The sequence below is a fragment of the Pseudoalteromonas sp. TAB23 genome, assembly GCF_000498075.1.
Taxonomy (GTDB): Bacteria; Pseudomonadota; Gammaproteobacteria; order Enterobacterales; family Alteromonadaceae; genus Pseudoalteromonas; species Pseudoalteromonas arctica.
In genome coordinates this window covers 1-54,616 of sequence record NZ_AUTP01000357.1, presented here as the reverse complement: position 1 = coordinate 54,616, position 54,616 = coordinate 1, and the positions used below count along the sequence as shown (strand labels likewise).

The 54,616-nt window shown below is 38.5% G+C and carries 36 protein-coding genes and 2 pseudogenes; 14 read left to right on the top strand and 24 right to left on the bottom strand.

Annotation, left to right across the window (positions count from 1 at the left end; translation table 11 throughout):
• From L654_RS0124195 to L654_RS0124180, 4 genes and pseudogenes are all read right to left on the bottom strand, one after another.
• Nucleotides 1–188: pseudogene (locus L654_RS0124195) on the bottom strand (class I SAM-dependent methyltransferase); the annotation flags it as partial.
• A 28-nt stretch (nucleotides 189–216) separates the two neighbouring features.
• Nucleotides 217–3,867 (bottom strand): AAA family ATPase, encoded by a 3,651-nt coding sequence (locus L654_RS0124190; RefSeq protein WP_024609290.1) that lies wholly within the window; start codon nucleotides 3,865–3,867, stop codon nucleotides 217–219.
• Entirely contained in the window at nucleotides 3,864–5,111 is a 1,248-nt protein-coding gene (locus L654_RS0124185; RefSeq protein WP_024609289.1) for an exonuclease SbcCD subunit D C-terminal domain-containing protein, read from the bottom strand. Before L654_RS0124185 ends, L654_RS0124190 begins: the two co-directional genes overlap by 4 nt.
• A gap of 78 nt (nucleotides 5,112–5,189) precedes the next feature.
• A complete protein-coding gene (locus L654_RS0124180; RefSeq protein WP_002959190.1) occupies nucleotides 5,190–5,426 on the bottom strand; it encodes a hypothetical protein in 237 nt (78 codons plus the stop codon).
• 579 nt (nucleotides 5,427–6,005) lie between these two features.
• Between L654_RS0124180 and L654_RS0124175 the strand changes: the two genes are divergently transcribed.
• From L654_RS0124175 to L654_RS0124160, 4 genes are all read left to right on the top strand, one after another.
• Nucleotides 6,006–8,453 (top strand): M1 family metallopeptidase, encoded by a 2,448-nt coding sequence (locus L654_RS0124175; protein ID WP_024592705.1) that lies wholly within the window; start codon nucleotides 6,006–6,008, stop codon nucleotides 8,451–8,453.
• Nucleotides 8,453–8,947, top strand: coding sequence for a DUF6702 family protein (locus L654_RS0124170; protein ID WP_024609288.1), 495 nt, complete (start codon nucleotides 8,453–8,455; stop codon nucleotides 8,945–8,947). The genes L654_RS0124175 and L654_RS0124170 overlap by 1 nt, the downstream gene beginning before the upstream one ends.
• Nucleotides 8,948–9,269: 322 nt before the next feature.
• Nucleotides 9,270–9,887, top strand: a complete 618-nt coding sequence (locus tag L654_RS0124165) for an HAD family hydrolase (RefSeq protein WP_007583617.1) — start codon at nucleotides 9,270–9,272, stop codon at nucleotides 9,885–9,887.
• Between the two features lie 133 nt (nucleotides 9,888–10,020).
• The gene (locus L654_RS0124160) at nucleotides 10,021–10,746 is read left to right on the top strand and encodes a YebC/PmpR family DNA-binding transcriptional regulator (RefSeq protein ID WP_024591562.1); all 726 of its coding nucleotides are present in this window, start codon (nucleotides 10,021–10,023) and stop codon (nucleotides 10,744–10,746) included.
• A 199-nt stretch (nucleotides 10,747–10,945) separates the two neighbouring features.
• Here the strand turns inward: L654_RS0124160 and L654_RS0124155 are convergent, their stop codons facing one another.
• Nucleotides 10,946–13,135 carry a malate synthase G gene (locus L654_RS0124155; RefSeq protein ID WP_024609287.1) on the bottom strand — a complete coding sequence of 730 codons (2,190 nt, stop codon included), beginning with the start codon at nucleotides 13,133–13,135 and terminating at the stop codon, nucleotides 10,946–10,948.
• A gap of 241 nt (nucleotides 13,136–13,376) precedes the next feature.
• On the opposite strand from L654_RS0124155, the gene L654_RS0124150 reads away from it, so the two are divergent.
• Nucleotides 13,377–14,966, top strand: a complete 1,590-nt coding sequence (locus L654_RS0124150; RefSeq protein WP_024609286.1) for an isocitrate lyase — start codon at nucleotides 13,377–13,379, stop codon at nucleotides 14,964–14,966.
• 816 nt (nucleotides 14,967–15,782) lie between these two features.
• Here the strand turns inward: L654_RS0124150 and L654_RS0124140 are convergent.
• The 4 genes from L654_RS0124140 to L654_RS0124120 all read right to left on the bottom strand — a co-directional run bounded on the left by L654_RS0124140 (nucleotide 15,783) and on the right by L654_RS0124120 (nucleotide 21,842).
• Entirely contained in the window at nucleotides 15,783–17,801 is a 2,019-nt protein-coding gene (locus L654_RS0124140) for a S9 family peptidase (protein ID WP_024609285.1), read from the bottom strand.
• Between the two features lie 152 nt (nucleotides 17,802–17,953).
• Nucleotides 17,954–18,688, bottom strand: a complete 735-nt coding sequence (locus tag L654_RS0124135; protein ID WP_024591566.1) for a 5-oxoprolinase subunit PxpA — start codon at nucleotides 18,686–18,688, stop codon at nucleotides 17,954–17,956.
• 1 nt (nucleotide 18,689) lies between these two features.
• Complete coding sequence (locus tag L654_RS0124130; RefSeq protein WP_024609284.1) at nucleotides 18,690–20,501, bottom strand: glycoside hydrolase family 3 protein; 1,812 nt, start codon at nucleotides 20,499–20,501, stop codon at nucleotides 18,690–18,692.
• An 816-nt stretch (nucleotides 20,502–21,317) separates the two neighbouring features.
• Entirely contained in the window at nucleotides 21,318–21,842 is a 525-nt protein-coding gene (locus tag L654_RS0124120) for a hypothetical protein (RefSeq protein ID WP_024609283.1), read from the bottom strand.
• Between the two features lie 149 nt (nucleotides 21,843–21,991).
• Between L654_RS0124120 and L654_RS0124115 the strand changes: the two genes are divergently transcribed.
• Nucleotides 21,992–26,014: a rhombosortase-dependent M36 family metallopeptidase gene (locus L654_RS0124115; RefSeq protein WP_024609282.1), complete on the top strand. Its 4,023-nt coding sequence runs from the start codon at nucleotides 21,992–21,994 to the stop codon at nucleotides 26,012–26,014.
• Between the two features lie 457 nt (nucleotides 26,015–26,471).
• The gene (locus tag L654_RS0124110) at nucleotides 26,472–27,995 is read left to right on the top strand and encodes a sensor domain-containing diguanylate cyclase (protein ID WP_024609281.1); all 1,524 of its coding nucleotides are present in this window, start codon (nucleotides 26,472–26,474) and stop codon (nucleotides 27,993–27,995) included.
• A 679-nt stretch (nucleotides 27,996–28,674) separates the two neighbouring features.
• Here the strand turns inward: L654_RS0124110 and L654_RS0124100 are convergent.
• The 3 genes and pseudogenes from L654_RS0124100 to L654_RS0124095 all read right to left on the bottom strand — a co-directional run bounded on the left by L654_RS0124100 (nucleotide 28,675) and on the right by L654_RS0124095 (nucleotide 30,364).
• Nucleotides 28,675–29,472: a TonB-dependent receptor gene (locus L654_RS0124100; RefSeq protein WP_225305809.1), complete on the bottom strand. Its 798-nt coding sequence runs from the start codon at nucleotides 29,470–29,472 to the stop codon at nucleotides 28,675–28,677.
• Nucleotides 29,473–29,751, bottom strand: a pseudogene (locus tag L654_RS1000000128490) (IS3 family transposase); the annotation flags it as partial.
• A 112-nt stretch (nucleotides 29,752–29,863) separates the two neighbouring features.
• Nucleotides 29,864–30,364 (bottom strand): lactoylglutathione lyase family protein, encoded by a 501-nt coding sequence (locus L654_RS0124095; RefSeq protein ID WP_007583656.1) that lies wholly within the window; start codon nucleotides 30,362–30,364, stop codon nucleotides 29,864–29,866.
• 102 nt (nucleotides 30,365–30,466) lie between these two features.
• On the opposite strand from L654_RS0124095, the gene L654_RS0124090 reads away from it, so the two are divergent.
• Entirely contained in the window at nucleotides 30,467–31,342 is an 876-nt protein-coding gene (locus tag L654_RS0124090; RefSeq protein WP_010552899.1) for a LysR family transcriptional regulator, read from the top strand.
• 61 nt (nucleotides 31,343–31,403) lie between these two features.
• On the opposite strand, the gene L654_RS0124085 is transcribed toward L654_RS0124090, so the two are convergent.
• Together L654_RS0124085 and L654_RS0124080 are read right to left on the bottom strand one after the other, a co-directional pair.
• Nucleotides 31,404–32,081: a haloacid dehalogenase type II gene (locus tag L654_RS0124085; protein ID WP_002959247.1), complete on the bottom strand. Its 678-nt coding sequence runs from the start codon at nucleotides 32,079–32,081 to the stop codon at nucleotides 31,404–31,406.
• An 80-nt stretch (nucleotides 32,082–32,161) separates the two neighbouring features.
• Nucleotides 32,162–32,938, bottom strand: coding sequence for a class III extradiol ring-cleavage dioxygenase (locus L654_RS0124080; RefSeq protein WP_024609280.1), 777 nt, complete (start codon nucleotides 32,936–32,938; stop codon nucleotides 32,162–32,164).
• A gap of 106 nt (nucleotides 32,939–33,044) precedes the next feature.
• On the opposite strand from L654_RS0124080, the gene L654_RS0124075 reads away from it, so the two are divergent.
• Nucleotides 33,045–33,947: a LysR family transcriptional regulator gene (locus L654_RS0124075; RefSeq protein ID WP_024609279.1), complete on the top strand. Its 903-nt coding sequence runs from the start codon at nucleotides 33,045–33,047 to the stop codon at nucleotides 33,945–33,947.
• A gap of 36 nt (nucleotides 33,948–33,983) precedes the next feature.
• Here L654_RS0124075 and L654_RS0124070 read toward each other — a convergent pair whose 3' ends face one another.
• On the bottom strand, nucleotides 33,984–34,865 hold the full coding sequence (locus tag L654_RS0124070; protein ID WP_024609278.1) for a LysR family transcriptional regulator: 882 nt from the start codon (nucleotides 34,863–34,865) through the stop codon (nucleotides 33,984–33,986).
• A gap of 90 nt (nucleotides 34,866–34,955) precedes the next feature.
• Here L654_RS0124070 and L654_RS01000000126790 point away from each other — a divergent pair, with 90 nt between their 5' ends.
• A complete protein-coding gene (locus L654_RS01000000126790; RefSeq protein WP_263640645.1) occupies nucleotides 34,956–35,261 on the top strand; it encodes a PACE efflux transporter in 306 nt (101 codons plus the stop codon).
• Nucleotides 35,262–35,843: 582 nt separating this feature from the next.
• On the opposite strand, the gene L654_RS0124055 is transcribed toward L654_RS01000000126790, so the two are convergent.
• Both L654_RS0124055 and L654_RS0124050 read right to left on the bottom strand, forming a co-directional pair.
• Nucleotides 35,844–37,010, bottom strand: a complete 1,167-nt coding sequence (locus tag L654_RS0124055) for an aldo/keto reductase (RefSeq protein WP_024591585.1) — start codon at nucleotides 37,008–37,010, stop codon at nucleotides 35,844–35,846.
• Between the two features lie 351 nt (nucleotides 37,011–37,361).
• Complete coding sequence (locus L654_RS0124050; protein WP_024609277.1) at nucleotides 37,362–38,600, bottom strand: NADH:flavin oxidoreductase/NADH oxidase family protein; 1,239 nt, start codon at nucleotides 38,598–38,600, stop codon at nucleotides 37,362–37,364.
• A 100-nt stretch (nucleotides 38,601–38,700) separates the two neighbouring features.
• Here L654_RS0124050 and L654_RS0124045 point away from each other — a divergent pair, with 100 nt between their 5' ends.
• Nucleotides 38,701–39,108, top strand: a complete 408-nt coding sequence (locus L654_RS0124045) for a MerR family transcriptional regulator (RefSeq protein ID WP_024609276.1) — start codon at nucleotides 38,701–38,703, stop codon at nucleotides 39,106–39,108.
• A gap of 352 nt (nucleotides 39,109–39,460) precedes the next feature.
• On the opposite strand, the gene L654_RS0124040 is transcribed toward L654_RS0124045, so the two are convergent.
• The 5 genes from L654_RS0124040 to L654_RS0124020 form a co-directional block, all read right to left on the bottom strand.
• On the bottom strand, nucleotides 39,461–39,652 hold the full coding sequence (locus tag L654_RS0124040) for a DUF3185 family protein (protein ID WP_007583678.1): 192 nt from the start codon (nucleotides 39,650–39,652) through the stop codon (nucleotides 39,461–39,463).
• Nucleotides 39,653–39,713: 61 nt separating this feature from the next.
• Nucleotides 39,714–41,180, bottom strand: a complete 1,467-nt coding sequence (gene rmuC, locus L654_RS0124035; protein ID WP_024609275.1) for a DNA recombination protein RmuC — start codon at nucleotides 41,178–41,180, stop codon at nucleotides 39,714–39,716.
• A gap of 1,067 nt (nucleotides 41,181–42,247) precedes the next feature.
• On the bottom strand, nucleotides 42,248–45,394 hold the full coding sequence (locus tag L654_RS0124030) for a DEAD/DEAH box helicase (RefSeq protein ID WP_024609274.1): 3,147 nt from the start codon (nucleotides 45,392–45,394) through the stop codon (nucleotides 42,248–42,250).
• A gap of 426 nt (nucleotides 45,395–45,820) precedes the next feature.
• The gene (locus L654_RS0124025) at nucleotides 45,821–46,783 is read right to left on the bottom strand and encodes a transcriptional regulator (RefSeq protein WP_024609273.1); all 963 of its coding nucleotides are present in this window, start codon (nucleotides 46,781–46,783) and stop codon (nucleotides 45,821–45,823) included.
• Between the two features lie 15 nt (nucleotides 46,784–46,798).
• The gene (locus L654_RS0124020) at nucleotides 46,799–48,037 is read right to left on the bottom strand and encodes an AAA family ATPase (protein ID WP_007583176.1); all 1,239 of its coding nucleotides are present in this window, start codon (nucleotides 48,035–48,037) and stop codon (nucleotides 46,799–46,801) included.
• Between the two features lie 773 nt (nucleotides 48,038–48,810).
• Here L654_RS0124020 and L654_RS0124015 point away from each other — a divergent pair.
• Entirely contained in the window at nucleotides 48,811–50,025 is a 1,215-nt protein-coding gene (locus tag L654_RS0124015; RefSeq protein WP_024591590.1) for a hypothetical protein, read from the top strand.
• A gap of 69 nt (nucleotides 50,026–50,094) precedes the next feature.
• Here the strand turns inward: L654_RS0124015 and L654_RS0124010 are convergent, their stop codons facing one another.
• The gene (locus tag L654_RS0124010) at nucleotides 50,095–50,970 is read right to left on the bottom strand and encodes a DNA replication terminus site-binding protein (protein ID WP_024609272.1); all 876 of its coding nucleotides are present in this window, start codon (nucleotides 50,968–50,970) and stop codon (nucleotides 50,095–50,097) included.
• A 994-nt stretch (nucleotides 50,971–51,964) separates the two neighbouring features.
• Here L654_RS0124010 and L654_RS0124005 point away from each other — a divergent pair.
• Nucleotides 51,965–53,314, top strand: coding sequence for a 3-deoxy-7-phosphoheptulonate synthase class II (locus L654_RS0124005; RefSeq protein ID WP_008167282.1), 1,350 nt, complete (start codon nucleotides 51,965–51,967; stop codon nucleotides 53,312–53,314).
• 63 nt (nucleotides 53,315–53,377) lie between these two features.
• On the opposite strand, the gene L654_RS0124000 is transcribed toward L654_RS0124005, so the two are convergent.
• Entirely contained in the window at nucleotides 53,378–54,187 is an 810-nt protein-coding gene (locus L654_RS0124000; protein ID WP_024609271.1) for a pyruvate, water dikinase regulatory protein, read from the bottom strand.
• Between the two features lie 157 nt (nucleotides 54,188–54,344).
• Here L654_RS0124000 and L654_RS01000000126785 point away from each other — a divergent pair.
• Nucleotides 54,345–54,616: PEP/pyruvate-binding domain-containing protein (locus L654_RS01000000126785; RefSeq protein WP_033028007.1), on the top strand; the 272-nt coding region annotated here is incomplete at its 3' end.

Sequence of the window (54,616 nt, the reverse complement as noted above, 5' to 3'; positions counted from 1 at the left end):
GGGTTTAATGCAGCCAGTGCAAGTACTTCTTTGCCTGTGCCTGCCCCTACTACTAAAATATGCGCATTATCGCTTAGCGTTGCTTTTAGCTGTGCGTTAGTGAGCTGATGTAATAATTCATAACCAGGAACTAAACGGGTTATACGGCTATCGTATTGTGTTGCTTGCTCGCCTGTAAACGTTGGCATTGTATCTCCTTGTTTTCAGTAATGTTGCTTATAAAACTTCAACTGTGGAATATCCACCTGGCTTTTTGGCTACATGCACTTGAGTGGCTACACGCTCGCTCATTTGTGTTACGTGCGATATAACGCCTACTTTTCTGCCTTGTGCTTGCAAAGAATCCAAAGCGTCCATTGCAATGCTTAGGGTTTCGCTGTCTAACGTACCAAACCCTTCGTCAATAAACAAAGAATTGATTTGTACTTTGTTTGACGAAAGCGATGCTAAACCAAGTGCAAGTGCGAGCGATACTAAAAATGACTCCCCGCCTGAGAGTGTATTAACAGAGCGTTGCTCGTCGGCCATGTCGCGGTCAATAATTGCAATGTCGAGTGTTTGCGCTATGGCGGTTAATTCGTAGCGTTTGTTGAGTGTTTTTAAATGGCTGTTTGCATAGTGCAGTAATATTTTTAACGTTTGTGTTTGCGCTAAGTTACGCATGGTTTTACCCGTTGCATCACCCAATACTTTATTAAGCAAGTGCCATTGTTCAACCTGGGTTTTAAGCGTAGTTAACTCAGCTTGTTTGCCTTCAAGCGCTTTCGCATTTTGGTTATGTTGCTCAATAGCGGTATTAGTTGCTAGTAATGAATTTTGCAGCTGCGTTTGTTGCTCGTTTAAGCTGCTTAGTTGAGTATTTGAAGCCTCTGCACTTTGCGTAGGTTTATCGCTACTGTTGTGTTTTTCAAGCGTAAGTTGCTGCTGTTTTAATGCGGCGTTTGCATCTGTTAGCGCTTGAGTTAACTGCTCGTGCTGAGTTAAATGCGCTTTAATAGTCTCGCTACTAAGCGTTAGTAAAATTTTGACCTGTTCGTGCGTTGCATTGCTATATTGCACTTTAAAGTCAGTAAACCACTGGTTATAACGTGCCTCAAGCGTTGCTAGCTCTTGGCTGTTTTCAAGTAAGCGTTGCTCTACATTTTTAAGCGTTATGGCGTGCTCATCTCGTTGTTTTATCGCGTCGTCATAGGCTTTTTGACTCGCTTGAACCTGCGATTGCAGTTGCTCTTGCGCACTTGTGAGTTTTGCTTGGTAGTCGTCTGCGCTTATTTGCTCGTTATTAAATAAAGCTAAGCGCTCACTTTGTACAGTGCTTAGTAAATTTTTAGCTTTTACAAGCTCTTCATTAAGTGCTTTTAACGACTGCTCGTTGTTACTTATGAGCGGTGTGAGCTGCTTTATTTGTTCATTAGCTTTGTCTTGGCGCTTTTGGCTTTGCTCAAGTTGCGTTTGAGTTTGCTGATACTGCGTAACCTGCTCGTGCAGCTCGCTAAGTTCAAGCGTATTGGCTTGTAGTTGCTGCCAAAAATCACTGTTTTCAAATTGATTATTGAGCGTTGTACCAAGCTCGTTAATTTGCACACTAAGTTCGCTATGCTTACTCGTTAACTGGTTTTGCTGATGTGTAAACTCAAGGTGTTTATTACTAAGTTGCTGCTGTACTTGCTGCTCTGCTTTAAGTGCTGCTAGTAGCTCATTTACTTTAGTTTGCAGTGTACGCTGGCGTTTTTGCTGCTCAAAGTATTGCGCTTTTTGCTCCGTTAACTGCTTATAAGTTACTTCAAGCTGATCAGGCGTTAAGTCGTTAAGCTCTGTGCGTGCGCCTTGCATGGTATTTTTAATGTCGAGCTGTTTAGCTTTTGCCGTTTGTATTACTTGCTCAAGTTGCCCGTGTTCAGCAGTTAATACGGCATGTTGAGTTTGGTGCTTATGCAGCTCGCTTTGTGCATGGTCAAATTGCTTTTTAGCTATATTAAAATCATTTTCAAAATCAGTAATTAAGTTATTTAATTGCTGATTTTGATTTACCGCATACGGGTGCTCAGTTGCACCGCACACTAAACAAGGTTCATTAGGGCGAAGCTCAGTGCGTAAATGCTCTACGTTCTCGCTGGCTCTTAAGCGCGCTTGGTTAAGTGCGTACTCGTTGCCTTTAAGCGCTTGCTCGCTGGTTATTAAATGCTGATTAAGTAAAGCATGGGCTTGCTGGCTTTCATTTAACTGCTGATTAAGCACTTGTTGGCGTTGAGTACTTTGTTTTAGTTCTGCGTTAAATTGCCCGTAGCGCTCTCGCTGCTCTTTTAAGTAATCAATACTTTTTAACTGCGCGTCGCAGTGCTCTGCATTAAACTCATTAAGCTGAGTATTTAATGCCTGTAAAGTTGATTGCTCACCACTAAGTGCCACCTCGCACTGCTGCACTTTATTATTTTGTGTATTTAAACGCTCAGTCTGACTTGCAAGCTCCCTATTAAGAGTTTGGCTTTGTGCAAGGTTTGCGGTTAATTGCTGCTGTGCATTTAAGTAAGTATTAAAGCTTTGCTGATAGTAGCTCCAGTCTTTTGCTAAAACATGCAGCTGTGCATGTTCATTAAGCCATTGCTGGCTTTTAGTTGATTCGGTATTAGCGAGTTCAAGCTCGCTATTGCTTTGTTTAAGCTGCTGTGTGAACTCATCTAATTGAGATTGCTCTTTGGTTATTTGCGACTCAGTACCTTTTACAGCTTGAGTTTGCAACGCAATGCTGCTGTCGAGCTCTCTCGCTTTAGCTATAACGGGCGCTGCATTTTGTTTTTGCTCATTGGCGTTATTAAGCAGCTCGGTATGCTTAGCAAGCGCGGTATTACGCTCGTTAATTACCGCTAAATGATCAACACTTTTAAGCGATGTTATTTGCTGATCCAACGCCGTATTTTGATCGGTTAACAAAGTAAAACGGCTGCGGTTATCTTTTATTTCAAGCGCCTGCTTGGCTTGTTTTGCCTGCTCGCTTTGCTCAACGATACTTTCAAGCGCTGAGCTTGCTTGTTGCTGGGTTTGCTGTGCTTGCAGTAAGTTTTGCTCAAGTACTGTAGCTTGCTGATACCAGTTAAGTGCTTTTTCGGTTTTGGATAGCTCTTTTTTAGTGTGTTCGGTTTGCGCTTTTAAATCGGTTAACTTGGTTTGTTGTAGCTCAAGTTCTTCTGGGGTTAACAAAGTATAGCTTTCAAGACCAGCTTTAAGCGCTTCAAGCTTTGCTACTTGCTCTTTATGGCGCTCAAAAATACGCACGCCAATACGGCTAAATTTATCGGTACCTGTTAAGCACTCTAAAAGTTGCGCTCGCTCATCGCCAGTGGCTTTTAAAAACGCAGCAAACTCATGTTGTGCTAAAAGTACGGCACGGGAGAACTGCTCAAAGTTAAGCCCTATTTTACTCTCGACTTCTTTTATTGTGTGGCTTTTGTCAGCTATAAGGGTTTCGTCTGGCAGGGTTACTAAAGTGTGCTCTGCTACTTTAAGTTTGCCTGTTACTTTTTTATGGGTTCGTGCAATTGTATAGCGCGCACGATAAAGCTGTTTATCTTGTCCTAAAAAGTCGACCTCGGCGTAGCCTTCCCATGTACCTCTGCGTAGCAAGTTTCGCGCATCATTAAGCTTAATGCTGTCGCCGTTAAACTCAATTAAGTTACCTTTATCACCGCGCAGCCTCGCTGTTTTTGTATAAAGGGCTAAACAAATGGCATCTAAAAAGGTACTTTTACCAGCGCCAGTATCGCCTGTGATGGCAAATAGACCTGCGTCTTTTAATGGGGCTTTAGTAAAATCTATTTCAGCGTCAACTATTGAGGCTAAATTATGAATACGAACTGCGGTTATTTTCATAGTTGTTCTTGCTCCGTAAGCTCGTTTATCACGTCACTTAAAAGTGCTTTTAGCTCATCGGGTACGCTTTGCCCTGCCATGTCTTTATCGTTTGCGAACGCTTGTTCTAATAGGTTTAGTGGATTGAGCATTTCAACTTCGCTTAAATCTTCAAATACGGTGTTGTCGTCATTTTGCGCTGATTGCTCACGTACACGTTCAATACCACAAAATTTAATATGCTTACCTTCAAGTGCTTGTTCTATTTGTTCTCTGAATGTTGTGTCGGTATCGCTTGATTTAAGCTTTACACGTAAATAAGGCGCTATTGTATTTTGTGCAGTGTCGAGCGCTTTAATTTGCTCGCATAGTTCGCTTAATGGTACACACTCCCCTTTTGGTAAAATAATTACATCGGCAGAGCGCGGAATGTAAAGGGGGTTTACAGTTGTACTAATATGTTGTTTTTCATCAATAATAAACTCAACAACATTTACTTGGTGCGTGTAGTTACGTTCTGAAAACGACATAGGGATAGGTGTGCCGCTGTAGCGAATAACATCACTTTTAGCGACTTGTTGCGCTTTGTGTAAGTGCCCAAGGGCAACGTAGTTGGCTTGTTTACCAAATACATTGGCTGAAATAGACTCTTCACCACCTATTACTAAGTTACGCTCAGAATCACTTGAGATGTCCCCGCCCTTTGCGTGTAAATGCCCCATAACTATTAATGGTGAGTTTTGCTCATTCTCATTAAGAGCTTGCTCTAGTGCAAGTTCGTAAGCTTTTGAAACGCCTTGAGCATAACTAGGACCGTTTTCGGTTTGGCTAAGTAAACTTACATCGCTTGCACGCAAAAATGGCATAGCGACGATTACAGCGCGTTTACCATTGGTATTTATGGTAATAACAGTTTCATCTGGTGTTGCGACATCAAAGCGCCCTACTACGTGAGTATCAAACTGTGCAAGTAATGGCTGAGCTGCCAAAATACGATTTGCAGAGTCGTGGTTACCCGCAATAATCACTACGTGTAATAGTGGGCATGCTTTTTTGGCGTCTTTAATAAATTGATAAAGCTGATTTTCGGCGCTAGCACTTGGTGTTGCTGTATGATAAATATCGCCCGCAACTAAAAGTAAGTCTATTTGTTGTTCAACAAGAGTGGCTAATAACCATGTAAAAAAAGCTTGATGTTCAACACGGCGATCGTGTTCGTAAAATTGTTGGCCAAGGTGCCAATCTGAGGTGTGGAGGACTTTCATGTCGCGCTCTTAATAAAACCGTAAGAGCGCCAATATACCCAAGGCTGTTAAAGATGCAAGCCTAAGGCATGCATTACGTTAGGTTAAACTGTACCAAGCTGAAAAAACAACCGGTAATGCTAAAAGTGCCATTAATAATGGAATTTTTAACGTTTTAGTTTGTTTTGCGTGTAGCGCCTTTAGTGCATTAGTTTCGTTGCACGCTGCTACTTTATCGATATAAAAATAACCCGAATCGAGATACTGCTTACAGTTATTCTCACTTGCTGGAATCGCAATTAGTTCTTGTTGTTTTTTTAGGATGTAAAAATCCATAAGCCCACCGCATTTCTTGCTAGTAATCGATATTAATTTGAGGATAAATGTGACGAATTTATTTGCCTCAAATAAAAAGGTTGGCGATTTTAAATATAAACAGCACTAAAGATCAACCTAAAATTACACTATTTGTTATTTATCGTACAAATAGCGAATATTAATGAAGTTCGGCAATATTTGAGCCAATTATTTACTCGTTTCACTGTGTTTTTGTTCAGTAGAAAGGGCTTTTAGGCCATTTTACTTGTTGCGCATTAGTAATACTTATACGTAGGATTAATGGTTTACCTAGTAATGCCAAAGCAATACTTTTTTAGCAATATATATAAAGTGAATGATATTTTTTTAAGTTCTGGGACTTTGTATTTAACCGATCAAAACCATTATTAAAACCCAATTTTGTAAACCCCCTTTACAGTTTTTATCTATTCGTATTTTGTTACAAAATAATTGTATTTTTCAATCTAAAAAACTAAGTGAACATCACCCTAAAAATACGGTACTTGGTCGCTAATTTATTGAAGCTAACTGGTATATTTGTCAAAGTACGCTCACAAAATTATATTAGGACTAACAATGAAAAAAATAGGTCTTACGCTAAGTGCTTTTGTATTGCCGTTCGCAATATCGAGTGCAGCTATGGCGTCTTCGGTTGAGCAAACAAAAGGTTCTTTTGTTGATAAATTTCGTCAATTAGACGAAGCACTTCCTACACCCAATGTATATCGTAGTGCCGCTGGCGAACCAGGTGAAAAATACTGGCAGCAACGTGTAAATTACGATATTGATGTGAAGCTAGATGAAAAAAAGCACCGCATTACTGGTAGTCAAAGCATTGAATATAAAAATAACTCACCGCATACGCTTAAATATTTATGGTTACAGTTAGATCAAAATATTTTTAAGAGTGACTCTATTGCCGAAACAACAAAAACATTTAAAAGCACTTTAGAAAGCCTACCAGCTCAAAAGCCCGCTAAATTAAGTTTAGGTGAATTACGTCGCCAGCAATTTATGAGCGACAACGAACTGGGTTATACAATCAGTGGCGTAAAAGATGACGATGGTAAAGAGCTACGCGTAACTGTAGTTGATACCTTAATGCGCATCGATTTAAACGAGCCATTAAAACCAGGTAAAGAAGTAGAGTTTAGCATGAACTTTGCCTTCAACATTGTTGAAGAAGATGCAGTGGGTGCACGTTCTGGTTACGAGCACTTTGAAGAAGACGGCAACGACATATTCTTAATTGCTCAGTGGTTTCCTCGTTTAGCGGCTTATACCGATTACGAAGCATGGACAAATAAACCGTTTTTAGGCTCTGGTGAGTTTACGCTTGAGTTTGGTGATTACGATGTTGAGATTACTGTTCCGGCAGATCACATTGTATCGGCAACAGGTAAACTTGATAACGCGAGCAAAGTACTTACAAGTACTCAGCGCAAACGTTTAAAGCAAGCCGAAACATCTAAGCGTCCTGTGTTTATTGTTAACGCAGAAGAAGCGCTAGAAAACGAAAAAGAAGGCACCGACAAAACTAAAACGTGGCACTTTAAAGCGCAAAACGTACGTGACTTTGCTTGGGCGTCGTCTCGTAAGTTTATGTGGGATGCAAAAGGTTATCAGCAAGGTGGTGACGTTCAGCCTTTAGTTATGGCAATGTCGTTCTTCCCTAAAGAAGGTGGTGACTTATGGGAGAAGTACTCAACTGAAGCTGTAGTACACACAATGGAAGTGTACTCTAAGTATTCTTTTGACTACCCATACCCAACTGCGCAATCGGTAAATGGCCCTGTTGGCGGTATGGAATACCCAATGATTACCTTTAACGGCCCGCGTACTAAGTTACAAGATGATGGTACACGTACTTATTCTCAAGCTGAAAAGCGCTTTTTACTTGGCGTAGTTATTCATGAAGTGGGTCATATTTACTTTCCAATGATTGTTAACTCAGATGAGCGCCAATGGACGTGGATGGATGAAGGCTTAAATAGCTTTTTAGATGGCGTTGCTGGTCGTGAATGGGATCCTACTATTCCTTGGGGTGTTGAGCCTCGCGATATAGTGAGCTACATGAAGTCTGAAAACCAAGTACCTGTAATGACTCAGTCAGACAGTGTATTACGCTTAGGTCCTAATGCTTATACTAAACCTGCAGCAGCCCTTAATATTTTACGTGAAGTAATTTTAGGTCGTGACTTATTCGACTTTGCATTTAAAGAGTATGCTCAACGCTGGAAATACAAGCGCCCTACTCCAGCTGATTTTTTCCGTACAATGGAAGAAGCCTCTGGTGTTGATTTAGATTGGTTTTGGCGTGGCTGGTTTTACACCACAGACCATGTAGATATCTCTTTAGATAAAGTATATCAACTACGTTTAGACACTAAAAATCCTGATATTGATTACAGCCGTTTACGTGATATTGAAGCAGACAAACCTACTTCATTATTTGTTGAGCGTAACCGCGCACAAGGTAAAAAAACATGGGTTGAGAAAAACTCTGATGTTACCGATTTTTATGACGAAAACGACCGTTTTACTGTAACCAATAAAGAACGTAACTCGTACAATAAGTTTTTAAAAGGCTTAGAGCCGTGGGAGCGTAAAACGCTTGAGCGTGCTTTAGAAGAAGATAAAAACTATTACGTTATGGAATTTTCAAACCTTGGTGGTTTGGTAATGCCTATTTTATTAGAGCTAACATATGAAGATGGCACTAAAGAAGAGCGCTATATTCCTGCTGAAATTTGGCGTCGTAATTATAAAAACGTTCAAAAGCTGATTGTTACCGATAAAAACAAACCGCTTGTATCAGTTACTGTTGACCCAGGCTGGGAAACAGCTGACGTAGATGTTGAAAACAATAACTACCCTCGTCGTATTATTCCTTCACGTATTGAAGTGTTTAAAAAGGAAAAGAGTAAAGCTAAAGTAAGTCGCGATATCATGCAAGATATTAAAACTGAGCTTAAAACTGATGAGAAGAAAGACGAAAAGGATGACGGTGAGGAGCAGCAATAATGCGCTTTTTGCTTATTATTGTTTGCCTTTTAGTTGCTGCGCCAAGTATGGCGCATCAACTAAAGTCGTCAGTTACAACCGTGCTTTTTAATAAACGAACGCATAATGTTGAATTAATGCATCGCTTTTATTTACATGATACCGAACACGCCGTAGGAACATTGTTTAAAGGCAAAATTGATATTATTAGTAATAAAGCCGACCAACAACGTTTTGCTAAGTATGTTGAATCGCATGTTGCTCTACAAACGTTAAGTGGCGAACCTTTACCACTTAGCTTTGTAGGGGCACAAGTTGATGGTAAGTTTTTTTGGGTTTACCAAGAAGCACCAATTCCTGAAAATATTGAAGGAATTAAAATGAGTAATGGCGCACTTCGTGATTTATGGCCATCTCAGGTAAATATGGTAAACGTTGAGGGCAAAGGTAAGATTAAAACTTTAAACTTTGCTCAAGATGATACTTGGCTCGAAGCCCGCTTTGAGCAAAATTAATATTTAAAACTTCCCCAACCGACGCGCACAGCAGTTGTTTATGTGCGCGTTTTCTTCATACGTTTAAACTGCGTTCATGTTTGATCTGTTATTTGTAAATTTACGTAAAATTTGTGAGTTCAATTTGTATATTTACCTTTTTTTGCGCATGATATATCAAGCACTTAAATTACTTTGTTATCAATAGATTGATAATGGTGCGTATTAATATTTAAATATAGTTAGTTTCATTTATCCCTTTGTATTTACCGGCCTAGGGCATAAGCAGTAGAGAATTTTATGTTTAAATTTCATTTAGTAATAACTAAATTCAGGGAATGATATGACTACTCAGGTTGAGGCTATTTTTGGAGTGATTTTTGATTTAGATGGAACATTGGTTTCATCAGAATTAGATTTTGCATTAATAAAGGCCCAAATAGGTTGCCCTTGCGAGCAAGACTTACTTGATTACATTGCTCAGTTGCCCTCACCGTATATGCGTGAAGAGGCAATGAATATAGTTCACCAACACGAATTAATAGATGCACAACATGCCAGTATATTACCTGGTGTGAGTGAAGCTATTCATGCTTTAAAGTCTAAAAATATTCCGATGGCGATTGTTACTCGCAATTTTGATAAAGCAGCGGCAATTAAATTACAAAATAATCCACTCCCTATCAGCACAGTTTTAACGCGAAGCGATGCCCCAGCAAAGCCAGATCCCAGCGCTTTAAATGCCATTGCTACACTTTGGAACATTAACGCCAGAAATTTACTTTATGTAGGCGATTACCTTTACGACATTCAAGCTGCGCACAATGCAAATATGCGCGCGTGTTTATACGCTCCAGAGTCAACGCCTGCTTATGCCGATCAGGCAGATTACGTTTTACATGACTTTGTTGAATTAGTGACATTAGTTGAGAGTTATTCTGAAAAAATAGAGTTATGTTAAATAGCGTACTATTAAATTTATTTAAGAATAAGTGCTACGTTATTTAAATTACAAAATAACGTTTGTTCCTAGCCCAATACGTTTTGAATTGGTAAAATACCGCAAAACGTAACGTATTCATTAGGGGCACAAAATGGGCAGAGCATTTGTAGTTCGTCAAAGTTCTATGATCAAAACAGCCAATGCAAAAACAAAAGTAAACTCAAAGTATGGTAAAGAGATTTACGTTGCAGCAAAAAGTGGCGATCCCGATCCCGAAGTAAATCAAACACTACGCCGTCTAATCGAAAAAGCTAAAAAAGACCAAGTACCCGCGCACGTTATCGATAAAGCAATTGAAAAAGCAGCCGGTGGCGCAGGGGAAGACTATTCTGTTGCCCGTTACGAAGGCTATGGTCCTGGTAATTGCATGGTTATAGTTGACTGTTTAACTGACAATCCGAACCGTACAATTAAAGATGTACGCTTACCGTTTACTAAAACAGACTCAAAAATTGGTACTCCTGGCTGCGTAGCACATATGTTTGATCATTATGCGGTACTTGGCTTTGCGGGTGATGACGACGAAATAGTATTAGAAGCATTAATGATGGCTGATGTTGATGTTAGCGATGTTGAAGCCGAGGACGGTAAAATATCGGTATTTGCACCGCCAACAGAATACTTTAAAGCTAAAACTGCCCTTGAAGACGCATTTGAAGGCATTAACTTTGAAGTAGACGAAATTACGTTTATTCCTCAAGTTAATATTGAAATTGAAGACGAAGAAGTTATTGCTAACTTTGATAAGTTTATAAATATGCTTGAAGATTGTGACGATGTACAAAATATTTATCACAATGCCATTGTAAAAAATTAGATTTAATTAGCTAAAGCTTTAAAAAGCGTGTTTTGTGTATGCAAAACACGTTTTTTTACGTTTGAATAAATGTTAGATATTCATGTGTATTATCTATATACCTTTAAAATGCCTTAAAAGTGATGTTATTCTAATTTTAGGCGATAAAAAACCAGCTTAAAAGCTGGTTTAGCACTTAATCTGAACTTTGCTTAAGCGGTTAAAGCGTATTCGTTTTTTGTGCTTTATATTTTATACGGTAGCTATGTAGCAGTGGTTCAGTGTAACCACTAGGTTGTGTTACACCCTCCAAAACCAGTGCAAGTGCAGCTTGAAACGCTATGCTGTTATTAAGGATTTCTTCGTTTGTTGCCATGGGTGTATACGCAGTGTCGTGCTCGTTTTGACCATCAACCACTTTGGCCATTTTAGCCATTGTTGATTTTATTTGCGCCTTTGAGCACACGCCATTTAGCAACCAATTAGCCATATGCTGGCTTGAAATACGCAGTGTTGCTCTGTCTTCCATTAGCCCTATATGGTTAATATCGGGTACTTTTGAGCAGCCAACGCCTTGATCAATCCAACGTACAACGTAACCTAAAATGCCTTGTGCGTTGTTTTCAAGCTCGCTTTGAATATCTTCTTTTGAAAGCGTTTTAGGGTCTGTCATTAGCGGCGGTGTAAGCAGGTCATTAAGGCTCGCAATAGTTCGCTTAGCTATACTTTGCTGCTCGGTAAATACGTTTATATCGTGATAATGCATTGCATGCAGAGTAGCGGCTGTAGGGGAGGGCACCCATGCAGTATTAGCGCCTGATTTAGGGTGAGCTTGTTTTTGCTCCATCATTAATGCCATTTTATCTGGCATTGGCCACATGCCTTTACCTATTTGTGCTTTATGACTTAAGCCACAAGCAAGGCCAATATCGACGTTGCGATCCTCATAAGCTTGTATCCATGGTTGCTGCTTAATCTGTGCTTTTGGAAGCACAACACCCGCTTGCATAGAGGTATGAATTTCATCGCCTGTGCGGTCTAAAAATCCAGTATTTATAAATACAACACGCTCTTTGGCTGCATAAATACAGGCTTTTAGGTTTACAGAAGTACGGCGTTCTTCATCCATAATACCCATTTTAAGCGTGTTTTCAGGTAAGCTTAGCGCTTCCTCTACTAAGCTAAATAAAGTGTTAGTAAACGCTACCTCTTCAGGGCCATGCATTTTTGGTTTTACTATATTAATACTTTGCGCGCTGGTATTTTTAATACCTGTTTTTTTATTTAGGTCGTGCAGGGCAGCGGTGGCAGTAAACATCGCATCCATAATGCCTTCAAATACCGGTTGATTGTACACATCGGTAATCGCAGGATTCGTCATTAAATGGCCAACGTTTCTAACAAACATCATGCTACGGCCTTTTAAAGTAACGGTGCCGCCATCAAGTGCGGTGTATGTTTTATCACTTTGCAGAGTGCGCTCTACAGTTTTATCGCCTTTTTTAAACGATTCAACTAAGTTACCTTGCATCAAACCAAGCCAATTTTTATAAACTTGTACTTTATCTTCTGCATCTACCGCAGCTACAGAATCTTCACAATCCATAATGGTGGTAAGCGCGGCCTCTAACACTACATCTTTTAAGCCTGCTTTATCTGCTTGGCCAATAATGTGGTGGTGATCTATATGTAGCTCTATGTGTAAATCATTGTTTTTTAATAACACTACAGTTGGGTTTTGCGCTTCTCCTTGATAGCCAATAAGCTGAGATGGGTTAGCTAATGTGGTTTGAGAGCTATCACGTAACGTAATTAAAAGTGCGCCATCTACTACTGAATAATTAGTGCTTTCTATATGCGAGCCATTAGTGAGCGGCAATGCTTTATCTAAAAACTGGCGAGCGTAGGCCATTACCTTAAAACCACGAACAGGATTGTAGGTATTGCCTTTTTCGGCTCCATCGTCTTCGCTTAACACATCTGTACCGTATAAAGCGTCGTATAACGAACCCCAACGTGCGTTAGCGGCATTAAGTGCAAAGCGTGCGTTACTGACAGGCACAACCAACTGAGGGCCTGCTGTAAGGGCTACTTCGGGTTCTACATTTTGGGTTTCAATTTCAAAGTTGGTAGGCTCTTTAACTAAATAGCCAATATCTTGCAAAAAGGCATGGTACTTAACGCTATCCCACGTTTTATTAGCAAGATGGTAGTCATCTATTTGCTGTTGAAGCAATTCTCGCTTTTCAAGCAGTGCCTTATTTGTAGGGGTAAGTGTTTGAACTATATGTGCAAAGCTTTGCCAAAATTGATGCTCACTTAAGTGAGTGCCTGGTAGTAATTGATTTTTAACAAAATCAGCGAGTTGTGTGTCTACGCTGAGTCCTGAATGTGTGAGAGTGTGGGACATAATTGCCTTCCTTAAACGGTCGCGATGTTGTTGTGTGCTTGTGCGTTAAGGCAACAATAACTCAAAAAGGCAATGTTGAGTGCTTTTTAGCCATTCACAAAATGTATAGCCACAATAACAACTATAAATTTACTAAATCTAGAAAAGGAGCCTAATGTTGAATCAAGCGAAACGGAGCACACACTCCTAGCCACTCTCACAACATTAAAATAATTTACACACTCGTTCGAAGGATTTTATTATGACAACATATCAACGCGAAACAGACACACTCTCTACTCTTTGCCAATCACAAGGCAGCGCATGGAAAGCTATTAACCCTGAATACGCAAGCCGTATGCGTTTACAAAACCGTTTTCGTACAGGGATTGAAATTGCGCAATACACAGCAGACGTTATGCGTGAAGATATGGCTGCNACAAGCCTGTACACCCAATCTTTAGGGTGTTGGCATGGCTTTACTGCCCAACAAATGATGATGGCTATTAAGCGCCATCAAAAAACAACTAAACGCAGCTATGTATACTTAAGTGGCTGGATGGTTGCAGCACTTCGCTCTGAATTTGGTCCGCTGCCAGATCAAAGCATGCACGAAAAAACATCGGTACCTGCATTAATTGAAGAAATTTACACATTTTTAAAGCAAGCTGATGCACGTGAACTAGACCACTTGTTTAACGACCTAGATGCAGCAAAAGCGAATGGCGGCGATGTTCAAGCTGTTATTGATAAAATAGACAACTTTGAAACTCATGTTGTGCCAATTATTGCTGATATTGACGCAGGTTTTGGTAACGAAGAAGCAACTTACTTACTGGCTAAAAAAATGATTGAAGCCGGTGCGTGTGCCATTCAAATAGAAAACCAAGTATCTGACGCCAAACAATGTGGTCACCAAGCGGGTAAAGTGACCGTTCCACACGAAGACTTTTTAGCAAAGATTAACGCAGTACGTTACGCCTTTTTAGAACTTGGTATTAATAACGGTATTATTGTGGCACGTACAGATTCATTAGGTGCAAGCCTTACTCAAAAAGTACCTGTGTCGCAAACACCAGGTGACTTAGCAAGCCAATACAATGCATTTTTAGAAACGACGCCAATCAACGGTGTTGATGACTTAAATGAAGGCGACACGGCAATGAAAATTAATGGCCAGTTATGTAAACCAACTCGCCTAGATAACGGTTTATTTCAATTCCGCGAAGGCACTGAAAAAGACCGCGTAGTACTAGATTGTATTACGAGCTTGCAGTCGGGCGCTGATTTACTGTGGATTGAAACAGAAAAACCACATGTTAAGCAAATCGCTGAACTGGTAAATCGTGTAAAAGAACACGTACCAAATGCAAAACTGGTATACAACAACTCGCCTTCGTTTAACTGGACGCTTAAGTTTCGTGAGCAAGTGTATCAAGAGTGGGAAGAAGCAGGCCGTGACCTTAGTGCTTACCCAAGTCTTGGCGACAATAAAGGCCTTATGGCACCGGAAATGGATGCAACAGAGCTTGCACAAGCAGCCGATTTACTAGTACAAAACTTCCAGCGCGATGGCGCACGTGAAGCAGGTATTTTCCACCACTTAATTACTCTGCCTACGTACCATACAGCTGCGCTAAGCACTGATATTTTATCAGAAGGTTATTTTGGCGATATGGGTATGCTGGCTTATGTACGTGATGTACAACGCCAAGAAATTCGCCGCGAGCAAGCTTCTGTTAAGCACCAAGACCTAGCAGGGTCTAACATGGGCGATACGCACAAAGAATACTTCTCTGGTGATAACGCGCTAAAAGCCGGTGGTGAAGATAACACCATGAACCAATTTTAATTCCTAACTAGATAGTGTTACTCAAGGGCCAATAGGCCCTTTTTTATTGCTTTAAGTAAAATTAGAACATTGAAGCATAATTACAGATCAGACTTTAACTAGGGCGTGTTGATCTTTGTGGATTGAAATTTGTTCAATCTAGGGGCGATTAAATCGCGGCGCGAGGTTTGTAACCTAGTGGGCTAAGTAAAAACCGAGCAACAAAGAGTTTATCGCCCCTAGAAAGAACCCAAAGGGCAGCGCATGTTTGGTATTTATGCTACGTTATCGCCTATTCATGGGGAATAACCACACTACATAAGCTCCGCCTTGCCTAAAAACCAAACATACTGCTGCAAATTAACCCACCAAAGTTCAACACGCCCTTGCCAAATCATGTTGGATCACTATTTAACTACCTGAGTGGATTTACAGATCAGAGTTTAACTAACCTTTCATAAAACGGCATATTTGGGGTGATTTTGCTGTAAAAAGCGTTTACGGCAACTTTAAAAGGCGGGTAAGTGACTGATTTTTGCTTTAATAGGCAAACTTAGCGAATTTATAAACCGATTTTTTACTAACTTCTCTGTGCTATAAAACAAAATTTTACTAACTGATAGGCTATAAACAGTGACTCAAACCGATTTTTTACCAACTCAAGTTACAAAAAATGCTATAAACCGAAATTTTACTAACTGAAGTTTTAGCTAAGTCCGATATTTAACTGTCACAGAAGTGTAAAGGGGGTTTACAGTTTGAATACTAAGGCGGTAAATACAAAAGCCACTTATTTGAAGTGGCTTTTATTTGAGCTATAAATTTATTACCCAGAGTTTATTTAGTGTGTTTATCAAACCACCATTGAATATAAGCTACTTTAGTCATTAAGTTTGATGGGCGAGCTGTAATACCATGCGATGCATTAGGAATGCGCACCATTGCAGTATCAACGCCTTGTAGTTTTAATGCCTGATAAAACTGCTCAGTTTCTGATATTGGTGTACGGTAGTCAGATTCGCCAGTGAGCAACATAGTAGGAGTTTTAACGTTTCCAACATAACTAATAGGCGAGCGCTTCATGTAATGCTCGATGTGATCCCACGGTTTACCCGGAAACCAGTAATCAGCAAAAAACGGGTAAAAATCGGCAGTTAGTACAAAGCTGATCCAATTAATAACAGGCTTAGCAACTACAGCCGCAGCAAAGCGATCGGTATGACCTACAATCCAAGCTGTTAATACACCACCGCCAGAACCACCGGTTACAAACAATTTAGACTCGTCAATAAAGCCTTTCGCTATTAGCGCATCAACGCCAGTCATTAAGTCATCAAAATCGTTACTTGGATAATTATGATGAATAGTTTGTGCAAACTCTTTACCGTATGAATCACTGCCACGTGGGTTCATGTATAAAACCACATTTCCTTTGGCTGTAAACAGCTGAATTTCAGCGCTAAAGTGTGGACCGTAATTAGCTACTGGACCGCCATGTATTTCTAGTATTAGCGGATATTTTTTGCTGCTGTCAAATTCTGGTGGGTAAGCAATCCATCCTTGAATAGGTAACTCATCGTGACTTGATTTAATCCAAATTTCTTCCACTTTAGCCAAAGCTTTGTCGCCCAATGCATCTGCATTAAGGGTAGTTAAACGCTGCGCTTTACCGCGTTTAATTGTTGCTATATCAGCAGGGCGCTGAGTATCGGCAAGGGTAAAGGCTACTTCGCCATCTTCGCTTACATCAAAGTCACCACCAGAATAAGGGCGACCAAAGGCAACACTGCCAATTTGAGTTGTTATTATTTTACGCTTGCCGCTGCATGGTTGATAGGCGAGGGCAGTTTGACCTTTATCTGCATAGCTAAAGTATATGCCTTTGGAGTTTGCACTCCATTTTATTTGACCTACGCTACGGTCAAAATTTGGCGTTAAGCTTGTTGTGTTACCTGTTTTTAAATCACGAATATAAAGCTGAGCGTTTTCGTAGTTAGTGCGTTTATCATCGTAACCTGTGTACGCTAAGTAACGACCATCGGGAGATACTTTAGGCTGCTCGTCAGGTCCGTTTCGGTCAGTAACTTTAGTTATATTTTGTGTGGCTAACTCGAGTTGATAGATTTCACTGTTTGTGGGTTTTAGCTGGTTGTTTGTGTGCCTGTTTGCAGAAAAATAAAGCGACTTACCATCGTTACTAAAACTTACATCGCCTGCGTTATCAAATTCATCATGAGTGAGTTGTTTGGCATTACCACCGTTAGCATCTATGGAAAATAATTGGCTAAAACCTTTTTGCGTGTAACCGCCACCATCTGAACGGTAATAAACATCATCAATAAATTTAGCGGGTTCTGCCCACGTTGCACCTTTTGGTTTGCCTGGTAAGCTCACTGGCGCTGAATTAGCGCTTGGAACAAACATGCTAAATATTAGCTGGTTAGAATCAGGGTTCCATGTAATCGCACGTGGACTACTCGTTAAGTTACTAATTTTTGCCATAGCATCTGTTTTAAGCCATTTAATATATATTTGGCTGCTACCATCGCGGGTTGATATAAATGCAAGGCGTTGACCATCAGGAGAGAGTACTGGCGAATAATCCATATGCACGCCAGAGGTTAATGGCTGCATTTGTTTGGTTTTGTAATCAACAGACCAAATATTACCAACTTTGCGATCTGTTTTTATATCCATGCGGTTACGCACAAAATAAACAGTTTTACCGTCTTCGGTTATATCTATTTGATTGGCATATTCTAAATTAAACACGTCTTGCAGTTGTAGTGTATTTGTTTCAGCGTAGGCTAAATTGCTACAGCCTAAAATGAGGCTAAGTGTTAAAAGCTTTTTCATTTTAATCCCTGTTGTTACTTTTTTAATTTGCTAAGTAGTTATATGTTAGGGATTATTAAATTAACAGTAGGATGCGATGAAGCTCTTATTTAACTCTATGAGTTAAAGCTGTAAAGGGGGTTTACAGCTTCTATTTGAGGTTGTATAAAAGTTTAGTTAGCTGAGTTACACAGGGCTTTTATATCTTTTATAAGCGCTATGCCATCAGCGTTGTCGCCATGTACGCATAAGCTATCGGCGTTGAGCGTTAGTTTTTTTCCAGTTCGTGTTGTCACGCTGCCATCGGATAAAAGCTGAGTTACTTGTTTTAGTAATGCAGCTTTGTTGTGAACACTACCCTCAAGTGTTCGTGACACTAAATGCCCGTCGTCGGTGTACTGCCTGTCGGCAAATGCCTCGAGTATTAGATCAACTCCTGAGCTTTTAGCTACTTGAATGTGCTTATTGGCATTTTTAGTCGCTAAAACCATTAGTTTCAAATCTATTGGGTACCTGGCAATTGCATTTATAACGGTTTGTAATATTTTATCATCAGCCATCATGTCGTTATAAAGTGCGCCATGCGGTTTAACATAGCTAAGTGTTAAACCTTGTACTTTTGCCATGCCCTCAATAGCGGCTATTTGATAATGCAGGCAATTTGTAAGCTCTTTTTCGCTAAGTACCATTGAGCGCCTACCAAAGCCTTGCTTATCTGGGTAACTTGGATGAGCGCCAATTTGTACGTTATGCCGCTTGGCAAGTACAAGAGTGTTTGCCATTACGTCGGCGTCACCTGCATGAAACCCACACGCAATATTCGCCATATCAATATGTGGCATTACGTCATCGTCTAGCCCCATTTTCCATGCGCCAAAGCTTTCGCCTAAATCACAATTGAGTTTCATATTAGTGCGCCTTTTGCGGTTTTATTGTGACAGGTAATACGCCGTTAGCCGTTGCTTCTCCTAGTAACACTTTTGCAAGTGCGGTAAAAGCAGGACCAGATACAATATCATTTTTATCTACATCAATATTATATGCATACGATGCAAGTACAGCATTTGCATAATCGCCAAATTTAGCAATGTCGTAAGGTGCTCTTAGGCTTATAAAAACAGTGCTTTTGTTTTCTTTTTTTGCCACTTTTAATAATGACTCAAGTGCTTTTGGTTGCTCTGCATTATTAAGTGCAAAATTAGGATCGTCTTTTAAATCATCCATACCGCCAATTTCTACCGCACTTTGATTAGGCGTTGCATTGCCGGCTATAACTACATCAGCAGCGTGTATTTGTGTTTTAGCTTGTGCAGGGTTAAACCCTTGTAGGCTGCTACAGCTATAGTTAAGTTTTTTTTGGCTGATAGCTTCAATCGCTTGCTGCATTGCCATACATTTACGCGTGTCTGGCATAATAATATGAACATTACTTCCTGCTTTTAAATTAAGTGGCAAAGTACTGTTATTATTTTTAACCTGCGTTATTGCCTCTACAGCAAGCTGCGCTTCTATTTCACGATGTGCTGCACTGCCGATTGTTTGCTTTGCATTTATGAGCGCGGTAATAGGGTCAAAATTAGTGCTTAACCTAAATTTATTTTTAAGCGTAATTATACGCATCGCTGATTGTGCTATTTCTTGCTCATCAAGTTGGTTTGATTTAACCGCTGCAACAAGCTCTTTAATAAGATCATCGAGCTTGTTTAAATCATCCGGCGTTCTAATTTCAACGGGCATTAGGGCAATGTCAGCCCCAGCCGCAAACGTATTTATTACCGCTTGAGTTGGTGTAAAAAAGTTACTAATACCAGCCATATCAAGCGCATCTGTTACTACAACACCTTGGTAATTAAGCTCACCACGTAAAATATCAGTAATGATTGCGCGCGACATTGTTGCCGGTTTTATCATCGTTTTGCCATTAACACTTATAAACGTTGTGCTATCGAGCGCTGGGTATTGAATATGCGCCGTCATTATCATGCCTGGGTTTTGCTTGGCGATAATGTGTTTAAAGGGTGCTAGGTCTTGCTCGTAAATAACTTCTTTTGCATGGTTTACTTTAGGCAAACCTGTATGGCTATCTACGTTTGTATCGCCGTGGCCCGGGAAGTGCTTTAACGAGGTAATAACGCCGTTATTCTCAAATCCTGCAACCTGTGCGGCGCCTAATTTACTCACTAATGCAGGGTTTTCACCAAACGAGCGTACGTTAATAACAGGGTTATCGGGGTTCATGTTTACATCAACCGTGGGCGCGTAGTTTACATTGATACCCAGCGAGCTTAGTTCTTTAGCTATAACAGTTGCTGTTTTTGTCGCAAAGCTTATACCGTGTTTTTTGTAGGTTGCGCCAATCGACATATTACCGGTAAATGAGGTGGCAACATCGCGTGGTAAACGCGCTACACGTCCGCCTTCTTGATCTATAGATATAAATAGAGGCAGCTTACTACTGGATTTACTTGCAGCTGTTTGCAATTGGCTATTAAGCGTAATGGTTTGTTCTATTGATTGAGTATTTTCAGAAAATAAAATAACTCCACCAATATCGTATTTAGCAATAGCGGTAGCAAGCTCATTAGGTAACTCGGTCATTGGAGTTCGGCATTTATTACTTGCTCCTTGCTGGCAAAAGTAGCGAAAGTCGAGTATTAACTTTTGCCCAAGTTGTTGTTCAAGAGAAAGCACGGGTTTAGCAAACGAGGATTGTAATGGCATTAAACACCCAGATAAAAAAACGATAGACGGTACAATACACTTATTTAGCAAAACACACTCCAAGGCTAAAAAGTAGATAAATGTATGCAGCTTAACTACTTTTTAAAGTAACTGCAAAAGAAGGTTTTCTTTACAAAAACCATTAACGTATTGTAAAAATTAAAGAAAAATTATAATTTTGAACTTAGTGAAAAGTTATATTTTTTCTGCCTTTATTGATATTAGGTAATAAATTTTTAATAGGGTGTAATTGCAGGCTTTATGCTCAATTATAGGTGCAAGTATTGAATGCCTGATACTTAGGATGGCATTCATTTTTGAAAGAATTATTAATAGCCTTAATCTTCGATTTCTTATTTTTCATTTAACGATTACAGCCTTTATTAGTACTTTAGTAAGTAGCTTTTATTCTACCTACCAAGCACAAAAGGAGCAGTTAAAAACTTACACTAAAAAGTAACTATGCCTACGCTAATAAATTAGCATCAACAACTGATACTCTTTAGAATCAGCAATGCAACAACCTGCCTATTCAACTAAAAATCATCTTGAAAAGACAATACTGTGGCGCGTTTAGGTAGAGAAGAATTTGTATTTTTTTACCTAATAAGAACAGCAAAGTGCGCGCAAAATAGCAGAGCGATTACGTCAAACCGTTGAGTCTATAAATACGTAAACTATTGGATTTATAATAATTCCTATTGGCATTGCAACTTGGTCTGAGCATAGTAACGAAATAGACCAAGTTTAAAAATGTGCTGACAAAGTACTTTACCATGTTAATAAGTATGGTAGTGATAAGTGCATTGTTGCTGATTAAAAGTGTGTTTCGATAGGAGAGTAATCAATTGCAACTTCTACATTGCTCACTGAGCTATAGTTGTTTAGATCTTTAGATAATCCTGCAATATCAACATCCTTTTCAACAAGTAATGTGTAATTGTGAGCTGTCGATTTAACTAACTCATAATTATTTTTTAACTCATCAGGCAAAGAATCGGTATTTAATGTAATGGTAAGAGTACCTGTTACTACACCTTTTTGCTTTAAGTTCTGATTATAAATAACGTCGCCTTTAAATAACTGCTCAGAGTTAAAAATAAGCTTATCACCAGATGAATTTATGCTTTTAGATGCTTTTTTCATAATACTTTGACTGCTTTCTTTTTTAGGAAAAATAGTGTCAGTTTTCTGGTTCTTAGATGGTTCTTTTATAATGATTTCTGCTGTTTTAGGTAGCGCCTGAGAGTTGTTAACCTCTGTTTTTTCACTGTTATTACATGCAGATAGTAATAAAGCTGCAATTATTGGCACTGAACTTGTAAAAATTATTTTTTGCATTCGTTTACCTTTGTTTACTTTTCTCTAAATTTAAAGCTATTCAGCTTCATTCAAGTATGTATATTAACAACTTAACTATGCGTTTACATAAAACAATCAATTAAAAAACATTAAGTGTTTTAATATAATAAATACAAACAGGTGGATACATGTCTCAATTTAAATTAACAACTATTGCCATAGTTGTAGCATCAACATTAGCAGCAGGTGAGCTAACGGCCGCTGAACAAACTCGATTTTATGATGTAAGTGCTACAAATGCAGTTACTCAGGGTACTTCTTTAGCTGCTGTTCAGCAGAGAACCTTAGCCGAACGCGCCACTGTATCGGGTCAAAAATCTATTTACGATGCACAAATGGGTAAAGCAACATTTTTATGGCAAGCAATAGGTCAGCGTAAGCCTGACATGGCTTTAATCGCAGCTGATAACCGTAATCAATATGCTGCTGACTTTTATATTGAAACTTTAACAGGCATTAGTAATCGTAAAGCAACAGCATCTTCTGCTGTTATGGTTGATTTATCAGAGCAAAAACGTGGTTCTATTAGTGCTAAATATAAACAACAAGTAAACGGTGTAGAAGTTTTTAACCGCGAATACAACTTGTTAATGGATAAAGAGTACAACCTAGTAGCAAGCTCGGGTTATTTTGCTGATACGTCATCATCTAAAAATAAACTTGCTGCATTAACGGGTTTTGTAAGCTCTGAGCAAAGTATAAAAAAAGCATTTAGTGAATTAGCTAATATTGATGTCTCACTTCGTAAAATTGGTAACGAAGGTGGATATGCAAAATATGAGGCTAAATCATTAGATGACTCTAAGATTGTTTTAGGTACGCCACGTGCAAAAGAAGTGTTTTTTGAAGTTGCAGGCGAGCTTAAATCTGCTTACTACATTGAAGTAGAAGTAGCAGAAGTTGGCTCTTTAGAAAGTGACTACTTTAGTTATGTAGTAGATTCAAATAACAGCAAAGTATATTTTGCGAAAGATTTGAAATCTCATGCAGCTGACTTTAATTACCGTGTTTACGCTAACCAAGATGGCTACCCAATGGAAAGCCCGCACGGTGACGTAATTCCTGCAGATGGCCCAGGGCAAGTAGACGAGACTGAGATTTTAGACGCGCCAATGGTATCTCTATCTTACTACAGTAAACTAAGCACAATGGACCCATGGTTAGCTGATGATGCAACGACAACATCAGGTAATAACGTATTTGCTTACGCAGATGTGGTTGCACCTCAAGACTTTAGTGAAGGTGACTTTACCGCTGAAACAACAGCAGACTTCACATTTGACTACCCTTATCAAGTAGATGAAGTTGCAAATAGCTACGCAAACCGTAAAGCGGCTATTGTTAACTTGTTTTATATGAATAACTTTTTACATGATTTTTTCTATGATCATGGTTTTGATGAAACGTCAAATGTAGCTCAAGTATCTAACTTTGGTCGTGGCGGCGTAGAAGGTGACCCGATTGAAGCACAGGCTCAAGATAACTCAGGTCGTAATAACGCAAATATGTCTACGCCAGCTGATGGTGCTAGCCCACGTATGCAAATGTACTTGTACAACAGTAAAGATGCCGTTGTTGGTGTAGATTTTGGTATTACAGTAACTTCACATGACTCTTTAGGCCTTTTAGCTTCAACAAAAGAATCTGGCTTTGGTAAATACCAATTCAGTGATGTGGCTGCAGAAGTTGTTCGTTTAGATGATGGAAATACAGTAGATTCAACAAGTATTAATGATGGTTGTGAGCCTGCTATAAATGCTGCTGAACTAGCAGGGAAAATTGCAATTGTAGATCGTGGCTCATGTGCTTTTACGATTAAAGTAAAAAATGCACAAGATGCAGGTGCAATAGCAACTATCGTTGTTAATAATGACCCAGATACGGCAGAACCGGCACCAATGGGCGGTGAAGACGATACTGTAACCATTCCAAATATGGGTTTAAATTACGCTGATGGTCATGCAATGTATGACCTAATTGATGCTCGTGAAGTTGTTACTGTAAACATGTTTACCAAAGCAACATTAAAAGATGGTACGTTTGATAATGGTATTATTGCTCATGAATGGGGTCACTACATTAGTAACCGCTTAGTCGGTAATTCATCAGGCCTTATTAACTTCCAAGGCCGCGCAATGGGCGAAGGCTGGGGCGATTTCCACTCATTAATGTTTATCGCTAAAGAAAGCGATATAAATATTACAGGTAACGATAAGTTCCAAAAAGCATATGGTAGCGGCACATTTGTAGAAGACTTCTACTTCGGTATTCGTCGTCTTCCTTATTCAACTGATACAGATGTAAATGCATTGTCGTTCCGACATATTACTGAAAATGCTGGTGCTGATATTGGTATTTCACCAACAAGCGTGGCTTCTCCTCATGCTGCCGGCGAAATTTGGGCAACTGTATTATGGGAAAACTACGTAACGCTTATTAACGAGCATGGCTTTAATGAAGCACAAACTCGAATGGCAGATTACTTAGTTGCAGGTTACAAATTAACACCTATAGCACCAACCTACACTGAAGCACGTGATGCTATTTTAGCTGCTGCCTATGCAGTAGACCCTGCTGATTACAAATTAATGGTAGGCGCATTTGCTAAACGTGGTATGGGTCTTGGCGCAGTATCGCCAGATCGTTTCAGTGAAGACCTTACTGGTGTAGTTGAATCAGATAAAACACAGCTTTCTAGCTATGCATTTGCAAGTGCTGACTTAAACAACATGTACAATGGTACAGAGCTTGGTTTTTGTACTAACGACAATATTTTAGATAAAGGCGAAACGAGTACGGTTAGCGTAACAATTACTAACCGTGGTAGTGAAGTACTTAGTGGTACAACAGCACAACTGACAGTTATAAGCGATCATGATGTAACATTTGAAAATGATGGCCTACTTACTTTTGGTGAAGTTCAACCGTACGAAGCAATAACAAGTAACGATATTAAAGTTACTTTGAACGAAGCGGGTACAGCTGAAACACTAGAAATTGAAGTCACATTCCCTGAAATTGAAACGGATGATGATATCGTTGAAGCGCTTGATCAAACACTTACGTTTGAAGTAAATATGGGCTTTAAATCAGAAACGCCTGTTGGAGCTGTAGTTTCAGATGATATGGAAGTAGCAAGTTCATCACTATTAGATTTAAAAGAAAACGTAATGTTTGGTGGTGATTTAGCTGCTGGCACTCAAGTAATGGATAATAGTAGTAATATTGCATTCTTTGAACAAGGTGGCTTTGGGCTAGGCACACAAGCAATGCGCCTTGTAAATAATGGCTTCCAATCGGATGTAGCAGTAGAGAGTAAGTCATTCGAAGTCGGTTACTCTGGCGACTTTGAAATTTCATTCTGGCATTTCTATAGTATCGAGGAAAACTGGGATGGTGGTGTTGTAGAAGTTAGTGTTAATGGTGGTGACTGGGTTGATGCTACTGAAATTGGCGGCACATTTGATGTTGGCTATGACGCTGTTCTAATCGAAAACGATTCTCAAGAGCTTCAAGAACGTGAAACATATACAGGTAATAACGTACAAGATAGTGGCGCGTATGGTAATTATGAAACTATCAACTTTGGTGATGCTCTAAACGGCAACTTAGTAAAAGTACGCTTTAGAATTTCATCAGATGGCGCAGTAAGTGATTTAGGTTGGTGGATTGATAACCTAACTATGTCTAACGTTTTATCTCCTGTATTTTCAGAACTTGTAGCGGGTGATTCACTAGCATGTGATAACGCAGCTCCACTTGTTTTAGTCGAAAGTGCATCAGCGGAAATTACTGAATCTGCTACAGGAACAATTACAGCAACAGCGTCAGATCGCAATGGTCAAACACTAACTTATGCTTGGACTCAGGTTAGCGGTAGTGATGCTACGCTCACTGGTACTGATACAGCAACTTTGAGCTTCACACCTGCAGCTATTACTGCAGATGAAGAGCTTGTTTTTGAAGTTGCCGTAAGTGATGGTGTAACAACTGTGACTCAACAAAGTACTGTAATGGTAAAAAATGAAGCGGTAGCAACAGTGCCTGTAACAGAAGCAAAATCTAGCGGTGGTGGTAGTTTTGGCTTTATAGCTTTATTACTTACTCCATTAGTATGGTTTAATAGACGTCGTAAAAACGTTAGTAAATAAGTTTAAATAACATCCCGTCGTCTCTAAACACATGACGGCTTTAATGAAAGGCCAGTAGCTTTTGCTTCTGGCCTTTTTTATATACTTAGTGTGATGTTTTTAGTCCTGACCTCATATTAACTTTTGATGGCCATACACTTTGACTTATCTATTAGTTATATTGCCTTTTTATACGACATCAACAACTTATATCTTAAAGCTTAATAAACAACCTCGGTGCGTTCACTTAGTTGGCTAGAGTTTTACTGATTAAAGGATAAAAATGGCAATGCTGGAATATATTATTTATCACGCCATACCCTAACGCATAGTCGCTAAATTGAACAAACCAACTTAATTAAAAACACTTAAACGGGTATAATACCTAACTTCGTATAATACGCGCTGAATTTGAGTGCTTTGGAATGCAGCTTTGCTATATAAATTACTACCCGCTTTAAATTTAAGATTTCTTATATTGCTACTCGCATTCTCTGCAGCACTGAGCACATTGATAGGGAGTTTTTATTCTACCTATCAGGTTCAAAAAGAGCAGTTAACATCATATACGCTAAAAAGTAATTTAGCCTATGCACAAAAATTAGCCTCCGCAACTGATAACTTTTTAAAGTCTGCGCTTCAGCAGCTTGAATACTCAGCTAAAATTATTGAGCAATCACCAAATAACTCCAAATTATTAAACGATGAAGCCATTCGTTTAAATCATCAAACGGATAGCTTTAACTCTGTTGTGATTAATTTACATGGCGTAGTTGCAGCGACGTCGCCTCACTTTGAAAGTTTAATAGGCCAACAAATACAGTCTCCAGGAGCAATAGAAGCACTAAAAGAAAAACGCCCATTAATTAGTGAGCCTTATTTATCGGCAGCTGATAATTTAATTGTTTTTATATCGCACCCGCTATTTGATTCTGAAGATAAGTATTTAGGTTATATTGGGGGCTCTCTTTATTTAAAAGAGAAAAATATTTTAAATGAGCTTTTAGAACAACATTACTACAAAGGTGGTTCGTACCTTTATGTTGTTAGCTCAAATAAGCGCATTTTATATCACCCAGAACCTGCCAGAATCGGCAACGTTATTGCTAACAATGCTGTGATTGACGCTGTTATAGATGGCGAAATAGGCACTTCAACGGTTATTAATAGCTTAAATAAGCCGATGCTCGCAGGCTACGCACCCATTACTTTATCTAAGTGGGGAATAGTGGCGCAAAGACCATTAGAATCAACGCTCTCTTCGCTAGATACATTAACTATTGAAGTCATTGAACAAACAATACCTATGGCATTAGTCACATTTATTTTTATTGGTTTATTTGCACACTTTATAGCAAGGCCGCTAAAGCGATTAGCCGATAACGCAAATACACTCGATGATCCAAAAAGCTTAGAAAAACTTAAAAGCGTGAAGTCGTGGTATTTTGAAAGTCAAAAACTGAAGTTAGCGATGTTAAGAGAGGTTACTTTATTACAAGCACAAATAGGTGTGCTACGCCATGACTCACAAACAGATCCCTTAACAGATACGCACAACAGAAGAAGCTTAAACGGCCTACTTAACCAGCTTATGCTAAAGCAAACCCCATTCGCTATATTAGAAATTGATATCGACTTTTTTAAACGTGTTAACGATACTTTTGGACATGATAAAGGCGACGAAACTTTAGTTTCGCTAACAAATATAATTAAAAAACTATCAAGAAGAGACGACATAGTATCAAGAATTGGCGGTGAAGAATTTGTTCTTGTGCTACCAAATGAAAACAGCCAAAGTGCCTATAAAATAGCAGAGCGTTTACGTAAAACAGTAGAATCGACAGAAATAAACACCATTGGAACAATCACTATTTCTATAGGTATTGCAACCTGGCCTGAGCATAGTACTGATATTGCCCAAGTATATAAATGTGCCGATAAGGCGCTATACCATGCTAAAGAGCATGGTCGTAACCGATGCGTAGTGGCCGATATTAGCTAACCACAGCTTTGTTAAGTAATACTCTGTATTACCTTAAATTGATAAATACTTTACACAGAGTGCATGAGTTTATTAAGCCAGCCATCTGCTTTTGATGGCTTGTAAATCATTACTATGCCTTTGCTATAGTGACTGTTAACCCCCTTTACAGTTATTTTTGTAAGCGCTAAGTCATCAATCACAAAATTTGGTAAATACGCTAATCTCAAAGCAGTTTTACTACCAAACTAACCTTTTAAAATCCGTTATATGTTGAAAAGCTAACGACAAATAAAACACAAAAAATGCATTTTCATTAGTAAAACTAACGCAGCAACAAGGCTTGGTAATTCATAAAATACAAAGTAAACCAAGCTATGCCTCGTTAAGCTTAGTGCCGCTTACTAGGGGGAAGTATAACGAGTGCGACAGCGCAATAAATACAACACTTGCAAGTAGGCTAACGGCATGTTTTAAAAACGCCCCAGCTATTTAGAAAACCAAGACTTTGCGATTAATTAATTTATAAATAACGGAGATTTTGGCTTTAAAAGTGCTGTTTATATAAAGTGTTAATGGGCATTAAGTATGTAGAAGTGTACCTGAATATACTCACCATTAAGTAATTTGACTTGAGTAAATATGTGGCAATAAACGCTGCATACCCATGCAGCGTTTATTGCCATTTGTTTAGCCCTAATTAAAACTGATAGCTTACCCTTGCTGAAAAGTTACGCCCAGGTTGGGTGTATTGGCTAAAATCAGCACTTTGCGATTGACCTGCAATCAACTCAAAAGGTACATATTCTTTATCGAGCAAGTTAAGTACACCTACATTTAGCTGCCACGCTTGCCATTCGTAGTTTGCGTATAAATCAACAACGCCGTAGCCATGCCCTTGCGTAGTTTTATCATCGTTTGCATCAAGTACTACATCCGATTGCGATTTAGCTAAACGCAACGCAGCGGTCCAGTTAATATTACCCAGCTCTGTACTTAACAATATTGAGCCATTTAACGGGCTAATGCTGGTAAGTGGCTGATCGGTTTCTTTGTTTTCACCATCAACGTAGGCCACGTTTGCCTCAAGTAGTATATTTTCAGCGACATACATGGCAATTCCGGCTTCTACACCGCTTATTTGTGTTTCGCTAATATTTTGATATTGATACAAAGTTTTGTTTACATTAGGAATGTACGTTGGCTCAACACCCACTACGGCGGTTTCAATAAAATCATCGAATGCTGCATAAAAAGCACTTAAGTTTACGCTAATATCGCTGCTGGCGTATCTTAGCCCAAGCTCAAACGAATTACTGCTTTCAGGGTCTAAATCGGCGTTTGGTAATATTTGATAAAACGGCTCAACGCCGTGACTTTGATAGGCTTGGTCGTGTGGTGGTATTTTAAAGCCTCGTACGTATTGCCCGTACAACGATAAGTTATCATCCACTTGGTATATAACACCTAGCTTAGGCGAAAAAGCAGAATCGGTAATATCATCAAGCTCTCGCTCGAGGCGTTTGATTTTCTGAACAGGATTTTTTTTGGCTTTAGGGGATGTAGGCATAGTTCTCTTAGGTGATCGAGTCAAATCCATCTTACCGTGTTTTCTTAGCCAAGTAAGCACGGTTGAACGACCTTGTATGCCATAAATTTTTTGGGCTTGTTTGTAAGTCATATCGCCTTTTTCTACAGCATCAACAGTTTGTAATTTAAAGCCTAATGAATAATCTCGTTGTGTTCGTTTGAGCGGTGTATTGTTTGACTTGGTCATAATAAGTCCTAAGTGTGTAAACACATTTCTGGACGAGACATAAAGTACAAAAAGGTCGCTGTACAAATACTGCGACCTTTATTTTTAAGTTTAATATTAAGTTCAAGACAGCTTAATAAGCGCCTGCGCTGTATATAAGCTCGTAGCTGTGGCTGTAAATCTCAAGGATGTTACCAAACGGGTCTTCCATATAGATCATGCGGTACGGCTTTTCACCCGGGTAGTAATAACGAGGGGCTTGCATACGTTTTTTACCGCCAGCTTCTACAATACGCTCGGCTAAGCCTTCTACATCAGGGTCTTGAACACAAAAATGAAAGATGCCTGTTTTCCAATATTCAAAATTGTCTTTTGGGTTTTCTTGGTTTTTAAATTCGAAAATTTCGACACCAATACGATCCCCTGTAGATAGGTGCGCAATTTTAAATTTTTCCCACTTTTCGCCAAATACTTCTGTACACATTTCGCCAATCGGGCTTTTGTCTTCGGTAATTAAAGTGGGTTCCATTATGGTGTACCAACCCATAACCTTAGTGTAAAACTCGACTGCTTTTTCAACGTCGGGAACCGAAATACCAATGTGCGAAAAACTACGTGGATATGTATGACTCATAATACTTCCTCTTTAACTTGTGACTAGTTGATGGAGTTAGTTTACGAATCGACCAACATTAAGTAAAATTATCATTAATCATCATTTTGAGTACGTTTTGTAATGATAAATCCAACATGGTTAAATACGTTTTGTACTTTGGTTGAGGTAAATCATTTTACCCAAACCGCTGAGCGCCTTTATATGACCCAATCTGGTGTAAGTCAGCACATTAAAAAGCTAGAGCAACAAGTTAACTGCGCTTTGCTTGAGCGCCATGGTAAGCAGTTTTCTCTTACTCCTCAGGGCCAAAACTTATATCAGCAGGGCAGCCTACTTCTTAAAGATTGGCAGTTTTTAGAACAACAATTAAAAGATGATTCGCCGTACAGCGGAGCGGTAAAGATTCAATCTCCGGGCAGTTGTGGTTTAAAGTTTTATAATCAATTATTAGCACTGCAATCTGAGCATAAAGAACTAATTATTGATTACCGCTTTGCGCCCAATGTAAGTGTTGAACAAGCTGTAGCAAACCATAGTGCCGACATCGGGTTTTTAACTCAAGCTCCAACATTTAGCGAACTAACCAGCCATAAAATAAGCCAAGAGCCACTACTACTTGTAACGCCTGCAGGTATAAACATGCCTAATTGGCAAACCCTGTGTGAGCTAGGGTTTATTGCTCATCCCGATGCAAGCCATCATGCGCAGCTACTACTAAGCGAAAACTACAGTGAGTTTGAGCATATTGACCAAATAAGACGTACGGGATTTTCTAACCAAATTAGTTTGATACTAGAACCTGTAAGCTTAGGGCTGGGCTTTACGGTATTACCTGCTCATGCTGTTGGCGCATTCAATAAGCCCGCGCTTATTAAAACGCATCATTTAGAATGTCCGGTTAGTGAATCTATTTATGTGTGCCATCACCGAAATAGGCCGTTGGCAAAACGTATGAATACAGTGATTGAGCTAATAAAGGCGGGAGTAAATAGTTAAAACGTAAACCCCCTTTACACCCACGGCACTTAATACCATAGGCAAAAGGGGGAACAGAAAATTAGTTAACGCTTTCTAATTTTGCTTTTAAATCGAGTAAGTCGGTTGCGATAGTATTTGGCTGTATTTCCCACGGATCGAAAATAGATTCTTTAGATCGTTGAATCCACGCCGCGCGCATGCCGTGCGATATGGCACCGGTTACATCAAACGGGTTACTTGATACAAGCCACGTGTTTGCGCCTGTTGAATTGGTTTCGCGTAAAAAGTGGCTATAAACCCCTGGGTTTGGTTTAAAGGTTTTAACGTCGTCGGCACTTACTACCCCTTCAAAAAGCTCACTAATGCCAGCGGTTTCTAATAAGGTATGAACTGCGTCGGCAGCTCCGTTTGAAAATGCAAACAAACGGTAATCCTTCGCTTTTAATTGCTCAAGGCCTGCTTTTACATCATCGAACGCAGGAAGCGTTTTATAAAGCTCTAGCAGTTGCCCCTTTTGATCTTCACTTAGCTCGGTTTTGTGCGCTAAGCAGGCGTAATCGAGTGCGTGTTTTGTACATAGCGAGAAAGGAATATAATTTTGCATTAATCCACGTCTAAATGAATACTCTAATTGCTTTTCGCGCCATGTATTTGAAAATGCTTGGGCGTTATCGCCAATCATGTCGTCGAGTAAGGACAGTACGCCGTGAGTGTTTATTAGCGTACCGTATACGTCAAATGCAAGTGTAGTTGCCATGTTTGCTCCGCAATAAAATAAATTAAGTTGGTTTTAGAGTACTTGCTTACAGCTTAACTTAATTTGAACGAACGCTCAAATTAATAAAACTTATAAGCATCGAGTGCTAAAATATCCATTTCTATACCTTCATGTATTTTTTTTGCTTTACCGTCACTACTTCCAAGCGCTGCAAAAAGAGGTAAAAAGTGCTCCTGGCTAGGGTGATTAAATAAAGCATGAGGTGCTTCATTTAAATAGTTAAGTAACGCTTGGGTGTTTTGCGCTATTAATTTTTGCTCAACCCAATGAGTAAACTCATTAACCATTTGAACACGATTAGGTGTAGCAGGGCTTTTAAATATTTCACGTAGATTGTGACTAATACCACCGGAGCCAATAATTAATACGTTATCGCTGCGCAGTGGTGCAAGTAACTGTCCGTATTTATACATCGCCTGAGCGCCTAAACGCGTGTTAATAGACACCTGAACAATGGGAATATTAGCTGTTGGGTACATTAAGCGCAGCGGGATCCACACACCATGATCCCACCCTTGATCTGCACTTTTCACCGTTTTAATACCCGCTTTGTAAAAGTACTCACTAATAGTATTAGCAAGCTTAGGGTCTCCTGGTGCTGGGTATTGAATTTCATACAGGGGCTTGGGGAAGTTATAAAAGTCGTGAATAGTATGCGGCGCATCTCCGGATGTAATAACTATATCGTGCGCTTCATCAAAGTGGGCAGAAAACACCACAATAGCACGAGGCTTACTAAGCGTTTGACCTAATGATGCAAGAAAATCTGACGTAGCCGATTGCTGAACAGCCATCATTGGCGAGCCGTGAGATATAAATAAAGCAGGCTGAGTCATACTAAAACCTTAAACAAATAGACGTGTTATAAACACTATATAAGTTTCTATTTTGACGATAAATATGATACTTATTTATACATTATCAACAAAGCATTGTTAAAAAATGGATAAGCTCACCACCATGAAGACCTTTTTAGCCGTTGTGCAAGAAGGATCATTTTCAAAAGCGGCCGATAAACTCGATATTTCGCCGCAGTTAGTCAGCAAATATATTTCTGCGCTGGAAGATAATCTACGCACGCGTTTATTACACCGTACAACGCGAAAAGTAAGTGTTACAGAGGCTGGAAATCAATATTATCAGCGTTGTCAGCAGGTGGTTATTGATATTGAAGACATGGAAAACTCACTAAACAACTTAAGCGAAAATGTATCGGGTGTGCTTAGTATTAGTGCGCCAATGTCGTTTGGTACTAAGCATTTAGCAGGTTTGTTGGTTGATTTTCAAAAGCAGTATCCAAATTTAAAGTTAGACTTACGGCTCACAGACCAATATGTAGACATAGTAGAGCAGGGTATTGATATTGCTCTGCGCATTGGCGTATTAAAAAACTCAACGTTGATAGCTAAAAAAATTGCACCTATACACCTAGCGGTGTTTGCGTCACCCGACTATTTAAAACGCCATGGCACGCCACAAACACTGCTAGATTTACAGTCACATAATTATTTACGCTATTCCCACAGTGAGCCCACAAAACGATTATTTGGGGTTAATGAGTTAAAAAGCGAGCTAAAGCTTGAAAGTAACTTTGTGGCTAACAATGGTGACTTACTACTAAATACAGCCATTGCGGGAGGTGGTATTGCTATGCAGCCCACATTTATTGCTGGCGAAGCACTGGCTCAAGGTAAAGTAGTGCGCATTTTAAATGACTACGAACCCGACCAAATGGGACTGTATATGGTATACGCTAACAGACAGTTTTTACCGAGTAAAGTACGTGCATTTGTTGATTTTACTAGTGGCTATTATGGCGATACACCTTACTGGGATTTAGCGTAATAAAAAGTAAACCGCTTAACAGGCATTATATAAAAGCTAAATTTTTAAAAAATTCCGTAGTAAATTTCTTAGTACTTTAAACACCTCTTGATTACTGTGTTGCTGATGCTGTAATACATCAACATTAGCCAACCAACCCATTTCTTCAAACTCAAGAGGAAGTTTAACCAGCTCACCACTTTGTACTGCATCTACAGCTACATGGTTTGGTAATAAGCACCACCCGTTACCTTGTATTGCTAGCTCGAGTAATACAAAGTAATTATCGGCATACCAAATCTCTGGGCTAATTTTTAGCTGAAAGCTACTTGTTTGCGTATTGCGAGAACGAAGAAGAAGTTGTCGATGTAGCCGAAGGCCATCCATATTTTCACATCTGATCCCCGCTAAAGGGTGCGATTTAGCAACATATAAATCAAATTTTACCGATCCAATACATTCATAGTCTAAGTAACTCGGTATATTTAATTCACTAAAAATAATACCCGTTATAGGCTTTTCGCTGTTTAGCATGTCAATTATGTCATGGCTGGATGCACTTAAAAACTCAAGCGATACGTAAGGATACTTACTTTGCAGCTTGCTAATAATACTTGCGATAGTTTTAAACGGGATCCCTTCGTCAAGTGCAATAGTGATTTCGGTTGGTGTTTTTTCGTTTAGTGCTAATGCAGAGCTTGTTAATCGCTGGTGTTGATTAAGCACAGCTTTAGCCTGAGGTAGTAACTGTTTACCGGCATCCGTTAATTGTGGATAACGCCCTGTACGCTCAAATAATGTTGCATTACAGTCTATTTCTAAATTAATAATATGCTGGCTTATTACCGACTGCGCTTTACTTAAACCGCGCGCGGCAGCTGAAAACGATCCAGCTTCAACGGTAGCCACAAATGCTTGAAGCTGTTCAATACTAAACATATCGCTTTTCCCGATACTAAGTAACTAACACATATCTTTATAATGAATGAAAATACAGCCATCGTCATTAACTTAAGAAGTTATTTATATATGAACACAGCAGAACGTATTTTTCAGGCACTAATATTTGAGATGATAGCATTATCTTTTGTTGTACCTGCATCATCTTATTTTGGTGGGTTTGCAACAGGAAAAATGGCAATAGTAGGTGTTGGTTTATCAGTCTTCGCCATGCTTTGGAATTACATTTACAACATAGTGTTTGATAAAATAGTTGGGCATAACCGAATCGAGCGAGGTTTAGTAACTCGCATTACGCATGCATGTGGCTTTGAGCTGGGTATGTTAGTAATAACGCTGCCAATACTTGCTTGGTATTTAAATATTACATGNTAGCCGCTACAGCATTAGAAGCTGGCTTTTTAGTTTTTATACTCATATACACGTATATTTTTAATGTGTTGTACGATAAGTACCAACCTTACAAAAGATGGGTTAATAAATCGCAATGTGCTTGATATTTTTAAGTTTATAAAAGCAACGTTGTGGAGTATTGAGATCGTTTTGGCAAAAGCGCAATGGCAATAAATAACGGTAAATGTGGCTTTTAATTAAACCAATTAGCACTGCTCAATTGACTAAGTAGTGCTAATTTACTATTTGTACTATTTACCGGCTAACTGTAATGGGGGTTTACAGTAACTTTTTGCTTTATATATTTAGCCCTTTCAATATGTTCCACACGCTCTCACCACTAGGATGAAGCGCAGCATGATACCGATACGCTTAATATGTAATAGGCACGTAATAATGCTTTTGACTACCTAATAACTAAGTTTAAAAACTTCGTTTTTAAACGCCAGCAAGCTGCGCTTATATAAATGCCCAACAAACAATATACTTACTACTAAGCGTTGCTTAAAAATCAACCACACTGACTATAACTAGGTGTGCCAAGCAAATGGCACACCTATTTTGTTATGCAGGTATGGGGGCGTTTTCTGCAATAAGCTGTTTAGATTTCAATTCACTCCAAAATTCGCTTGGTATGGTAACTTTCATTGAGGCTACATTAGCTTTAATTTGATCTGCCGTGCGTGCGCCAGGAATAATTGAGGATACCGTTGAAGGCGCCTCTGCGAATTGCAGTGCAGCTGTTTTAATATCAATCCCATGTTTAGATGCAATGTCGCTTATTGCATTAAACTTTTGCTGCATAGGCCCAGGAATTTTAGGTGAATAATTAAAGCGATTACGCCCGGCTAAAAAACCACCATTGAGCGGAGCACCAATGACTGCTGAAACACCTCGTTTATCAAGCATAGGAAAGGTTTTATCAAGTGCCTGCTTATGATCTAAAATTGAATATTGCAGCGCTAGTAAGCAAATATCAGGGTCTGACATATCAAGCGCTTTATAAATAGCATGAGGTGTATTTACTCCAAAACCCCAGCCTTTAATTATTCCTTCATCACGCATTTTAGTTAACTCAGGAATAGCCCCTTTTGCTGCCTGATCAAAATACTTAAGCCAATCATCTCCCATATCACTATTTTGCGGTGATAAATCGTGAATATAAACAATATCAAGCGAGGCGACACCAATACGATGCAACGTGTCTTCTATTGAACGGCGCGTGCCTGAGGCTGAATAATCATATTTATAATGAAAAGGTGAGTGATCAGCCCAATGCCAGCTATTTTCTAGAGGCTCTGCTGAAGGGGTAAGAAGGCGACCTACTTTTGAGGATAAAACATAATCTTCACGCTTTTTGTTTCGAAGTAAATCACCGAAGCGCCTTTCACTTAAGCTTAAGCCGTAAAAAGGTGACGTATCAAAATGACGAATACCAGAATCCCATGCTGCATTTAGCATTGTTAAAATTTCTGCATCGCTTGATATAGTATTAAAGCCATTCCCAGCGGCAAGACCGCCTAAGCCCATTCTTGATTCAGGCCGGTAATGCTTAGCGTTAGTAACATCGTTTGTGGGCAGAGCAGCGCTTTTATCTATTGATCCTTTAGTTTGCATAACACTGCCGTTAGACATTTTTACTTTTAATTGTTCAGCCAAAGCTGAAGCACTAAAAATAGAGCCTAAACTTAAAGCAGCGCCTGCTTTAATAAAATTTCTGCGAGATACCATGTAACTATTCTCCTTGAGTAAGGTTAAATATCTACGCTATAAACTAGTATAAATACCAACCAAACTCAAGCGGGAGAAAAACAATAAATATCAATAATTTCAATAAGATGGTTAAATTAACAAAAGCTGAACGCGCACTTTAATTAACATTTTAGAATGATTATTTTCTTTACTCGTACAGTACTTTAATATGCACAAAATAGTGCACTTTAATAGCTTGATAAAAAAGCAAACTTCCAAATTGGTGCACGCCTTAATACTCATTCACGCAACATAAAAATGGTTACATTTATTCAAGTGTAAAAATTAGTAAACAAAACCGAAATGTATAAAAAGAGTGAATACCAAAGCCTAGTTAATCTCTCTAGCAAAGCGATTGCGGTAACGCTTAATTAATTTAATCGAACGTAGCTGGTCGCTAATTAAAGTAAATATTGGTGAAGCGTTTGTTTTTACAGGTTTACCTTGGCCTAAACGGCGTATTTGCCTTTTTACCAGTGCCATAGTGGCAAGCCCTGCAAGGGTTTTATCTTGCCAAGTAACACTGGGTAATACGGCTAGTTGCAGTGGCTCATTTTGCCATTTGTTTGGTAAATTTGGTTGGTATGCAAGCGCAGTGGCAATACCCACGAGGGCCACTCCACTTTCAATCACGTTGTTGGCAATAGATAAGCGACTAACGCCGCCGGTGGTCATTATTGGGATTGATGAGCGGTGGCTAATCGCTTTTGCAAACTCTAAAAAGTATGCTTCGCGGGCAAGTGTGCGTTCGTCACCTGTTTTACCTTGCATGGCAGGGGCTTCGTAACTACCACCCGAAAGCTCTACAAAATCAACATTGAGTTCATTCAATAAATCCACTACAACTTGCGCGTCACTGGGTTCGAACCCACCACGTTGAAAATCTGCAGAGTTTAACTTTACCGAAACCGAAAGGGTGGGGGAGCAAGCTGCTTTAATACTGCGGGTTATTTCGAGAAGTAAACGGGCTCTATTTTGTAAACTTCCCCCCCATTTATCGTTGCGCTTATTGGTAAGTGGCGATAAAAACTGGGCAAGTAAATAGCCATGCGCTGCATGTATTTGTACGCCATTAAAACCGGCTTTTTCGGCTTGTAGTGCAGTTTGTGTAAAGCGGGTAATAACATCGTCAATGTCGGTTTGAGTCATTGCCTTTGGTACGCCAAATAAGTGCGAGTGCTTACCCATATTAAGTGCAACACTTGACGCTGATAGAGCCTTTCCACCCATTTTTTTAAATACTTGCCTACCAGGGTGATTAATTTGCATCACCACTTTGCAATTATTTTGCTTTGATAAACGAGCAAGCTCTGCAAAGGCAGTAATATCGGTACTTTGCTCAAGCACTAGGCCACCTGGGCCTGTCATCGCTAAATGATCAACCATTACATTGCCAGTAATAATTAGCCCTGTACCGCCTTTAGCCCATGCGCTATAAACATTTTTAAGTGCTTGGGAGGGCGTTTGGTCCTCTTGTGCTAGGTTTTCTTCCATAGCGGCTTTGGCAATACGATTTTTTAATACTAAACCACTTGGCAAGGTAAAGGAGGTAAACACAGGGTTGCGCATAATTATTGGCTAATTAAATTGACATTAAAACAACTATAACCTTAAAGTTAGCTTGAAGGTCAACCTACTAAGTTTATGTAAAGTGGAGTTATTATTAGTTATGAAAATAGGCGAACTTGCAAAACTTACCAACATACCTGCCAGCACTATTCGTTTTTACGAAAGCAAAGGGTTATTAGCACCAACCACTCGCAGTGCTAATGGTTATAGGCTTTACACCCAACAAAACTTAGAAAAACTGCAATTAATTAAATTTTCACAAAGCTTGGGGTTTTCACCCAACGAAATACCTTTATTACGTAACGAAAACGGCGAGCTAAACCACACAGTAATAATCGAACGTTTAGAAAAAAAACAAAAAGAAGCTGACATTTTGATTGAGCAAATGCAGAAAAAGTCACAGCGTATTGGCAGTTTAACTGCGTTACTAAACTCTTATTGGGATAAAGGCGAATGCCTACCAGAAAGTAAATTGAATGAATTACTAGAAGTAATTGATTACAAATAAACTAATACAGCTTATTCAGGGCCTGTTTATCTTTTGAGGTTAAATTTGCAGCAGTATGTTTGGTATTTAGGCAAGGCAGAGTCTATGTAGTGTGGTTATTCCCCATAAACAGACGATAACGTAGTATAAATGCCAAACATGCGCTGCCCTAAGGGTTCTGCCTAGGGGCAATTTACTCTTCGTTGCTCTGTTTTTACTTATTATTACATGGATGTAAGCCATTAGAATAACGCAGGAGCAGTTATCGAGCCCACTAAATTACAAACCTCGCGCCGCGATTAAATAGCCCCTAGATTGAACAAATTTTATCCTGAAAGGTCAACAAGCCCCAGTAAGCTGTATTTTATTTATGTTACTTAAGCTTTTTAATGCCAATTAACACACAGATGGCACCGCCAATAATACCCGCCCATGCTTCTATTGGTGTATCACCACTAAATGCACGGCTTAACTGCGAAGCCGCCGCATCATAAACGTCATATCCCCACATAATTAAAGCGATACCTATAACGATTAAAACAATACCTATAATCTTATTATTCATAAACACCTCTGGTTTCTAACGTACATTATTTAACATACTTAATTGAAAACACTTAATAAATCTAATCAAGCTCTAGCTGCGCACGTTCAACGCTCTCACTAGGTAACTCTTTTTGTACCGATACACCAAGCTCTTTAAACTCTGATGCTTGTTTAATTAAATTACCTTTACCGCGGTATAATTGCGAGAACGCTTTGTCGTAACTTTCTTTCGCTTTATCAAGCTGCTTACCTACGCCTTCCATACTTAATAAAAAACCATTGAGCTTGTTATAAAAACGCTCAGCCCGATTTGCCAGCTCTTTTGAGTATTTGGTTTGCTCTTCAAAACGCCAAAGCTGTTTAACAATATTTAAACTAGTAAGCAGGGTAGTAGGTGTAGCTACCAGTATATTTTTTTCGATTGCTTGTTGGTAAATATCACTTTGATATTTAAGTGCTTCTACAAAAGCTGATTCTATTGGTACAAACATAACCACAACTTCAGGCGAATTAAGCCCTGGTAAACGGTCGTACGATTTACTCGCAAGCTCATTAATACGTGCTGTAACGGCGTTTACATGCTCTTTAATTGCTTGATTAGCATCTAGCTCATTTTCAGCGTTCACATAGCGTGTATAAGCATTTAATGATGTTTTAGCATCAATGACTAAGTGGCGACCTTGTGGTAAGTAAACAACTACATCAGGGCGCAAGCGGCCATCTTCAGTGTTAAACGACACTTCGCGCTTATAATCAACGCCAGCACGTAAGCCAGCGCTATCTAAGACGTTTTCGAGCATGAGTTCGCCCCAATTACCTTGGGTTTTCTTTTGCCCTTGTAGCGCGTTGCTGAGCTTGTCGGCTTGATCTGTTATAGCTTGGCTTTTAGCTTGCAAATGCAGTAGCTCGGTTTTAAGCGCGGTTCGTTGTTTTATGTCTTCAACATGTATTGATTCCATTTTTTCTCTAAAGCCTTTTAGCTCGCCTTGAACCGGTTTTAATAATTGTTCAATGCTTTCTTGATTTAAGGTTTTAAAGCTTTGTGATTTTTCTTCTAGAATCTTATTGGCTAGGTTTTCAAATTCTTTTTTGAGCATATTTTTACTTTGCTCAATTTGCGCGAGTTGCTCGGTAAAGCTTTGTTGTTTTTGCTCGAGGGTGGTGCGCATATTATTATATTCAACATCGCGTTGATTATATTGCTCACGAAGCGCTGCAAGCTCGCCTTCGGCTTTACGCCAAAAGTGATTGTATTGAATGCTTTGTTTTTCTTGTTCGCTAAAACGCGTTTTAAAATGCTGGGCTTCATCGCGCTGTTCTTGGTGAGTATGTTCTAGCAGTTCGTGATCTTCTTGCAAGGCGCTATATTGCAGCTCTTTATTATCAAATTGATTTTGTAATAGGGAAAGCTGTTGTTGCTGTTCGCTTATTTGTAGATGTAGCTTTTTGCGAAGCTGTGTTGATACAACGCCGTAAAATACAAAGCCTAACGCAACACCAGCACCGGCGCTTAGCCAATCAATATTAGTGAGTACTTGAGTGAGCATAAAATAAACTTATAAAATTTAGAGACATGCCATCATAACCAATAACAAGCAATAGAAGTAGGGGAGCAAAGAAATTACAGACATAAAAAAACCAGCTCAAAATAAGCTGGTCAAATATTACTAAATTAAGTAATCAAAGGGAAAATCAACATGTGCCCGAGTAAGCTGCAACTTAAATACATAATCACCAAAATAACTAATATTACTGGGTGAGGCTATATAACAACAGGCATTAGAGTAGACCGGAAAACAAAATAATTAATTCAAATTAATTTACGAAAAATCATTTATTTTTATTCGGGTTGATTTAAACAAATCAAATTATGGGCATAAAAAAAGCCAGTTCAAAATGAACTGGCTTAATCATTACTAAAATTAGTAATCAAATAGGGGGAAATCAACATAAAACCTGTATTAACTGCAATTAATCAACAAGCATAATAGTAGACGCCGCTCTTTGAATTAAGTTCATAAAAAGATCAAAACTTTTAAAATAAAAATTGAATGCTAAATTTAGGCATAAAAAAAGCCAACTCAAAATGGGCTGGCTCAATCATTACTAAAATTAGTAACTAAATGGGGGGAATCAACATGAAAACTTGTATTAACTGCAATTAATCAACAAGCATAATAATAGACGCCACTTTTTGAATTAAGTTCATAAAAAAATAAAAACTTTTAAAATAAGTGCTGCACGCTAAATTTTGGGCATAAAAAAAGCCAACTCAAAATGGGCTGGCTCAATCATTACTAAAATTAGTAACTAAATGGGGGAATCAACATGAAAACTTGTATCAACTGCAATTAATCAACAAGCATAATAGTAGACGCCATTTTTTAAATTAAGTTCATAAAAAAGTAAAAACTTTTAAAATAAGTGCCGAACGCTAAATTTTAGGCATAAAAAAAGCCAACTCAAAATGGGCTGGCTTAATCATTACTAAAATTAGTAACTAAATGGGGAATCAACATGATGCTTGTGCTAACTGCAATTAACCAACAAGCATAATAGTAGACGTCCGCTTTTTAATTAAGTTCATAAAAAGATCAAAACTTTTTAAATCAATTTAGTTTTTAATTAGCGATAACATTTGTTGTTCATCAAATTTTGTAAAGCTCATTGATTTATCGGTAAATAACGCATCTACAAGGGCTTGTTTATCTTGTTGCATTTTAAATACTTTTTGCTCTATTGAATTATTCATTATGAGCTTATACACAAATACAGGGTTAGTTTGGCCAATACGGTAAGCTCTATCAGTCGCTTGTTTTTCTACAGCAGGGTTCCACCATGGATCAAAGTGAATAACTGTATCGGCTTGTGTAAGGTTAAGGCCTGTACCGCCGGCTTTTAAGCTAATTAAAAACACAGATGTTTTACCACTGGTAAACTCGTCGATTACTTTATCTCGGTGGCGCGTTTGCCCCGTAAGCATACTAAAGTTAATGTTTATTTCTTCAAGGCGTTGGGCTATTAAATCGAGCGCCGATGTGAACTGACTAAATATAATAATTTTACGACCGAGACTTAACATAAGCGGTAAGTGTGTTGTTAACCATTCAAGCTTAGCGGAGCCTGCTTGAGTGTCTGGATCTATTAATTTAGGGTGGCAACAAATTTGCCTTAACTTTAAAAGTGCCTCTAAAAATGCAAGTTTACTTTTTTGTGCGCCTTGTTCGGCAAATAAGTCTATTAGCTTCTCTTCTAATGAACGTGTAATACCTTGATACATTTCTTTTTGCTTAGGCTCAAACTCAAACTCTTTAGTTAGCTCTGTTTTTTCAGGCAGCTCTTGCGCTACTTGTGCTTTAGTGCGGCGCATTATAAAGGGCATAATTAACGCTTTTAACTGCTCAGCTCTCTCCATATCAGCTTCACGCTCAATAGGCGTTTGAAAGTGCTGCTTAAAGTGGGCTTGAGACCCAAGTAACGATGGCATAGCAAAATCGAGTAACGATTTAAGCTCAAGTAAATTATTCTCGATTGGAGTACCACTTAAACAAAGTTTAAAGTCGGCATTTAAGCGTTTAACTAATCGCGAAACCTGTGCGGTATCGTTTTTAATGTATTGTGCTTCGTCGAGGATTATATTTTCAAAATATAATGGCGAATAATATGCAATATCACGCTTTAAAAGTGGATATGTAGTAAGTATACACTGCGCTTGCGCTAAGTGCTGTAAAGGATCGTTACGGTTTGAACCAAAAATAGTGGTGACTTTTAAGCTTTTAGCAAACTTAATAATTTCGTTTTTCCAGTTACTCACCAAACTAGTTGGACACACTATTAGTGTAGGGCCTGCCTGCGGGCGGTTAAACGTACTAGCTAAAAATGCAATAACTTGCAAGGTTTTACCCAGGCCCATGTCATCAGCTAAAATACCACCTAATTGGTGACGTTTTAAAAAGCTAAGCCAGTCAACACCTTGCTGTTGGTACTCACGAAGTGTTACTGAGTCATTTAAGCCATGTAATGAAACCTTAGTAATTGCTTTATCGGGACTATTTAGCTCTTGTAAGTATAGCTCTAATGAGTCGTCGTGAAGCTCTACGTTTATAGCAGTGTGCTTTACTAATTCAGGCAAATACGAAAGCGGAATATTAAATTCGTCTCGTGTTTTTACAAATTCAAAACGCTCTTTAAATTCATTTAATAAGTTAATTGCTGACTTATTAATAACCCCAAACTCACGACCAAGCGGATAGTAGTAAAATAGTTCACTTTGGCGATTTAATGACTGATATAGCGGGTCAGTATTAGTAAACAACAGCGATGCCTTAGCATCACATAGCAATACTTTGCAGTGCATTTGATGCCCTGCTGCGCGGTGTACATGTAAACTAACTTCACACTGCGGATTAGGACTCGTTACTTTACTTACACTTACTTGCCAACCACGTTGCTTAAAGCCAGGGAATACTTCGTATATTAGCCAATGCAAATGGATTAAAGACTGCTTTGTAAATACCAGTTCACTTTGTAAACCCCCTTTACAAAATTCAAATCCTAAGTTAATTAGTTCGTTAGTTACAGTATTTTCAAATGCACTATTAATCGTACTTGCAGGTGCTGCACCTGCTAAATAGTTTTTATTTTTATACTTAAATAACAACGAAAGAGATAAACCTTGATCGCCCATAGTTACTTTTAAAACAGCATTACTAGAGATTTTAGGCAATGTTGGCTGTAAATTAGTAGGGTGGGGTATTACACCTGCACCAAAGTTATCGGCAAGCTGCTTATATATTCTATCAAAGTTAGCGTCATGCAAAGCAGGCATAGTTTGTAAATGTGCTATTTCGTCTGCACTCAATGGGGTGCGAAGACGGCCCGCTTTTAAATGATCTAAATCGAGGTAAGTAGGTGGTGTTGTTTTTAATAAGGCCCAGTTTTGTGTTTGCTCAAGCTTAATAACTAATTGTGAGAGATCTTTATCTTGCTCCCAACTAAAACTTAATGCTTGGCCAGATTGCGCTTTAATTGGTACTCGAGAACGCTGGAAAAACAGGCGTTCTGTAGCTATCAACTGTTGTAAGGCACTAAAACCCCACTGGCCTTTTAGCTCAATACTTCCCACTGCATTTTGTGAGCGTATCCAACTAAATAATCTAAAATCACTTTCGAGTAAGTCACTCGGCGTTACAAAACTATTTAACTGCTGCTCGGTCAGGTTTCGACCTAACGTGTAATTCTTTTTAGTCTCAACATTCGCTATTTTAGGTGTTAAGAATACTTTGTTATTTTCAATATCTAATACAAATAATAATACTTGCGATGGCGTGTTTTGATCACCACTTTTAAGTGCACTTAATTCGCTAAACCAGTCATTAATAAAGTAATCTTCGCCATATTCACCAGAGTGCTCTATTTTGAGCTTAAATAAAATAGCAGCTAAGTGTCGGCATTTAGTTTTTGCATTACACGTACAATGCGTATCAACAGAATAACCAGTTGGTACTTTACTGATCTCAATACGTTGGTTAAACGATGATCCATTATCCACTTGTACAGTAGAGTCGACTACAGAAAAATTAGGGGTGTGTTCTAGCCAAGTGATTTGACCTTTCTTGTAATATTCTTTTCCTTTATCTAAAACATTTTCACGGAAAAGTTTTTTAATAAAGCGTTCAGACAGAGGAAACTGGGTAGCCTGCTCATTTTTAATTTCTTCAAAAATAGCCATTAAATCATTTTTTGATAAGTTAGCAGACATGTCACTCTAAGCATTAAATTTTAAAAATAATTCTGCCAGTATATGCCTTATGTGCTCTGAGCTAAAGCACTATTAACAAGATATAAACTGGTTGGAGCTGATAACTTAGTAAAAAATCGGTTTGTAAGCAAAAATAAGCATCCAATTTTACAAAATAATATTTAAAACAACTGCAATGGTAGAAGTTACATATAGTTAGAAACATAAAAGTAGGCATTACAGATCACGATTTTACTAACAATAATAATAAATGGAGGAATGTAGCTAAAAAGAGGAGATTAGTTAGTAAAAAAGTGATCTTGAAGAAGGAATATGATTATTTAAAGAGGAAATAGGCTAGTAAAGATCAGATTTTTACTAACAAAACAATCTGCCAGATCACTATTTAACTAAGTAAATATGCCTGACAGATCATTATTTAACTAACTAATTAAAGGCACTTAATAATTTAATTAATTGCTCTAAGCGCTTGTCTGTCATCACTTTATTATCAATTTTGATAGAGACATCACCGCTTTTTAAATTGCGTTGTACCGATATAAAGTTATTTTCTAGTACAGCTTCACGCTTAACAGCTATTTGTGGCTCAGCAGTTAAGCATTTAGTGATCGCCATTGCACGCTTGTCATCGCTTGTAATCGCATTTAACTCTTCATCACTAGCAAGGGCACTAACAAGTTGATTAAACGCCTCTTCGTCTCGCTCCTTTGCGCTAACAAGCTTTTTAGCGACTTCGCGACCTACGTGATTAGCAGTAGGGTAAAGCGCAATAACATCAGCAGGAATTTGCTCATAAGCTTTAATTGCATCTGCAATTGCAGTATGCGATACACCTTCTATCGCGGCAATCTCTCTGTAAGATCCTTTTTTACCTTGCTCAATAAGCTCATTTTTAGTTTGTTGGTAAGCTTGGCCAAGCTCCCATAAACTAGGAGCAATGTATTGATCTGAAGATACCGCTAAAATTTTTGCATCTTGATCAGTAAAATCGCTTGAACTAAGTACTAAATAATCTGCGTTACCTAAAATACAGGCCATACGACGACGTGAACCTGCCAGAACTAAACTTTTGTCACCTTGATCCCAAAGTAGGGCAGGATGTTGATTTCGGCCATCCTCACGAATTGCAGGAAGAATGTCTGATACTGACTTTTCGTTTAGAAGTGCCTGTACACGACGATTTTTGCCATATACACCAGTGGTAGATTCAATATCAGGATGTGCGATCACTTTACAAACAAGCGTAATTTGACGAGCAGGGTCGCTCGGTGCAGGCATTCTAATTACATCGCCAGCATTCGCTTGTTCTAGTAATGCATCAAGACTACTGCTGCCTACGGCAGTTGCAAATGGATCTAAGCGGGTGTCATTTTTACGTTTTTTAGCCATTTTTATTTAACATCCTTACTTAGGGGTATTGAGTGTTGATTGAGTTGACTGCCAATTTGAACGAATAAGCATTTCTAGCTCATCAACCACATCTTTAATATTTTCTTGAGCGCGCATTAATGACTCACGACTTGCTAAGCTGTCTGATGCTTTTTGATCAAAAATAGTGTTAAAAGAAGATGAACTAGCGGTAATCGCGGAGCTGTGATTGATTGGGTAGCTCATTACTTGGCGACCAAATGCACTACGAACATCTTTAACGATATCGCGCTGTGAGTGATTACCTTTCACATAGTTGGTCACTAAAAATTGCATAAAATCCCAGCCCTCATGGCCAAGTGCTGCAACTGTATGGTAAATCTCACCTAGTCGTTTTAAATATTTGTTATTAGCATCAAAATCTACAGCTTCCGGATGAACAGGAATAAGCATCGCAGTAGATGCCATTAATGCATTATAAAACATAAAGTTAAGGGTAGGTGCTGTGTCAATTAAGATAATATCAAACTCGTCTTTAACGGGATCAATTACTTTCTCAAGTAACTTGTGGTAATGGCGAGTTTGCTCATAATTTGAGGTATCTTTGAGTAAGGTTGCCGTTTCGTGCTCAAAGTAAAAGTCATCCATACCCGATGGTAATACACGAATATTTGGGATATGCGTTGGTAAAAATGAGTTAGACACAAATTCAGGCCATGTTTCACCCTCGTCTAAATCTATGCAATCACGCATTAAATCACCAACAGTAATCGGGTCGTGCTCACTTGAAGGAAAAAAGCTTGAAGAAGAGCCTTGTGGGTCTAAATCTATAATACCAATGCGATAACGTTTAATATTTGTAGTTGCAAGCGCTGCTGCTATATTAACCATACTGGTAGTTTTACCGCAGCCGCCTTTGAGAGAATTAATTACAATAACTTGCAGTTTGTCATCACCAGTACGATGATCTGGTTTAATGTCCATAATATCGGCCATAGCAAAAATATTTACTAATGTGTAAGCATAGTGACCGTTAGCACCGCGTTTTATGTTTAAATCATCGAAGTCGCCATTATCATGACGTCTTTTTAAAGTACGATTATTACAACCTAATAAATCAGCAGCTGCTTTTTGTGTATACGTTCTTAATTCTTTTTCTTCTGATTTAAGATGAGCACGGTAGTGCTGAATACGTCCTTCTAATGATTTTTCAGCAACTTCAGCTGTGGCTTTCAAAAGCCGATAGGTACTTAATGCGTTATTGTTGATAGACATACTTTCTTCCTCAAAGTTAGGCAGTTAGTATAATGTCCATTCAAATAGCTGTAAACAACTATTTAAGACGACATGCATTTTAAAAACAAGACATCTAAAAATATTTTTACACCTTTAATATTGCTTAGTATAAATAAAGAAGTTTAAAGGTGGTTAAATATATAAGGTAATAAAGGTTAAGGGTGTAAAATCAGCACATAACATTATGATTTATGTGAATAATGTTCAAAAAAGCAGATCAGGTTTATACTTGGTTAAGATCAGATCTTTATCTACCTGCGGATCAGCTTTTTACTAAGGTCTATTTTAAATATAGAGTTATGCACAGGTTACGCATGAAGTTATGAACAAAAAGAGCCCTGCGGATCAGTTTTTTACTAAGTAAATTATAAAGTTATGCACTAGTCGCAACATAAAAATACGCTTTTAATTAGTATAGATCTGATCTGTACTTGGTACAGATCAGATCTATTCTAACTCGGTAAGGCTTTATCCACAGGGGAATATATTTTTTGGTGTATTTGTCGTGCTTAATTTTAAAATTAAGCCATTGTAATGGACAAAATAACAGCTGAGTTAGTAAAAATTAGATTTGTGATAGTCCAGTTAGTATAAATATGATCTGAAATCGTAAGTAATGTACATCACTTAGTATAATAGTGATCCAAACGTTTTATTTAAAGTCAGATCACTTTTATACTAACTTAAACATTTAACTTTTGTTGCTTAATGTGTTGTTATTAGCTGTCGCAATAAAAATGGAAATAAGAACAATGAGCCGAAAGGTCAACATCTCGGTAGATAACTTGCCCGATACACTTAGGGGCCAAATCCACGGGGTGGAAAGTGCAATAGATAACGAAAGTTTAGCACTATTTACAGACAACAAAGACGTGCGAATTTCTATTGAAAACGCAGCACATGGATTACGTGCATATTCAAACACGTTTAATCACTATGATTTGTGGGGACGCTTTGTTCGCTCGGGCTATAAAAAATTGCCACTTGAAGAAGCGCCTAAAAAAACAATTATTACGCGTAAAATATCTGAAAAAGTAGATGGTATTTTGTACGATGGCGAAATAAAAATAACGCCAGCTGTTGTAAGTACACGCAAAGATGGCGAAGATGTTGAATACCTTGTTTGGCCATCAGATAGAGAAGAAAAAGTAGAGCGAGCACTTATTCGTTTAGCTTCTAAAGGCAAAATAGTTAAAATTAATTTTAAATCCGGTATTCAATACGCGGTTGTTTTTTCTATGAACGAATTAGCACAAGAACTCAAAGCGGTAGGGCAGTCAATGCCATATCCTGCAATAAAAGAGTCACTTGAAGCATTGCAAGGTTCTAAACTTTCATTTAAATATTCGGCAACAGATACTAAAAATTCTGATATAGATGATTCGTTTTACGAGTCAAACATGAACTTTTTATCGTCACTGCATTTTAGTGGCAAAAAAGGTCAGGGTGGCAATGTAAAATGTGTTGCCTGTTTAAATGCATTTGTTCATAACATGATTGATAACCTTGAATACAAAGGGTATTACTTTAATAGCGCTCAAGAATTAAAACGTGGATTATCGCGTTGGATGATGCTTCGTTTGTATCACCTTTGGCGTTATGCAGCACCAGGTAAAACGTACCATTTTAGATTACTTTCAATTATGGAAAAATACGGATCTATTTATTCAACTGATGATATTACCGAAAATAAATTAAAAGCACTTCGTCGTGATATGACCACCACAATGAAAGATTTGATTGAAAAAGGTGCAATATCAGAATACAGCATTACAAATGTTAAAGATGACAAAACCGGTAACATTATCGATTACACATACGAAATGCACCCGTCTGATCAGTTTTGCGATGAAATACTTACATTGAACAAACACAATAAACGCATTGAAATCCAAGGCGGTAAACGCATTGTTGAAAATGCCGTACTGATTGATGAAGATAAAATTGAAGAAATAGTAGAAAAATAATAACCGTTATTTTAAATACTGTACGGATAACTAAAAAGGCCACACTATGTGGCCTTTTTAACATAATGACTACCGCTCAACCTGTTCTAAATATAACCTATCAACCAAAAAATCATACTCGCGCTTACGAGGGTGAGTTTCGGGTTTTTGATAATCAGGTAATATACCTAATTTTACGTCTGGTTCTGGATTAATCAGAATAAAGGGTAATGCAGCACTCACATGATAGCGATTTTGCGCCGTATATCTCACATTTACCTGTGGACTCACTCGAGTAGGGCGGCGAATTCTAAGTTTTTCCTTTTCGCCTAAACTAGCAACCCGTAATTGCTCTTGAGCTACAAGTGATTGCCATTTTTGTTGATCTATCATTCTTGGATTTCGATAACTGGCCGATTTGTCGAGCATTTCGAGAGCCATTTTTTTAGTCAGCGTTTTAGTTGCGTGTTTGTGCATCCAAGTAAACCTAACCGAAAATGGCGATTCGCTTTCACTATGAATTTTACGATATGCAGCAAGCGTTATTAAATTTGGTATAGCATTGTGAACTGCCTCAAATCGAGCATCGTTGCTATCAATAGCTAAAATACATTCTTTAAACGTAGCTTTAGCTTTATTTACTTGAGCTATACGATTATTTAAAGCGTGTTTATCTGCATTTTTAATAACGAGCAAACCAGGGTGCCTTTTTAAAACACGACTGCTTAATCCTGATTTTTTATACATGTCTGAAAAAGAGTTTAGGATTGCTTTTTGAGCCGGTACTCCAGTGATTTTAGAAACAAGTATAGATTCTGGAACTTTACTCTCATCGAGACTACTTACATCTGGTAATTGATAATATTCCGCTTTGGAGAATTCACACTCTTTTAGTTCTTCAATCAAACTTAAAGTTAATTCGTTCATTAAATCAAACTGACTTCTAATTTGTACCTTAGTTACCATTACACACCTCAAAGAACACATCTTACTAGTCTTATATTATTACATGCACTTTGCTTTGTCTAAATAAATAACAAATAGTACTCGGGGCTTATAGTAATATTATATTTGAATTAAGTATGATGTGTTCTTTGTAGTGGGGGTATATAAATGAAGAAAGATTGAAACTCCTTACTAATTCATATGAGATTGGAGTATTTACTTTGTCGTATATAAAAAGGCTAATACGCCAAGTACTAGATTATCTACGTAGTAGGTGATAAAACTAAGTTTAGAAAAATGAGTTAAGCGGAGTTATATAATTTTCATATATTTATCTAACAGTCCTAGTATTTATAATTACTGACTCATATTACACCGTGTTGGCAGTACGGTGATCAGGCTAAAGGTTACAATGACTACAAATGCTTTTTGATATCAGTTCCTCTTTAAGGATACTTCAAGCAGTAGCGGCTTTAATCATGATGAATTGTAAATTAGCACTATCACTTTGAAGAGAAAACTTAATGGCCTACCACACCTTTAAGTTGTGGCACTTGTGAATATAGTCCTGCATACGAGTGCTATACAAGACTATGCGTCTAGGATTTAAAGCGCAGATAAATGATTACCACAAACGCTCATATCATACATTAAGGTCTGCACATAGCACTTGATAGCTATTAATTAATTATCCGCGTAAAGTTAAGATTACAGAAGCAGCTATTTAAGTATGATGTGTTCCTATCTAAATTACGTATAATATACCCTTATGTACTATTTATTCTCAATGCGTTAAAATTGTAAATAGTTAGCTCTAAACTCATGTATTTAAACACTTTAGTTTCTTCGAAATAAAACTAAAGTGTATGTTATATAACCACCTAGGTTAAGTAAGATTACTATTATACTTAACTCATAACTAAATAATTGGAAAATAGTGAATTTAGTCCTTGAACATAGGGGCCTGCATACGTTAATTTCTTCTTATCAGGTAATGTAGGAATGAGGAAAAATTATGCAATCGTGGAACCCAAATAGCTGGAGAGAGCTGCCAATACTGCAGCAGCCACAGTACCCGGATCAAGAAATACTTAAATCAGTAGAAAGTCAATTAAAAACGGCACCACCTTTAGTTTTTGCTGAAGAAACAAGAAGCCTATTCAAACAACTTGAAGATGTGTGCGAAGGGCGTGCTTTTTTACTTCAAGGTGGTGACTGTGCAGAATCATTTAGCGATTTTAATGCCGCTAACATTCGCGATACATTCAAAACAATCTTACAGATGGCTGTTGTATTAACTTACGGCGGTAAATGCCCTGTAGTTAAAATAGCGCGCATGGCTGGTCAATACGCTAAACCTCGTTCAGCAGACTTAGAAACAATTAATGGCGTGTCTTTACCATCTTACCGTGGCGACATTATTAATAATATCGAGTTTACAGAAGAAGCACGTATACCCGATCCACAACGCTTAATGACTGCATACCATCATAGTGCCGCTACGTTAAACTTATTACGTGCTTTTGCACAAGGTGGCCTTGCCGATCTTCACCAGGTAAACCGTTGGAACATGGGCTTTGTTGCTGCAAATCCACTTAAAGAAAAATACCAACAACTTGCTGATAAAATTCAAGACGCACTAGAGTTTATGGAAGTGTGCGGAATTAACTCTACAATTGCGCCAAGCTTAAAAGAAACCGATTTATACACTTCTCACGAAGCGTTACTACTTGGTTACGAAGAGGCGCTTACTCGTCGCGACCACTTATCTGGTGATTGGTACGATTGTTCTGCTCACTTTGTTTGGATTGGTGAACGTACTCGTCAACTAGACCATGCACATATTGAGTTTTTCAAAGGCATTAAAAACCCAATTGGTGTTAAAGTTGGCCCAGGTATGGACCCAGATGACCTAATTCGTTTAATTGATGCATTAAACCCAGATAACATTCCTGGTCGTTTAACGCTAATTACGCGTATGGGTGCAGATATACTTCCTGAAAAACTTCCAGCACTAGTAAGAAGAGTTCAACAAGAAGGCCGTAAAGTAATTTGGAGCTCAGATCCAATGCACGGTAACACTGAAAAAGCGACATCAGGTTACAAAACACGTAACTTCGACAATATTATGCGCGAGATCAGTCAGTTCTTCGCTGTACACAAAGCTGAAGGTTCATACGCAGGTGGTGTTCACCTAGAAATGACAGGCCAGCACGTTACAGAGTGTACTGGCGGTGCTTACGGTTTATCTGACGATGACCTAGCACAGCGTTACAAAACGCAGTGTGATCCACGCCTTAATGCCGACCAAGTATTAGAGTTAGGCTTTTTAGTAGCTGATTTACTAAAAGACGCACGTAAATAATATTTATTGATACTAAAAAAACCGCTTAGTTGCGGTTTTTTTGTTTTTAATTTTATTAGTAAGTTAGTACTTACGTCGCTCCAAGTCTGTTTCTATCAATATTTTTGCAGATATTTCTTCAACAGAATGATGCGTAGAATTAAAGTAAGCAATTTTATGACGCTTATACAACATTTCCACTTCGCGAACCTCAATACGACACTGTTTAATTGAAGCATACTTAGAGTTCGCCATACGTCGATGCCTAATAGCCGCAAGTCTCTCGGGGTCAATCGTAAGTCCAAATAGCTTATGTTTATAAGGGACTAAACACTTAGGCAAACCTTCATTGTCTAAATCTTCTTCTGTAATAGGGTAGTTAGCCGCTTTAATGCCGTACTGCAGTGCTAAGTATAAGCTTGTGGGTGTTTTACCACTTCTACTAACGCCAATTAAAATGATGTCTGCTTCAGAAAAGTTTTTAATATTTCCGCCATCATCATTCATAAGAGCATAATTAACGGCATCAATTCTAAAGTCATAACTTTTTTCGTGGATAGAATGCGTACGATGGATTTTAGGAACTGGGGCTACATTGAGTTCTTTTTCAATTTTTTCGCTATATGTAGTTAAAAAGTCATACGTGACTGCATCAGCCGATTTTATAATTTCACTTAAATTGTGATTAACAAAAGTAAAAAAAACAAATGGCTTTTCGCCTGTTTTTGCAGCGGTTGCATTAATTAATGCTTTAATTTCGTGCGCTTTTTCTTCAGTTTCTACAAATGGAATTGTTTTATGATTAAAATCGATAGGAAACAACGACAAAGTCGCATGCCCAAACACCTCTGAAGTAATAGCGGTTCCATCTGATATATAAAAAGCAGTTCTCATAATTAACCTTTTTATTGCGTTTAAATCCCTAAAATGGGTTTCTCACGGTTTACGTGAGGACTATTGCCAGTGTAGAATGATGATGACCTTTATAAAAGGTTTTCTTTCTTAACTCTCACAGTTAGACCTACAATTTGTTTTTTTTGGAGAAAGATCCGTGCAAGAATACGTTCTCTGGTATCAAGAGCTTGGTATGCAAGATGTTCCTCGAGTTGGCGGTAAAAACGCTTCACTTGGCGAAATGATTTCAAACCTAGCAAACGCTGGTGTACAAGTACCGGGTGGTTTCGCAACTACCGCAGATGCTTTTAATGAGTTTTTAGATCAATCAGGACTCACAGCAAAAATTCACAACATTCTAGATACACTCGATGTTGATGATGTAAATACACTCGCTAAAGTCGGTGCCGATATCCGCCAATGGATAAT

Coding starts and splice junctions, on each gene's coding strand:
- L654_RS0124120 (WP_024609283.1), bottom strand. CDS start 21,842: ATGCAAAAAATAATTTTTACAAGTTCAGTGCCAATAATTGCAGCTTTA.
- L654_RS0124080 (WP_024609280.1), bottom strand. CDS start 32,938: ATGACTCAGCCTGCTTTATTTATATCTCACGGCTCGCCAATGATGGCT.
- L654_RS0124055 (WP_024591585.1), bottom strand. CDS start 37,010: ATGGTATCTCGCAGAAATTTTATTAAAGCAGGCGCTGCTTTAAGTTTA.
- L654_RS0124040 (WP_007583678.1), bottom strand. CDS start 39,652: ATGAATAATAAGATTATAGGTATTGTTTTAATCGTTATAGGTATCGCT.
- L654_RS0124030 (WP_024609274.1), bottom strand. CDS start 45,394: ATGTCTGCTAACTTATCAAAAAATGATTTAATGGCTATTTTTGAAGAA.
- L654_RS0124010 (WP_024609272.1), bottom strand. CDS start 50,970: ATGGTAACTAAGGTACAAATTAGAAGTCAGTTTGATTTAATGAACGAA.
- L654_RS0124050 (WP_024609277.1), bottom strand. CDS start 38,600: ATGCGCAACCCTGTGTTTACCTCCTTTACCTTGCCAAGTGGTTTAGTA.
- L654_RS0124175 (WP_024592705.1), top strand. CDS start 6,006: ATGAAAAAAATAGGTCTTACGCTAAGTGCTTTTGTATTGCCGTTCGCA.
- L654_RS0124155 (WP_024609287.1), bottom strand. CDS start 13,135: ATGTCCCACACTCTCACACATTCAGGACTCAGCGTAGACACACAACTC.
- L654_RS0124090 (WP_010552899.1), top strand. CDS start 30,467: ATGATAAATCCAACATGGTTAAATACGTTTTGTACTTTGGTTGAGGTA.
- L654_RS0124180 (WP_002959190.1), bottom strand. CDS start 5,426: ATGGATTTTTACATCCTAAAAAAACAACAAGAACTAATTGCGATTCCA.
- L654_RS0124135 (WP_024591566.1), bottom strand. CDS start 18,688: ATGAAACTCAATTGTGATTTAGGCGAAAGCTTTGGCGCATGGAAAATG.
- L654_RS0124075 (WP_024609279.1), top strand. CDS start 33,045: ATGGATAAGCTCACCACCATGAAGACCTTTTTAGCCGTTGTGCAAGAA.
- L654_RS0124020 (WP_007583176.1), bottom strand. CDS start 48,037: ATGTCTATCAACAATAACGCATTAAGTACCTATCGGCTTTTGAAAGCC.
- L654_RS0124185 (WP_024609289.1), bottom strand. CDS start 5,111: ATGAAAGTCCTCCACACCTCAGATTGGCACCTTGGCCAACAATTTTAC.
- L654_RS0124005 (WP_008167282.1), top strand. CDS start 51,965: ATGCAATCGTGGAACCCAAATAGCTGGAGAGAGCTGCCAATACTGCAG.
- L654_RS0124130 (WP_024609284.1), bottom strand. CDS start 20,501: ATGCCATTACAATCCTCGTTTGCTAAACCCGTGCTTTCTCTTGAACAA.
- L654_RS0124045 (WP_024609276.1), top strand. CDS start 38,701: ATGAAAATAGGCGAACTTGCAAAACTTACCAACATACCTGCCAGCACT.
- L654_RS0124160 (WP_024591562.1), top strand. CDS start 10,021: ATGGGCAGAGCATTTGTAGTTCGTCAAAGTTCTATGATCAAAACAGCC.
- L654_RS0124095 (WP_007583656.1), bottom strand. CDS start 30,364: ATGAGTCATACATATCCACGTAGTTTTTCGCACATTGGTATTTCGGTT.
- L654_RS0124070 (WP_024609278.1), bottom strand. CDS start 34,865: ATGTTTAGTATTGAACAGCTTCAAGCATTTGTGGCTACCGTTGAAGCT.
- rmuC (WP_024609275.1), bottom strand. CDS start 41,180: ATGCTCACTCAAGTACTCACTAATATTGATTGGCTAAGCGCCGGTGCT.
- L654_RS0124085 (WP_002959247.1), bottom strand. CDS start 32,081: ATGGCAACTACACTTGCATTTGACGTATACGGTACGCTAATAAACACT.
- L654_RS0124165 (WP_007583617.1), top strand. CDS start 9,270: ATGACTACTCAGGTTGAGGCTATTTTTGGAGTGATTTTTGATTTAGAT.
- L654_RS0124015 (WP_024591590.1), top strand. CDS start 48,811: ATGAGCCGAAAGGTCAACATCTCGGTAGATAACTTGCCCGATACACTT.
- L654_RS0124190 (WP_024609290.1), bottom strand. CDS start 3,867: ATGAAAATAACCGCAGTTCGTATTCATAATTTAGCCTCAATAGTTGAC.
- L654_RS0124170 (WP_024609288.1), top strand. CDS start 8,453: ATGCGCTTTTTGCTTATTATTGTTTGCCTTTTAGTTGCTGCGCCAAGT.
- L654_RS0124140 (WP_024609285.1), bottom strand. CDS start 17,801: ATGAAAAAGCTTTTAACACTTAGCCTCATTTTAGGCTGTAGCAATTTA.
- L654_RS0124025 (WP_024609273.1), bottom strand. CDS start 46,783: ATGGCTAAAAAACGTAAAAATGACACCCGCTTAGATCCATTTGCAACT.
- L654_RS0124000 (WP_024609271.1), bottom strand. CDS start 54,187: ATGAGAACTGCTTTTTATATATCAGATGGAACCGCTATTACTTCAGAG.
- L654_RS0124115 (WP_024609282.1), top strand. CDS start 21,992: ATGTCTCAATTTAAATTAACAACTATTGCCATAGTTGTAGCATCAACA.